Raw genomic sequence first — 57,671 nt, 5'->3', positions numbered from 1 at the left:
CTGCACGATGCGGTTGTAGAAGCAGGCCATACCCGTATGACACCGGTATTGTTAACCGCAACTGCTGCTATCCTGGGCTTAATACCGTTGGCGGTAGGTTTCAACATTGATTTTGTTGGGCTATTCACCCATTTTGAACCGCATATTCACTTTGGGGGCGATAACGTAGCTTTCTGGGGGCCCTTAGCATGGACAATGATTTTCGGTTTGGGCTTTGCAACTGTTATTACTTTAATTTTAGTGCCTTGTATGTACTTGATAAGAGTTAACCTGAAAAATAGGTTATTCGGTAAAAAGGAAAAAGTAACCGAAACTAAACTTGAAGAAGCTACAGTTTAGACAATAATTCAATCATATAGAGCAGCCTTTCAATTATTTGAAAGGCTGTTTTTGTTTTATGCCCATTTTATGGGGATATATTTTAGGAATGATTGTTGCGGCCATAAATATCTATGAAAACATCATTAAATAATAAATCGCCAAAACCACTTTGGCAGGTGATAGGCCTTGGTATACTTGCAGGAATGCGTACAACATCGGCGCCAGCAATAGCAAGTCATATTTTAAGCCGACACAAAACAAACCGTCTTTCAGGATCGCCATTAAAATTTATGCAGTCGGATAGGGTGGCAATTGGTATGAAGGTATTGGCAATAGGCGAGTTGGTTGGTGATAAATTGCCGCAAACACCCAATAGAACAAGTATGGGCGGTATAATAGGCAGGTGCTTGTCCGGCTCTCTTGCCGGAGCCGCTATCTACAAGGCATCAGGCAAGAACGCCCTTACGGGTGCACTGGTAGGTTCAGTGATTGCAATGGGATCAACCTTCGGAAGCTATTACCTTCGCAAATTTGTGGTAGACAAAACGCACGTTTTCGACCCATATATAGGTGCAATTGAGGACGTTTTAGTGATTGGTTCAGGGGTGGGCTTAATCATAACAGCGTAATTTTGTTGTTATAATGTTGCGTTCATATAGGTACGACCGTACATATGTTTAGAAAAATTGATAAGTTTGTTAAAAAAGTCAGGATATAGAACAACCAATTTTACCTTACACAAGTATAGCACTATATAATTATCTATAATGATTTCAGCTACAGATCAGCAGGACGTAAAAAAAGAAAAGATATTAGAAGCTGCGCATCACAGGTTTTTACACTTTGGTTATTCAAAAACTACAATGAATGAAATAGCCGGCGACCTTTCTATGTCCAAGGCCTTGCTATATTATTATTTTCCCGATAAAAGCCAATTGTATGTTGCCGTAATGCGTAAGGTTGCCGGAGAATATTTGAAAAGTCTTGCAGATAGGATAAACACCTTTACCAATTTAAAGGAGGCGTTTATATTTCAGATTGATACCCAACACGATTTTATAGTAACAAATTATAATTTTTTCGATTTTTTCAGACTGAATGAACAGAATTTGCCTGATATGATCTGGGATATCGTTAAACAGGTTCATGAGTCGGAAACGGAACTTTTGGTTAGCGCGATAAAGACAGAAGTGGAACGGGGGCAGATAAAATCTGTAGACAACCCCACAGAGGTTGTGGAGCTTTTATTGGATGCCTTGCACGGGGTTAGGGTAAAATCATTATCTCACAAAAAAACAATGTTCCCCAACAAGGAGCATTTGGACGAGATTCGTTCAAAACGCTTAATGCTTGCCGATATTTTCATTAAAGGATTGATGTATTAGTCTAATATTAAGCCCCATACTGTCACCCGCCAGTCAAAAGAAATGAACGGACATTTAAGACGAAAACATTATTGATATATTTGACTAAATAATTGATTTGGTCAAATATTGACTGATAAAATTATCAGATACTTCTAATAGAGGTGATTGTTTTAGAGTGATTGAAGCAGGCCCGGGAATATTCCGGGCCTGCTTTTTTTTAAATGAGGACCTTGACTCATGATCGCGTATTTACCTTATCGTGCACATCGAAATATGATCGAGATGATAAGGATGATCACAATCCACAATACTACTATTCCCTGTTTTGTGGTTTTTATCTTGGCCTCCCTGTCGGCATCATAATCCTTCCGCATACTCACTCAGTTAAGATTGGAATTTAAATCTAATAAAAGAGGAATACGAAAACCAAATTCCGCTCAAATAGTTGCGGCAAAATTCTTCATTATAAAGTATTGGTTTAAAACAGGTTAACCAAAGAATAAATATGCTACGAAAATGGCTGCAATGATACCTGCGAGATCAGCGAAGAGACCAGCTGGGATAGCGTACCGGGATTTTTTTATGCCGATAGAACCGAAATACAGCGCCACTATGTAAAAGGTGGTATCAGCTGAGCCATTGAAGATACAACCAAGCCGGCCGGCAAAGCTGTCGGGTTTATAGGTCGTCATGATATTTATCATCATCCCCTTTGACCCCGAGCCACTCAATGGTTTCATATACGCTACCGGCATGGCGTCTACAAAACGTGTATCAAAACCAAGCTGTGTAACCACCCAGCGTAATCCGTCATTCATGTAATCCAAAGCGCCACAAGCTCTAAAAACTGCTATGCCAACAAGCATGGCGACAAGGTATGGGATGATCTTAACCGACGTTTCAAATCCGCTTTTGGCCCCATCAATAAACCCTTCAAATACATTTACTTTTTTATACAAGGCGCCTGTAATAAATATTACCGGGATGGAAAATAGCATCAAATTACTGGCCACTTTCGACACTAATCCAATTTGTCCCTTCGTTAAAAATACGGTAAAGTACCAAACCAATAACACGATAAAGCAGGTAATTCCGCCCAGCCAGGCTATAATAACCCTGTCGAAGAGGTTTATTTTTTGTTTAATGGCAACCAGCAACATGCCGGATATTGCCGATACAAACGTTGCGATAATGCAGGGGATAAATATATCAGTTGGGTCCTTTGCATTTAAAATGGCGCGTTGAGCAATTATAGTAACGGGCAAGAGCTGCAGACCTGAAGTAAGCAGTACCAAGTACATGATCTGCGCATTAGAGGCAGTTTCCTTATCCGGGTTTAAATCCTGTAAACTGTTAATTGCCTTAAGGCCGAGGGGGGTTGCGGCATTATCAAGTCCTAATAAATTTGCCGAAAAACTCATTAATACCTGCCCCGTAGCTGGGTGATTTTTAGGTACTTCAGGAAAAAGACGGCTAAAAAAAGGGCCTACAATACGCGAAAGAAAATTTATAGCGCCGGCTTTTTCTCCAATATTCATAATACCCAGCCAAAACGCCATATTACCCGCTAAGGGCAAGGCAATATCCATTACTGAAGATTTGGAGGATGTAAAGATCGCGTTAACTAAATGCGAGAAGATCTCGGTATCGCCAAAAAATATCAGCCTGATAAGCGCAATTACAAATGCTATCAGGAAAAAAGCTACCCAGATATAGTTAAGAGCCATAGAATTATTAAAGCTTTGAAGATAAAGTTTTTTGATAATTAAATACGAATAACCATCTTTAATTGATTTTTATTCTCCGAATTTATACCTCAACTAATAATGATCGACACAATAACCAGGCTTAAGGATACAATTGACGAACTTTTAAATGCTGATATCAACAGCATAGATTGGGTAGTAAAGCCTGGCCCGGATAAATGGTCGAAAAAGCAGATAATCGGGCATTTGATTGACAGTGCGCAAATTAACCTGCAACGCTTTGTACGCTGTACTTACGAGGAAAACTTTAAGCTGACTTATGAACAGGTGGAATGGGTGGAGGCACAACACTATCAGCAAGCGGACATTAATGAATTGCTGGGTTTATGGAAATTACTGAACCTGCAAATTTCACGGGTGCTGGCAAATTATCCGCCGGAAAGATTGCAGGCAAAATGTGATAACAGTAAAACAACCCAAAGCCTGCATGCAATTGATTGGCTGGCGGCAGATTATGTGGAGCACATGAGGCATCATTTAAAACAAGTAATTAATTTGAAATAAAATATGAACCCGCTAACCGAAGCCTGGCAAATTCATAACCGAATTAATTTGTATTTGCTGGAGCATATTGATGAGGCTAATTTAAATGACATCTCCGCCTCAAAAGGCCGTACAGTCGGTGAGCAGTTTGCTCATATGCATAATGTTCGTTTGATGTGGTTAAAGGCTGCTGATCCGTTGCTACTGGAGAGCCTGGTTAAGATAGAAAAAGAAAATATAAATAAGGATGGACTGGCGACCGGGTTGAATGCGAGTGGAGATGCAATAGCGCAACTATTTGAAAAAACGTACACTGATGGTAAAGTAAAAGGGTTTAAACCGAACGCCACAGGATTTTTAGGATATCTCGTATCCCATGAATCACATCATCGGGACAGATTATGCTTTCATTAAAACAATCCGGACATCCGGTAGATAAAAAAATACAATTTGGAATATGGGAATGGGGGACAAGATAACGATACCGACTGCGGGATATTCCGGTACGCCGCTGGCAAAAAAGCTGGGTATAAAACAAGGAGATAATATAATGCTCGTTAATGCACCCGACTATTATTTCAACCTGTTTACAGATTTGCCAGACGATCTTCATATCAATGATAATTCAGTTTTGAAAAAGGATCTGATCCATTTCTTTACCGGTCAAAAAGATGAGTATTTGAGCAAACTTCCCGACTTAAAGGAGCGGATCAAATCAAACGGTATAATCTGGGTATCATGGCCAAAGAAGGCATCAAAAGTTGTTACCGATATCTCTGAAGATATCATCCGGAACTATGCCTTGCAAATAGGCCTGGTGGATATTAAGGTATGTGCGGTAGACAAAACATGGTCGGGTTTGAAATTGGTGATCCCTGTTAAGGATAGGGGCTAGTGTTATGTCAACCACAAATGTTGTATAGTTAGAACAGGATTTACTCACAAATCTGTATAGCTATTTCAGGAATATGGGTTAACAGGGTTAACATAGTTTCATGTTAACCTTGTTGTAAATACCTGTTAGTCAATTACTTGAATATATTTCTTGAAAAACAGGGTTAACATTTTGGTATAACTATTTACTCAATATCAATTCATAAATGACATGAAACCAGTTGATTAGGAGTTTTCATTTAATGGTCGGCTTTTCAGGCCGAGGCCCCGTAAACGGATGACTTCAGGCGAATAAATAGGATAAGTTTCATATTTATATAGGGAATATTACATCCGCGTTAAACTTTCAATCAGGTAAAGTATTACCTTAGCTTTGTTATTACAAATAATAAATATATGCCTAAAATAGAGTTATCGCGGGTAAAAGGCGATTTTGGCTTCGAGGCCAAAGATGAAAACGGTCACGTTGTAAGAATGGACAGCAGCCCTGAAAGTGGCGGCTGGGATTTCGGTGTACGTCCAATGCAAATGTTGTTGATGGGCCTTGCAGGCTGCTCGGCAATTGATGTGATCACCATATTGAAAAAGCAACGCCAGGAAATTAAGGATTATAAAATGGTTGTTAACGGCGAACGTGAAGCTGGGAAAGAGCCATCTCTATGGAAAGATATAAATATCGAATTTCACCTTTATGGACACATTGACGAAGATAAGGCTGTTAAAGCTGTAGAGTTGTCTATTAATAAATATTGTTCTGTTGCAGCTACGCTGGATAAGGCGGGCGCCGATATAAAATGGCGCGTGTTTGTTCACTCAGCGTGATAGCGATTTAAGAAAAAGTAATTTTTAAAAGTCCTGCCGGTTCAACCAGCAGGACTTTTAACTTTAAATACGGTCTATTTATGGTGTTTACGTTCCTCTATAGTCCCGTTAAAAGAGATTGGGTCACGATTGTTACTGAATACCTGGAGAGACGCATAGCCGTTTTCGGAAATATTTAATCGTAAATAACGGACATCCTTCGATCCCTGCATATTGTTCTCCTTAGGAGTTATCGTTATGTCAAAGCCGCCTTTTTTACCAGGCTTCTCTACATAGCTGAAATTTGTTGAAGTAAATTTCACGCCTCCATCACTTGGGTCTGACGGTGCTAAGGTAACTCTTCCAAAGTATGGCAAATATGCTACTATGGTATCCTTTGAAACAACCAGGTCATAGCCATAACTTAGCGACCTTGAGTTCCCTCTTTGCGGGATGACGTAGTTTGCCTCAAAAACATAGTTCTTATCAGTTACTATTTTTGTTATAGTGGCTACCCGTGCAGCCTTTTTATCTTTTGCTGTTTTTTGCGCGTTTGCAACAGTTGCGAACATGGCAATAAAAACCAATACAAGAGTTGGCTTAATTAATGTCTTCATAGATTAGTAATTTAAGGTTTAACGATTAATAAGTTAATCTAATATACGACATAAAATTTTATTGAGAACAAGAAAGCCGCTCATTTAAAGCGGCTTTCTTATTCATTAAATTGTTGTTTTATATCAGGTTAACGCTGCGGTTCACAAATTCTGTAAGTTCAGCACCTGTTAATAAACCCTGGGATAACAAGGCCAAATCAAAAGCTTGTTTTGAAAGCGCTGATTGTACTTCTTCATTTTCTTCCTGCAGGATCCGGCTGATCAGTTTATGGTTGCCGTTTACAATTACCTTGTAGTTATCGGGCATGCTGCCATAAAAACCCATACCGCCACCCATAGCTGCCATTTCCTTCATGCGGCGCATAAACTCATCCATGGTTACCGTTACCGGCAATTCATCAGGGTTCAGGCTTTCCAGTTCAACTTTATAAGCTGGCTTGTTAATAGCCTTATCAAAGATGCCCTTCACTTTGGTTATCTGTTCTTCGGTCAGCACGGTTTCAGGTGCGTCTTCCTTCTTGATCAGTTTATCGGCAACATCTGCATCAACGCGTTTAAATGATGTTTTCTCCAGTTTTTGCTCCAAATGACCAATAAAGTGATTATCGATAGGGGAGTTCATTAATAAAATGTCGTAACCTTTTTTGTTAGCCGACTGGATGAACGCATCCTGTTTATCAGGATCATTGGTATATATGTAAGTAAGCTGGCCATCCTTGTCTGTTTGCTCCGGTTCAACTTTGTCCTTGTATTCAGATAAGGTAAAGTTTTCCTTTTTAGTGTTAGTTAATAAAACGAAGTCTTTTCCTTTATCATAAAACTTGTCTTCGCTCACCATCCCGTACTTTACAAACAGGCCGATGTCGGTCCATTTTTCTTCATAAGCTTTACGATCCGCTTTAAATAGCTCTGACAATTTATCAGCTACCTTTTTGGTGATATAGCTGTTGATCTTTTTAACGTTTCCATCCGCCTGCAAAAAGCTGCGGGAAACATTCAACGGAATATCCGGTGAATCGATAACACCGTGCAGCAGCATTAAAAACTCAGGAACGATATCCTTTACCTCGTCGGTGATAAATACCTGGCGCGAGAATAATTTGATCTTATTTTTCTGGATCTCGAAATCGTTCTTAAGCTTAGGGAAATAAAGTACGCCGGTTAAGTTGAAAGGATAATCTACATTCAAGTGGATCCAGAACAACGGATCTTCCGAGAACGGATAAAGCTGCTTGTAAAAGTCGAGATAATCCTCATCCTTTAATTCAGATGGCGCTTTTGTCCAGATCGGGTTGGTATCGTTGATGATGTTATCAGTTTCAACCGATTTGTATTTTGTTTTTCCTTCTTCATCAACACCGTCTTCCTCTTCCTGTGTGTTTGTACCAAACTTAATGGGAACAGGTAAAAATTTACAATATTTATCAAGGATCTGTTGTATACGGTGTTTGCTTAAAAACTCTTCAGATTCCTTATTGATATGCAGGGTTATTTCAGTACCTCTTTCAGCAAGGCTGCCTTCGCTCAATTCAAACTCGGTGCTGCCGTCGCAGGTCCAATGAGCCGGTTCTGCACCATCCTGGTAAGATAAAGATTCAATTTCAACTTTATCAGCAACCATGAACGCAGAATAAAAACCTAAGCCAAAACGTCCGATTATTTCGTTGGCATCTTTAGCTTCTTTAAACTTCTCCATAAACTCGGTGGCGCCGGAGAATGCGATCTGGTTAATGTATTTTTTTATTTCTTCGGCGGTCATCCCCAGGCCATTATCAGATATGGTGATGGTTTTTGCTTTTTCGTCGAAGGCAACTTCAACGCGCAGGTCGCCAAGTTCCCCGTTATACTGACCTAATGAAGCCAGGCGCTTTATTTTTTGGGTAGCATCAATGGCATTGGATACCAGTTCCCTTAAAAATATCTCGGTATCGGAGTATAAAAACTTCTTGATGATCGGGAAAATGTTTTCGGTATGGATCGAAATCGTGCCTTTTTCTTGCATAATATTATCTGTTTAGAAAATTAATGTTTTAGTGATAACCTTGCACATCAATGCCTGTTCCAAACGTTGTTTAGTTGACAAATTGGCAGAGGGGTAACATATATAGTTTATTGCTTTAATAATTTTAATCTTACATTTAGTTCGCCTTTAAGTTCCGACAAATGAAAACTACTGCATTCAGCATTTTTATTTTATTACTGGCTTTTGGTTGCTCAAACAAACATCAAATTAAGGAAAGCGACAAAATTGTGGTGGATACCTCCTTTTTGTCTGACGAAAATTTCAATTATAAAAACATAGCCAATACAAATCAAGTCTCTTTTTTGAGGGCAACAGCAAAAGGTGGAGGTATTGACAGCGTTATGTATGCAGATTCGTCGCAAAAACAGAGATATAAACCACTTTCCGCAAATCAAAGAGGTTATTTTTTAGCTCCATTTTTACCGAAAGATTATGGGGTCAAATATGCAAAAGACATAATGTACGCGTGGTTTGTTTCAAAACAAAATAAGATAGGTAATTTTCAACCGATAATACTCCAAGTCGAAGGAAATGACTACGAATCTTTAAGTTTGATACTGTTGGACGAAAATTACAAACCAGTAAGTGAACTTAACCTGGATGAAGAAAATATCCTTCCTGAGCACCGAGATAATTTAAATCTCATTTACAATTTAAAAAGCTATTCTATTCTAAACAAAAATGTGATAACATCTTATAGAATAACCGAGATTCGTTATAAAGATTCAACAGAAAGGAGCATCGTTGTGGATTCAAACGTTTTTAAAAGCATCATCAACAAAGACGGAACTATTTCAACTAAACAAATGGAAAAAATAAAGTCAAGGCTTTCTAAATGATTAAGCCAGGCTCTTTAAAAGGCCTTCAAAAATATGTTTTATTTTTTCTGCCGTTTCCTCATCCGAAATATTCCCTTTATCATCCATTTTCGACCTGATAAAAGGGATCAACAAAGTAGCATCTTTCTGTAAATCAGCATCAATTGCGCCTAATATTTTAATTAAAGCTGCATGCCCGTTCTCACCACCGGTTGAAGCGGTAATCAGGGCTGTTGACTTACCCGAAAACGATCCGCTCGAAACCGTCCAGTCCAAAGCGTTTTTAAGCTGGCCCGGTACGCCAAAGGCATATTCCGGCGTACATATGATAATGGCGTCAGCATTTGAAATCAAGCTGCGAAGTTCAGAAACAGCCTGTGGCGGGTTTTCATTATCATTTCCAGGATCAAACGGCGGGATCTGGGCCAGGCTATCGTATACGAAATAATCGACATCAGCCGACACAGTCGCTCCTAAATAACGCAGAATATTATGGTTTGACGAGCCGGGGCGAAGACTGCCGGAAATAGCAAAGATTCTTTTTTTTGGTGATGGGAGCATTTAGAGAATTGTTTTCACAATACTACCTCTTAAAATTAAAATGCAAATTAAAACACATCAATTATGTGGTTCTATTGACTTATAGCGTGCCGGTATCGCAAGCTCTTGAAATATATTAACTACAATAATCAAATGAACTATTCCCTTTTGCACAATATCTAACCCATATCGTAAACAAACGGGTTAGATATTGTACGTTTAGAAGCCTTGTGACCTATTGGAGGCATATTTTCATTGTACATCCAGGGTTTCCAGGACACCCTACTGTAGCACAAGTTTTATCACCAGTAGTACAGTCACTATCAACATTACATAAGTTTGTACATTGCGGTAGGCAGCCAAAAGTGCCACCAGCTATATTTCTCATTTCTGCACGGCTGAGTTTTTTTAAATTTTCCATGATGTTAGTTACGTTTAATTGTTTTTAATTTCTCAATTCAGATCATCCACTTTGGCAGGAATCTCCCAAACGGAAACATTCAACAATGTTTTCGGTCGCGATTTAGGTCGTTTGGTTTTATCTATACCTCCTTGATTTTTGTGCCTACGTTATAATTTGGAATACCAAACACTTTACATAGCTAATCAAGATTAAATAAAATACAAACGGAAATCTTGCGAACAAATAAAGGTTTAGGTCGTTATGCTTAGGGAAACATAGTCAAAACAAGGTCGGAATAATTTTTCACTAAATCAAATTTAATTATTGACTGGTAATTTCAGAACTAGTTGCTACCCGCCGCGCTAAACTGCAATATAAACGTCGATCCCAAGCCATCTGTAGACTGCACCTGGATGTTTCCTTTGTGTAAAAGCATAATCTGCTTACAAAGGCTCAAACCGATACCACTGCCTGTTTTACGTGTACTGAAGAATGGGATAAAGATCTTATCAAGTAATTCCGGCGGCATGCCTAAGCCATTATCAGATACTTTTACCAGCGTACGGTTATTACTTTGGATCTCGGCGGATAGTGTAAGGCGCGGTTCTTCGCGATCTTTTACCGCCTCAATAGCGTTAACGATCAGGTTGATCAACACCTGCTCAATCAGGTTTAAGTCGGCCTCGATGGCAAGGGTAGGGTCGCGCAATATGATTTCCAGCTCAATGTGTTTCTTCTCCAATGTAGGGCGCATCAGCTGACTTAAAGCCTCAAACATATTGCGCACCAGGATCTTTGTCAAATCAAGTTTGGTAATCTTATTTAAGCTTCGATAGCTTTCGGTAAACTTAAGTAAACCCTCGCTGCGGCGCTTAATGGTATCGATGCCTAACTCTAAATCTTCCAGCTGGCTGCTAACCGGGCTATTTGCTATCTCAGGGCTTTGCAGGCGGTTCTTTAATGTATCGGCCAGGGACGATATCGGCGCAACCGAGTTCATGATCTCATGCGTCATTACGTTCAAAAGCTTTTGCCATGCCTTTGATTCAGTTTCATCCAGCGCTTCGCTAACGTTTTGAAAGGCTATCAGTTTATAAACTTTTTCCTCGCTCCGCATAGCGCTGGCGCTCACTAATATTTTCACCAATTGTTGGTTACGGGTAACCGTTAAGATCTTGCTATCACCGGGCTTAAGCTTCATTAGCTCATTGTAAAGTACTTCCTCGCGTTTTTCAAGCGAATGAATGGTTTTCAGATAGGGGACACCGATCAGCTTTTTAAATGATTCATTGATCCAGCCGGTTTCGCCTGTTTCCAGTTCATAAGATAAAATCCCAGTGTCAACCAGTTCAAGGATTTTTTGTAAGTACTGATATTGCGTTTCCCTTTCGCGACTGATCAGCTTAAATGTGGTATTGATCTCGTTAAATCCTTTACGCAACGGCTTTAACTCATTGGGTGCCTTGCGGACATCAAAATGCCTTGAAAAATCGCGATAGTGAATGGATTCAACAAATTGGCTTACTTCATCCTGTGCTTTTTTCTGGAAACGGATCAGGTCGAGCACCTGGTAGCCGCAAAGCGGAAGCGTTATCACCAAAAACAACGGCGGGCCTTGTGTCACCAAATACGATGAAACACATAAGGTGATGAACATTAAAATAACACGCAGCACCAGCCGCCATTCGTAACGGTTAAATATCATATTTGCTCAATCTGCGGTAAAGGGCCGTACGGGTTAATCCCAATTCTTTAGCTGCCCTGGTAATGTTGCCATTATGTTTCTCGATAACCCTTAAGATGGCATTTTTTTCCAGGGTGCTTAACTGGATATTATCATCATCAATTATTGTTTCACCGGGAGTTTCAAGAATTGAAAATATCAGGTCGTCAGGTCGCAGGATATGATCGTCAGCCATAATCACGGCCCGCTCGATGGTATATTGCAGCTCCCGAACATTACCGGGATAATTGTAGGATTTTAATTTCTGAACAGCCGCAGTATCAAAATCAACCGATGGCTTTAAATATTTGCTGGCATAAAGTTTCGCAAAATGGCGGGCGATAATTACGATATCATCATTACGCTTGCGCAGCGGCGGCATATTTATTTCCACCGTGTTGATACGGTAGATCAAATCCTTACGGAAGCGGCTTTCATTTGCCAGTTCAGATAAAGGAAGGTTGGTAGCACAGATCAAACGGATATCAATATCAACGGCCTTGTTTGTCCCCAAGCGGGTAACCTGCCTGTTTTGCAACACGGTTAATAGCTTGGCTTGCTGCTGTAATGAGATGTTTCCAATTTCATCCAGAAACAAAGTACCACCCTGGGCATCTTCAAACCGACCCGATCGGTCTTCGCGGGCATCAGTATAAGCTCCTTTTTTATGCCCAAACAGCTCGCTCTCAAACAAAGTATCGGTAAGCGCACCAACATCCACTTTAATAAAGGGTTTATCGGCACGTAACGATCTTTCGTGAATCGCCTTCGCCATCAGGTCCTTACCGGTTCCGTTCTCACCCAAAAGCAAAATATTGGCGTCGGTAGGGGCAATTTTATTCACCTTATGAAAAATGTCCTGCATCACTTCCGATTCGCCAAGTATTGAGGTATCACCAGTTGAGCTTTTACCGCTTGCCTTCACTGTTTTAACGCCTTCCTTTTTATCAAGAAGATCTTTTATGGTATCGATCAGCTTTTCGTTATGCCATGGCTTCACAATAAAATCATTCGCACCTTCCTTCAATGACCGTACCGCAAGGTCTATGTCGCCGTAGGCAGTTATCATGATCACACAAACAGCCGGCTTCCACTCCTTGATCTTGCGCAGCCAGTATAAACCTTCGTTGCCGGTATTGATAGCGCTGTTAAAGTTCATGTCAAGCAAAACAAGATCAACCTGGTTACGCTGCAGCAACCAGTTTAGATTTTCCGGATTCTTTTCGGTTATGATTTCCTGAGCCTCAGTTTTAAGCAACAGCTTAACGGCCGTAAGCACATCAGGATCGTCGTCAACAATTAAAACGGTAGCTTTTTTTAGTATCATTCTTTATAAGTTCAGTAGTTCACTGGTTCATTAGTTCATTGGTGGCTGGTCTGTTATTTTATGTTGTATCATAAACTAATAAAAACAGATACCGATGAATTTACCAATAATACTATATTTATCATTTATTGTGCAAGTGTTATCAATTTAAATATCAAATTAAGTGCTTACTAACCCTATAGCCCGGCGATATGTTGTTTGATATCAATTTTTGTGCTAAAGGATTAGTTAGATATAAATCTGTACGCCAAAATATTAGCTGTTATGGTTTATTAATACTAATAACCTGTAAACCAATTAACCTGCTAATAAAAAAGGCAATTGCACCAATAAACTAATGAACCAGTGAACCAATGAACACATAAAAATCATTGTATCATAACCGTACACTTGCTGTAACAGAAGCGTACGCATCAAATTAGGATATTGGCTTTAATTAGCTGAAAAACAGTTGTTTAATTTGTGGCATATCTTTTTGTAACTAATAACAAAATATAAAATAATTTACAGTGGACAGAGTAATTGAAAAAAAGACCTGGAATACCAAACGGATACTAACTATTGCCGGCATAACAGGCATTGTATTATTAATTGGAGGAAGCATTTATTTTACATCGGGCAAAAGCAAGCTCGATGTTGATACAGAACGCATAACTATAAGCGAAGTTAAGAAAGGCCCGTTCCAGGAGTTTATCCCGGTAAATGGCGTGGTAATGCCGCTTACTACTATTTACCTTGATGCAACAGACGGCGGGCGTGTTGAAGAGAAATATGTTGAAGACGGCGCCATCCTTAAAAAAGGCGACCCGATCCTGAAATTAGCCAATACCGATCTGGAGCTTAACCTTGCTAATGAAGAAACTGCAGTTTACGCTAATCAGACTCAGATGCAGATCTCACACACCCAGGTACAGTCAGCTACTATTAACAAATTGAACAGCATGGCTGATGTTGATGTAGCATTTAAAGAGGCAGAAAGAATTTACAAGCTCGATAAAGACCTGTACGCTAAGAAGGCTATCGGTTCACAGGAATACCAAACAGCCGTAAATCAGTATAATTATCAATTAAGCAGGAAAAGGCTGGCTCAGAAAATATTGGAACAGGATACCGTAATGGTTAAGCAGCAGGAAAGCCAAACCAGGGAACAATATGTTCAAATGAAAAATACGCTTAACCTGTTGCGTGAAAAAGTGAACCTCCTTACAGTTAGATCGCCCAGGGATGGCCAATTAACCAACTTTGATGCGGAAATAGGACAAAATAAAAATAAAGGGGAACATTTGGGACAACTTGACGTCTTATCAGGTTTTAAGGTAAGAGTGGGAATTGAAGAACATTACTTATCACGTATTTTCACTGGCTTAAAAGGGCACTTTGATTTTGCGGGTAAAACATATAACCTGGTTATTAAGAAAGTGTTTTCGAGTGTAATAGCAGGAACCGGGCAGTTTAATGTTGACATGGCATTTATCGGTGAAACGCCCACAGGTATCAGAAAAGGACAAACCTTGCAGGTATACCTTAACTTAAGTGAGCAGACAACGGCGCTGTTATTACCGAGAGGGGGCTTTTTCCAGCAAACAGGCGGTAACTGGATCTTTAAAGTAAGCGCAGACGGTAAAAAGGCATACAAGGTTGACATACAGATCAATCGCCAGAGTCCCGATTATTTTGAATTGACATCAGGCCTGCAACCAGGCGATAAGGTAATCACGTCAAGCTACGAAACGTATGGAGACATACAAGAGTTGATACTCAAGAAGTGACGGAGGTAGAGACTAGAGACCGGAGATTAGAGGTTAGGAAAAAAATGAAAAATAAATAACACAACAGAGGCAATTAATTAATTTAAGCTACATAAAATCAAATTTAAACTTATATGAACAAGACTGAAGTAAGTGAGAGCACTATGATAAAAATCACCGACCTGGAGAAGTTTTATCGTACTGAAGAAGTCGAGACAATCGCTTTGAACAAACTCTCAATCGAAATTAAAACCGGCGAGTTTGTTGCCATCATGGGGCCGTCCGGATGCGGCAAATCAACTTTGCTGAATATCCTGGGTATGCTGGATGATCCGGATGAAGGCAGCTACGTATTCAACGGTATCGAAGTAGCACATTTTACCGAGCGCAAAAGAGCTGACCTGCGCAAGCACAACATCGGCTTCGTATTCCAGAGCTTTAACCTTATCGACGAATTAACAGTGTTTGAAAACGTTGAGCTTCCGTTGATCTATACCGGCGTTCCATCGTCTGAGCGTGTAAAAAGGGTAGAAGAGGTGCTCGACAAAATGCAGATCATGCACCGTCGTAACCACTATCCACAGCAACTATCAGGTGGTCAGCAACAACGTGTGGCTATTGCCCGTGCAGTTGTTAACAAGCCAAAATTGATTCTTGCGGATGAGCCCACTGGTAACCTGGACTCAAGCAACGGTAACGACGTTATGGAGTTGTTAACAGACCTTAACGAACAAGGCACAACCATCATCATGGTAACACACTCCGAGCATGATGCCCGTTACAGCCACCGCATTATCCGCTTACTGGATGGTCAGAGCGTGATGGAAAATATTATGATATAAGGCAGTTCATAGCCTATAGTTCATGGTTAGTGGTTTGATAGTTCGCCCTAAGAGCTGTTTAACTCCAAAAACCACTGAACCAATTGAACTACCGAAAAAGAAAGTTTATATAAGTTAATAAAGTGCCTCTGCTATCCCCTCCGAAAAGGAGGGGTAGCTTGAGTGTTGCCCGGATTCTGCATCCGGATATAAATATAAGTGCTTAAAAATGAATTAAATAATTCAAAAATACGGCATCAATACTACAAATAAATCTGATCAATTTAACACGTAGATTATGTTTAGGAATTATATAAAAATTGCATTTCGTAACCTGAAAAAAGACAGGCAATTCACTTTTTTAAACGTCATCGGGCTTTCTGCCGGGATAGCCTGTACCTTGTTAATTTACCTTTGGGTACATGACGAACAGAGTTATGATAAGTTCTTCGCCAACGACAATCGCCTGTACCAGGTAATTGAACACCGCAAAAGCGCGGATTTCGATGCCTTATCTGATGAATCATCGGGCCTGATCAGTCAAGCGCTTTTGCTTCAGCAGCCTGAAGTTGAATACGCATCGCCGGTTGCCCCGGCAGGATGGTGGCAGAAATTTACCCTAACCGCATCCGATAAAAACATTAAGGCCTCCGGTCAGTATGCCGGCAAGGATTATTTTAATGTATTTTCCTTTAAAATGATCAAAGGCGACCGCAATAATACGCTGGTTGCTAAAAATTCCATCGTTATTTCGGATGAGCTGGCTAAGAAGTTATTCAACACCACGGAGAATGTTGTTGGAAAAGCCATCAAGATAGGTCATGACAAAGATTTTTTTGTGTCCGGGATCTTCGCAAAACCTTCACATTCATCTCAACAATTTGATTTCGTCCTTTCTTTTGATTACCTGGCTGATTCGCAAAGCTGGGTGAAATCATGGAGTGCAAGCGGCCCTCATAATTATATTTTGTTAAAACCAGGCACCGATATTGATGCCTTCAATCATAACATCGCTTCTTTAATCACTAAAAACAGCGGCGATACCACACGGACAGTCCTGGTATCAAAGTTTTCTGAAAGTTACCTCCACAGTTCATTTGACCACGGCTCAAGAGTAGGTGGCAGGGGCGAATATGTAAAGTTGTTTTCGCTTGTGGCTATATTTATACTCGTTATAGCCTGTATCAATTTCATGAACCTCTCAACCGCCAAAGCTTCAGGCAGGATGAAGGAAGTCGGTATTAAAAAAGTAGTGGGCGCCGATCGTAGCCAGTTGATCATCCAGTTTCTATCTGAATCATTGTTGATGGCTTTGTTTACCACTATACTTGCCGTAGGAGTCGCGTGGCTTCTGTTACCGCAATTTAACCAGCTCACCGGCAAGGATATAGCGTTAAAATTCGACAGCACCCTTATCATTACGCTCACCTGCATTATGTTATTTACCGGGTTGGTTTCCGGAAGTTACCCGGCATTGTATCTTTCAAAGTTTAATCCTTTGGCTATTTTAAAGGGAAAGCTTCAAACTTCGTTTTCAGAACTTGTAGCCCGCAAGGGATTAGTTGTTTTCCAATTCACGCTTTCGGCTATGCTGATTGTTGCTGTGCTGGTTGTTTACCGTCAGATCCAATATATTCAATCCAGCCCTATTGGCTATAATAAGGACAATATATTAAGAATCGATTCCGACGGCAGGCTTTCAGGGAACGAAGATAACTTTGCCTCCGAATTGCGGAATATTCCAGGTGTTGTGAATGCCAGCTTCACCCAGCATAATCTTGTTGGCCATAATTTTGCTACCGGTGGTTTAAGCTGGGATGGCAATGTACAGGCTGATCGATCGATCTATTTCGAAGGTTTTTTTGGAGGATATAATTTCGTCGAAACCATGGGCATGCATATGGTGGCAGGCAGGCCGTTTTCAAAAAACTATGGTGCTGACAGTAACAAGATCATCCTTAACGAAGTAGCCATAAGCGCCATGCATTTAAAAAATCCGGTGGGAAAGATCGTTAGGATGGGAAATAGGAGCCTGCAAATTATCGGTGTGGTAAAGGATTTTCATTTCGAATCGATGCATGAAGTTGTAAAACCATCATTCATGACCCTCGCAATCGGCACCGATCCGCATTATAAAATGGTGATCAGGCTAAAGAATGGTCACCAAAATGAAACCATAGCACAAATCAAGAAATTGTACGAATCCTTCAACCCAGGTTTCCCATTCACCTATAACTTTTTAAACGAATCATACCAGCAGCAATACGAAACAGAAGTGCGGGTATCGCTACTCTCAGAATATTTCTCAGCCCTGGCCATTCTTATTTCATGCCTCGGCTTATTTGGGCTGGTGGCATTCACAGCACAAAGGAGGCAAAAAGAAATCGGGATCCGTAAGGTTGTCGGTGCATCAGTAAACAGTATAACGGTAATGCTTACAAAAGACTTCTTGAAGCTTGTATTCGTGGCAGTGCTGATCGCATTCCCAATTTCATGGTATTTCATGAGCAAATGGCTAAGCAGTTTTGCCTACCGCATTAATATAGGGCCGGGTATTTTCATTATTGCATGTACATCAATCATATTGATAACCATCCTAACAGTGGGCTTCCAGGCAGTTAAGGCGGCACTGGCGAACCCAGTGAAAAGCCTTAGAAGTGAGTAGGCAGTTGGCAGCAGCAGTTTACAGTCAATAATACTTCGGCTATTGGCCGTAAACTATCGACCATGAACTAAAGGCAACAATGACAGCGCAGCGAATGACACAATGACTAATGACTAAATAAAATGATATTCAACTACATAAAAATTGCATGGCGCAACCTGGTTAAACAGAAGCTGTTTAGTGTAATCAACATCTCCGGCTTAGCTGTCGGACTTGCTGTTTGCATGATGATCATGATGTACGTGGCTCATGAAACCAGCTACGATCGCTTTCATACCAATGCTGACCGCATCTTTAACCCGCATGCTTCTTTTAAGTTTGGCGGTAACACCATGAACGCGGATTTTATGAGCTATGAAGCTGGTTCCATTATCAAACAAAAACAACCGGCTGTAAAGGATTATATGCGCACTATGGCGTATTTTAAACCGGTAATTGCCAGCACCGCTGAATCGCCTGACAAAAAGTTTTCAGAAAAGAATCTGCTTTTTGCTGATGCAAATTTCTTTAAGTTCTTTTCATTTAAGCTATTATCAGGCAGCGCCGATAACGTGCTTGATAAACCGTTTACAGTGGTATTATCGCGGGATATGGCTACCAAGTATTTTGGAAATGAAAATCCAATCGGCAAAGCCATCACTTTGAAAACCGACAGCGCCTTTACTTATTTGGTTACTGGAGTGGCAGAAAATGCTCCATCAAATTCGTCTATTGCGTTCAACTTTGTATCCTCCAATTTGAGCCTGCTAAAAATGAAGGAGGCTTCAAACTATGTGGGTTCAAAGGATATCAGCTTTGGCAATTTCGGCGTCTACCTGTTGTTAAATCACGCTGCAGACAGTTCATCGTTGAGGCACAACCTTGATTTGATGGCGAAAAAGGAAGGCGCATTCGAAAATGTGCACTATTCGCTTTTCTCAATCATCGATACTCATCTTAAAAGCAATTTCGGCGATTCATCAAATACTAAATACCTGAAGATTTTTCCTTTAGTAGCAATATTAATCTTACTGCTTGCTTTGGTAAACTATATGAGCCTTTCTACAGCAAGAGCGACGTTAAGAGCTAAAGAAGTTGGCGTGCGCAAAGTATCAGGTGCGAGCCGAAAAACATTAGCCACCCAGTTTTATATTGAATCAGCACTGTTTGCTGTATTATCCTTCGTGATCGGCTACTTGTTATGCTACTCATTTAAACCGTGGTTTTTAAATGTATTGCAGTTAAAAATAGATAATTCGTTTTTGTACAGTCCGCAGGTTTTAATTTTATTGGGCGTTTTACTGGTGATAACTGTTGTAGTTGCTGGTAGTTACCCATCGCTGGTGCTTTCATCATTTAACCCTGTCGTTACACTTAAGGGAAAGATGAGCAAAAAAGCAGGCGGCGTTACTGTACGTAAGATTTTTACTACGCTACAGTTCACCATCTCAGTCGCGCTTATTATTTGCGGAATTGTTATCGACCGCCAGCTATATTTTTTCCGTCATGCAGACACTGGTGTTAACCGCGAAAATGTGGTCATGATCCCGGTGGGGAATAGCTTCGGTACTAATTACCCGGCGTTTAAAAAAGACATCCAGGAACTGGCGGGAATAGAAAGTACAGCTACCTCACACTATGGTATGTTCGGAGGTTACGATACTTATTCAATCAATGGAAAGGTTAAGGGCCAGGAGACGATGCTTGATGCTTTGTCTGTTGACAGGAGTTTTATAAGTATATTGAATTTGAAATGGAAGATCACTCCGCTAGCCGGCGAGCTGACCAGCTCAGGTGACAATGTTGTAATAAACGAGCGAGCTATTGAGAAACTTCATTTGCCGCTAAATCCGGTTGGAACTTATCTTCAATCAGGTGATCAAAAGATAAAAGTTATTGGGGTTTTGAAGGACTTTAACTTCAGTTCGATGAGTTCAGAAATAGATCCATTAGGTCTTTTTATTGCCGCTGATAAAACACCGGCCTGGGGCAAGCATGGTTGTAATTTGTTCGCCAGGATAAAACCGCATACCAATTTGCCGTCACTGCTTAATAAAATGCAGGGCATCTATAAAAAATACGACCAGGATGCACCATTCAATTACACGTTTATGGATGATGCGTTTAATGCACAATATAAAGCCGAAGACCGCCTGGCTTCTATTTTTAGCGTATTTACGTATATAACCATTATACTGGCTACGCTGGGCTTATTCGGACTTGCCGCATTTACCATCGAGCAACGCACTAAAGAAATTGGCGTACGTAAGGTCTTGGGCGCAAGCCTGGCATCCATCAATACCCTGTTATCTGTCGATTTTTTAAAGCTGGTGGTGCTGGCGATAATTATAGCCTCACCAATCGCCTGGTGGGCAATGCACAACTGGCTGCAGGGTTTTGCATACCGGATAAATATTTCCTGGTGGATGTTTGCCGCAGCAGGCTTCGTGGCAATTATTACTGCGGTTGCAACTGTAAGCTATCATGCGATAAGGGCGGGAATTGCAAACCCGGTGGAGAGCCTGCGTTCCGAGTGATTAGGGATCAGAGACTAGAGATTAGTTAAAAAACGGCACCAATGAACTAGTGAACAAATGAACCAATAAACTGGCAGATGATACGGAATTACATAAAAACCATGTGGCGAAGCCTGAACAAGAACCGGGGCTATAGCTTTTTAAATATAGGCGGATTGGCAATAGGTATAGCCTGTGCATCGCTTATTTTTTTGTGGGTGGAGGATGAAGTTGGCTTCGACTCGGTAAACCTGAAAAAGGACAGGCTTTATATCGTCGAGGAAAACCAAAAATACGACACCTATGTATTTACTGAAAGTTCGACGCCCGGGCTGATGGGGCCAACAATGAAGGCCGAACTGCCCGGTATAGCTAATACAGCCCGTGCCACCGAGGGGAATACTACCTTGTTATTTTCACGCGGCGATAAATCTATTTTTGCAGCAGGGCGATATGCCGATCCGTCCATATTCAGCATGTTCACCATGCCGTTTGTGCAGGGCAACGCAGCGTCTGCATTTAGGCAATTGCGATCAGTGGTTATCACAGAATCTGCAGCAAAGAAGTTTTTCGGCAATGAAAAACTGGTGCTTGGTAAAAGTATCAAGGTTGATAACAAGCAGGATTATATTGTTACCGGTGTTATAAAGGATTTTCCGACCAATACTTCGGTTGCCGGTGAATGGTTTATGCCATACAAGATCTATTATGATCAAAGTCCGTGGTTAAAGGAATGGGGTAACCAATCGACCAATACTTATGTTGAGTTAAAGCCGGGAGTTGATCCGCAGACTGTTAATAAGCAACTGTTTAATTATATTCAACAAAGATCGCCGCGTTCTCTTGGCCATGCCTTCCTTTTCGGAATGAAGGATTGGCATTTGTACGACGATTTTAAAGATGGCAAAATGACCGGGGGCGGCCAGATTGAAAATGTACACATGTTCACCCTGATTGCCTGGATTATATTATTCATTGCCTGTATAAATTTCATGAACCTTGCCACCGCCCGCAGCGAAAAACGCGCCCGCGAAGTCGGGGTGCGCAAAGTACTCGGCGCAGGTAAAAAACTGCTGATCTTTCAATTTATTGGTGAGGCGCTGTTTATGGCGTTTGTTTCAACAATCGTAGCTATAATAATAGTTACTTTAATTCTGCCTGCATTTAACCTGCTGGTACAAAAACAGCTTACACTCGGTCTTGGAAATCCTTATCATCTTTTGGGCTTGTTATTAATTACAGTTGCTTGCGGCTTAATTGCAGGTAGTTATCCGTCGTTGTATCTGTCATCCTTTAACCCGGTATCCGTGTTAAAGGGAATTAAGATGAAAGACAGCGGTGCTGCTTATGTTCGCAAAGGATTGGTGGTGCTTCAATTTACTGCATCTATCGTGTTAATTATCAGTACGATAATTGTCTATCAGCAAATTCAGCATGTGAAGGACAGGCAACTCGGTTTTAATAAAAATAACCTGTTGGAAATGGATTTGCAGGGCGATATGGCTAAAAATTTCAACCCGATCCAGCATGAACTGTTAGGGACGGGTTATGTTTCTAACGTCGCGGTTGCTGATCACGCCATTATTTACGGGGGAAACAACACCTCAGGACTTACATGGGATGGCAAACCTGCAGGATCACAGGTGCTGATCTCACAACGTTACGTGAGCCCCGATTTTTTTGAAACATCGGGACTTAAAGTAATTGAGGGGCGCAGCCTAACGATTGGTGATACCGCTAAGCCGCTTCGCACGGTAATTACTGCTTCGCTCGCAAAATTAATGGGTAAGGGAAGTGCAATAGGTAAGAAGATGCACGGTGAAAATGATACCGTAAGCGCCACTGTGGTTGGCGTAGTAAACGATTATGTTTATGGCAATATGTATGGTCACCCGGATCCGGTGATGTTCTGGAGCTCGACACCGCAAAATTCTACGGTAATGTATGTACGTCTGAAATCATCAGATGCCTATGAAAAATCGCTTGCAAGTATCCAGAATGTTTTAAAGAAATATAACCCAGCCTATCCATTCGATTATCGCTTTGTTGACGATCAGTTTAACCGGATGTTCCAGTCAGAAATGCTGGTAAGCAAGTTATCGCGCGTATTTGCCGCGCTGGCAATTGTGATATCATGCCTTGGGTTGTTTGGCCTGGCTGCTTATACTGCCGAAAGACGAACCAAAGAGATCGGCATCCGAAAGGTGCTAGGTGCAAGCGTACCTGGATTGGCAAGCCTGCTTTCAATGGAATTCTTACAGCTGGTAATATTATCCTGCCTGGTAGCCTTTCCAACAGCTTATTGGGCTATGACGAACTGGCTGAAAACTTATCAATACCGGATTGCTATCAACTGGTGGGTGTTCGCCATTGCCGGCTTAGCTGCCGTAATAATAGCAATAGCCACGATTAGCTTTCAATCGGTTAAAGCCGCGTTGGCAAACCCTGTGAAGAGTCTGCGTTCCGAGTGATTAGAGACTAGAGATCCCTTGGAATAAAAATAAAGCTACGCGATATGTCATCAGGCTGAGACCAATGAACTAATAAACAATTGAACTAATGAACTAACCATGATAAAGAACTATTTTAAAATTGCATTTAGGAACCTTTGGAGGCATAAAAGTTTCTCGCTTATAAACATTGTGGGGCTCGCGGTGGGGATGACAGCTTGCTTCCTGATTTTTATGTATGTACGATTTGAGTTAAGCTATGATAAGTTTAACCAGAATTTCAGCCAGATCCACAGGCTGAATACCGATATTAAAACGCCTAACGAGGTGCTTCACTGGAGCAGCGCATCACCGCCGATGGGCCCAACATTGCAGGCTGATTTTCCCGAGGTAAAAGCAAATGCCCGCGTTTTTGGCGCCGGCTTTTTGGTGGAAAGCAATAACCACAAATTCCAGGAAAATAACCTGGCATTTACCGATCCATCGTTGCTGAAGATCTTTACGTTTCCCTTTATCCATGGAAATCCGGCAACTGCGCTTAAAGATCCGTTCAGTGTAGTACTTACTGAAGCATCGGCCAAAAAATATTTCGGCGGTACGGATATAGTTGGCAAAACATTAAAGCTGAACGGCAAACAACTGGTTACAATTACCGGTGTAATGCAGGACGTTCCGCTGAACTCGCATTTTAACTTCGACATGCTGATCTCTTCTTCAACAATGGAGAAAATGAAGCTGATTGATATGAATGAATGGGGTAATTTTAGCAACGCTACTTATATTTTACTTCCCGAAGGATATGATGGCTTAAAGCTGCAAGCCAAGCTTCCTGATTTTTTGAAAAAGCATATCAGCGAAGACAAGCGCAGGAAAGGTTATAACTATGAGCTATTTATTGAACCACTAAAGGATGTTTATATGGACACCTTCCGCGGAGCGCCTGTAAATGGCAACTTGCGGAATGTTTACGTCTTCTCGATAGTAGCCATATTTATTTTACTGATTGCCTGTATCAACTTTGTGAACCTTACCACCGCCCGTTCAACAGAAAGGGCAAAGGAAGTTGGGATTCGTAAAGTTATCGGAGCAGGTAAAAACCAGCTTACCACCCAGTTTTTAGGCGAATCGATAATTATTTCGATGATCGCGTTTATTGTTTCGGTGTTGCTGAGTATGTTGTTATTGCCGTTATTTAATCAACTGGCAGGCAAGATCATCAGCCATAATATCATCGAACATGGCTACATTTTCATCCTGTTTGCCATAGCTGTCGCCATTGGTTTTTTGGCAGGTATCTATCCGGCGCTGGTACTTACCAACTTTAAAATAACCACTATACTTAAAGGACGATTTACTTCGTCGGTAAAAGGCATCTTTTTAAGGAAGGGGCTGGTTGTAGTTCAATTCACTATTTCGATAGTATTGATTGTAGGTACCATCATTGTATACAATCAACTCAACTTTATGCGTAACCAATCGCTTGGGTTTAGGACGGATCAAATGCTGGTGCTTGATTTCAGTGGAGACTCAACTGTGCAGGCAATGAGTGAAAGTTTAAAGCATGAGTTTACACAGGTTCCGGGAGTGCTCTCTGCGTCCGGATCGGGGACAACTCCGGGCAACGGAAATAGCGTTGCTTATTCGGAAGTGGAAAGTCGCAATGGTAGCCTGGTGCCAGTTAATATGAATTTGTATGATGTCGACTTCGATTTCATCCCGCAATACGGCATGAAAATAGTTGCCGGCAGAGCATTTTCAAGAGATTTTGCAACGGACTCAACTAAATCATTTGTAGTAAACGAGACCACTGTTAAAAACCTGGGTTACACTTCTGCAAAGGATGCAGTAGGTAAAACGTTTAATCAATGGGGGCGAAAAGGCACCATTATCGGAGTTGTTCAGGATTTTCACTTTGAATCGCTGCAACAGAATGTAAAGCCGCTAAATCTCCGGATAAACCCGCATAACCTGGGTGTGTTTACATTAAAAATAAAGGGCGGAGATATTCCGAACACTTTAAAAGCAGTTGAGTCTAAATGGAAGGTGCTGATTCCGCAGCGACCATTTAGCTATTATTTTCTCGATCAAAATTTTAACAAACAATACGCTACCGAAGACAGGTTTGGTAAGCTGTTTATGTATTTCGCTGTACTGGCTATCATGATCTCTTGTCTTGGCTTATTAGGCCTGGCGTCATACAGTACATTACAGCGCACCCGCGAAATTGGGATCAGGAAGGTATTGGGCGCAACTGTTCCGGGAATCGTAAACATGCTCTCAAAGGAGTTTTTATGGCTCGTGGGTATTGCCGCTATAATTGCGTTCCCGCTGGCATGGCTGGGGATGCACAGCTGGCTGAAGGATTTTGCCTATAAGATAAACATCGCGTGGTGGGTATTTGCAGTTGCAGGTATACTGGCAATGATGATCGCGATCAGTACCGTAGCCTTCCAGGCCATCAGGGCGGCGCTGGCAAATCCGGTAAAAAGTTTAAGAAGCGAATAGGGGTAGGCGGTGAGTTAATTGTAGTTAGTATAACTAACAAATTAACGTAAAACCGGTGCAACCTAATGAGTTAACAAGTCGTCTTATCCACGGGTGTTAACCGTTGGTTGGCCTAAAACAAATCACCATGATAAAAAACTATATTAAAACCGCATTCCGCGGCCTGATGAAAAACAAGGGTTTCACATTTATTAATGTGTTTGGCCTTGCTTTGGGTCTGGCCACCTGCCTGCTTATTGTATTTTATGTGTTTGATGAACTAAGTTTTGACCGATTTAACACAAAAGCCGACAGAATTTACAGAGTAAATACTGAGATTAAATTTGGTGGTGCAGAAAACTCTTTTGCTGTGTGTCCGGCTCCTGCAGCCGCTGCATTAAAAGCTGACTTTCCCGAAATTGAGCAGGTATTCCGCTTTAGGGACAGGGGAGGCAACCAGGTAAAAAAGAACAACAAGAACATAGTTGAAGACAGGATGGTTTATGCTGATAATTCTATATTCAGCATATTTACATTACCTACGGTAAGCGGCGGTACTCAAAATGCCTTAACTGAGCCACATACGGTTGTTATAACCGAAAGGATGGCAAAAAAATATTTCGACCGTATAAATGTTGTAGGGCAAACATTAACATTTAATGATACGTCTCTTTATAAAGTAACTGCCGTTATAAAGGATGTCCCAAAACAATCACATTTCAATTTCGACTTTTTTATATCGATGCCAAGTATTTCCGAAAGCCGGGAAGATGTTTGGTTAAGTAATAACTTCAATACTTATATCCTGTTTAAAGAGGGTGTTGACGTTAAAAGGTTTGCAAGCAAGCTTCCGGCATTTATGCGTAAACATGCCGGGCCACAGATACAAAGCATCGTGCACTTAACTGTTGATAAATTTGAGCAAAGTGGTAATTATTTTAGATTCAGCCTTATCGCTTTAAAGGACATACACCTGCGCTCTGGCAGTGTTGCAGAATTAAATGCCAATGGCGATATAAAAACTGTTTATATCTTTTCAGCTGTTGCCCTATTTATTTTGCTTATAGCCTGTGTTAATTTTATGAACCTGTCTACTGCACGTTCGTCAAACCGGGCACGTGAGGTTGGGGTTCGTAAGGTATTAGGTTCTCCGCGTAAGTATTTGATCGCCCAGTTTTTAACCGAATCTATCCTGGTAACTTTATTTGCTACATTGATAGCCCTGCTTGCCGCTTGGCTGTTTTTACCGGAGTTTAACAAAATGTCGGGTAAGGAGTTGGTGATAACAGGTCAGGTCATCACTTGGCTTTTACCCACTTTATTGCTAATAATTATTATAATAGGCTGCCTTGCCGGGTCATATCCTGCCTTATATCTTTCAGCATTCCAACCTATTGAGGTGTTAAAAGGAAAAATTGCTGCAGGTTTTAAAGGCGGGGTTTTCCGCAACTTCCTGGTTGTCTTCCAGTTTGCAATTTCCATTTTCCTAATCATCGGTACTCTGGTTATTTACAACCAGTTGAAATACATCCAAAGTAAAGACCTTGGTTACAATCGCGATCATGTGATGATCGTACGCAACGTATGGTCGTTGGGGAATTCAGCAAAGGCATTTAAACATGAAGTGCAGGGCCTTGCAGGTGTGCAAAATGCTTCTCTCTCCGGCGCATTGCCAACCGGTGGTTACGGTAACAGCTCAACTATGTTTAAAGATCCGGTGATTGATCAAAAGCGGGCAATACTCGCACAGATTTGGCCGGTTGATGAAGATTATTTACCGACCCTGGGAATAAAAATAATAGCTGGAAGGAATTTCTCAAAAGATATGCAAACTGATACTGCCGCACTGGTAATTAATGAAGCGGCAGCCAAAATGCTCAATTTTTCGAACCCTATTGATCAACCGCTTTATGCGCCGAATGATAACCTGGTTAAGACCATGAAGAAATATCACATAGTAGGGGTAATGAAAAATTTTAATTTCAGATCGTTAAAGGACAATATAACCCCCTTAATATTTACATTGAATGAGGACAGAGGAGCGGTAAGCGTACGTATTAGATCAACAAATATTCCGGCAATAATTCAGCAAATAAAAAACAAATACAATTCATTCTCACCAACCCAGGAATTTAGCTACTCATTTATGGACGAGGACTTCGACGCAATTTATCGTTCGGAGCAAAGAATAGGCACCATTTCGGTAGCGTTTACATCGCTTGCAATTGTAATTGCTTGCCTGGGTTTGTTCGGCCTTGCGGCTTATGCGGCTGAACAACGGATCAAGGAAATTGGTATCAGGAAGGTATTGGGCGCCAACATTTCTACCATAGTAGCTATGTTGTCAAAGGATTTTATTATGCTGGTGCTGTTAGCTATCGTACTCGCTACGCCGCTGGCGTTTTGGGCGATGCATAGCTGGCTGCAGGGATTTGCTTACCGGCAGAATATACAATGGTGGGTTTTGGTTTTAGCAGGTGGCGGGGCAATTACAATTGCATTTGTTACCATCAGCTTTCAATCCGTCAAAGCCGCGCTCACAAACCCGGTGAAGAGCTTGAAGAGTGAGTGATAGTGATTAGAGACAAGAGATTAGAGGTCAGGTAAAATCTGCGCCGGTACCAATGAACTAGTAAACAATTGAATTAATGAACAACTAAACCAATGAACATTATATCATGATTAAAAACTATTTCAAAACAGCGTGGCGCAACTTGCTTAGCAGTAAGTTTTACAGCGCTATAAACATTTTAGGGCTCACCATCGGGCTTACTGTCGGTTTACTGGTATTGCTTTGGGTGAATGACGAGCTTAGCTATGATAAATTCAATACCAACGCCGCACAGATCTATAAGGTTAATGCCCAGATTGGCACCGGCAGCAGCAAGCAGGTGTGGAGTGGTGTGCAAAGCCCGATTGCCACATTTGCCTTGAAAGAAGTTCCGGGTGTTGTGAATGCGGTAAGGTTAACAGGTAACTGGAGGTATTCCTTTTTCAGGTACAACAACCGGCTTTTAAGCGAAGAGCAAGGAAAAATGCTTTTTGCCGATCCATCATTGTTTAAAGTGTTTGACTATAAGCTATTAAAAGGCAATGTCGAAAATCCGTTCCCCACTGATAACTCCATTATCATAACAGAAAGCACCGCCAAACGGTATTTTGGCAATGATAACCCAATTGGCAAAACGTTGTTGGCCGACAACAGCGATAACTTTATTGTTAACGGGGTAGTAGCCGATTTTCCCAGCAATTCCAGCATCAAGTGCAATATTCTTTTTTCTATGAATGTTAGAAAGAATCAATATGGCAAAAATGACTTTTGGAAATCGATGGATGCTGATTGGGGTGACTATTACCAGGACACTTATTTACAATTACAACCCGGTACCTCAACAAAAACAGTTGCGGATAAGTTAACCCAGATCCACATTAAAAACCAGGAAGGAACAAAACTATCTGATGGACACTATCTTTTGCAACCGCTAACTGAAACCCACTTGTATGCGCCTGACGGCAGCTCATCCGCAATGCAAACAGTAAGAGTATTTGCCATAGTTGCTGTTCTTATCTTATTGATAGCAGCTATAAATTATATCAACTTAAGCACGGCGCGCGCTATGCTTCGCTCAAAAGAAGTAAGCGTTCGTAAAATTATTGGTGCAGCCAGGTTGCAACTGTTTAGCCAGTTTATTGTTGAAACGATATTATTCTTCGGCATATCGCTGATTTTGGCATTTATCCTGATCACCATTGCTATGCCGTTTTATAATACACTGTCCGGCAAGGATATGCATTTCGATTTGTTGAGCGGAACGGTTTGGCAGGTTATCGGCGCAACGGTAGGGCTTACGTTGATTGCATCGAGTATTTATCCTGCATTGCTGTTATCATCTTTTAAACCGATCAACGCGCTCAAGGGCAAGTTATCGATGGGAGTAGGCAATGTTGTTTTCAGGAAGGTATTGGTTGTATGTCAGTTTGCTTTTTCCGTTGGGCTAATTATCGGTACGCTGATCATCAATCGTCAGCTCACCTATATCCAGAATAAGGAATTGGGTTTTGATAAATCGTTTGTGTTTTCGGTCCCGATGCACGATATGGAAAACCATTATGAAGCTGCAAAAGGTGAATTAATGAACCAATCGGGTATTTATGGCGTAACCACCGGCGATAACAGCATCATAAGCCTTGGCAGCACCACGGGTGATACCGACTGGGACGGCAAAGAAAAAGACAGGTCGTTCATGATCCACCCGATGGCTATCGACGAGGGTTTTATTAAATTTTTTAAGTTGAAATTAGATGGTGGAGCCGGTTTTAGTGGCATAAAGCCTGATTCGGCACATTTTATTTTAAATGAAACTGCGGTAAGGGATGCCGGGATAAAAAACCCTGTCGGAAAGCGTTTTAAGTTATGGGGTACAAATGGTGTCATAATCGGGGTTTTAAAAGACTTTCACTTCGCATCTCTCAAACAAAAAATTGAGCCTTTTATTTTTTACTACCGACCGCACACCTGGCAGCTTTTAGTTAAAACAACGGGGAAAGATGCCCCTAAAGCATTAAAGACAGTGGAGGCTGTGTGGAAAAGGTATAATCCAAATTATCCGTTCACCTATACTTTTCTGGATCAGACTTATGAAGAACTTTATAAGTCCGATGAGCGCAGCGGTACTTTATTCAGTGTATTTGCCGGTATTGCGATCCTAATTTCGTGCCTTGGTCTGTTCGGCCTGGCAACGTATACCGCACAAGTAAAAGTTAAGGAAATAGGCATCCGTAAAGTATTGGGCGCAAGCATTGCAAATATTACAACAATGCTGTCAAAAGATTTTTTAACGCTGATCATCCTTGCTATCGCGATAGCAACACCGGTAGCCTGGTATGCCATGAATAACTGGTTGCAGGCATTTGTATACCGTGCCACCATTCAATGGTGGACATTCGCGCTGGCCGGTGGGGCCGCTGTTTTAATAGCATTGGCTACGATTAGCTTCCAGGCGATAAAAGCTGCGTTAGCAAACCCGGTGAAAAGTTTGCGTTCGGAGTGATCAGTGACTAGAGATTAGTTAAAAAAACCTTGAGACGGATTCCGAATCCGCGAGGCACCAATGAACTAATAAACAAGTGAACTAATGAACCACCTATGGTAAGGAACTATATAAAAATTGCCTGGCGTAACCTATTACGGAACAAGGTTAGCAGCATAATTAACATAAGCGGACTGGCTATCGGGATAGCTTCCGTTTTACTCATCGGGATGTATGTTAAGGATGAGCTGAGCTACGACCGTTTTTCTAAGGATGCTGATCATATTTTCCGGGTGAACCTGGATGGTAAAATGGGGAATGATCAATTTATTGCGGGTCATACACCGCCGCCTGCCGGTGCCGCATTAGTGAATAATTTCCCGGAAATAGAAAGTTATACGCGGATCTTTTTGCCTGGTGATGAAATCATCCACAATGAAAATGGCCTGCAAAAAAGATCGATCATAGAAAAACATTTGCTTGCAGTCGATTCTAATTTTGTGAAGTTCTTTGGCTATCCTTTGGTAGCTGGTGATGCAGCCACTTGCTTAAAGGATATAAATTCCATTGTTTTAACACAAACAGCGGCTAAGAAGTATTTTGGCGATGTTTCACCTATAGGTAAAACGCTGGCGATTGATGAATACCAGTCGCCATTTAAGGTTACGGCGATTTTAAAAGATCTTCCGCAACAGTCATCCTTACAGTTTGATATGCTGCAAAACACGGCAAGTATCCCGCCGATCCAGCGAAAACTTTGGAGTTGGGTATGGCTGCAAATGGGTACTTATGTTAAATTTAAATCAAGTGCAGCCGTTGATGCCCAAAGTATTGCAAAACTGGAGGCTAAGCTCCCGGCAATGGTGGCTTTGCAGGCCGCCAGCGCTTTTAAACGGATTGGCCAGCCATGGGAAGAATTCAAGAAAAAAGGCGGCAAATGGGATTTGAAGTTGCAACCCTTAACCGACCTACACCTATATTCTGCAAACGTAGGTACCCGTTACTTTGTACAGGGTGATATCAAGTATGTATACATATTTTCGGCAGTGGGCATCTTTATCATCTTGCTGGCTTGTGTAAACTTTATGAACCTCTCGACCGCACGCTCCGCAAAAAGGGCTAAGGAAGTAGGTATTCGCAAGGTGTTGGGCTCAGCACGTAAACAATTGATTCGCCAGTTTTTGGTTGAGGCGTTGATTTACAGCTTGTTGGCAACTGTTATTGCAGTGCTTGTTGTAATTCTTGCCTTGCCGGCATTTAACCAATTATCGGGGAAAGCCTTATCTGCCAATGTTTTCCTTGATATAAGAACATGGCTAGTCATCTTATCATTAATAACGATGACCGGCTTGCTTGCAGGCAGCTATCCAGCATTTTTCCTTACTTCGTTTAAACCGGTTAGTGTGCTAAAAGGCGCCGGAATATTAAAAGATTCGGCAAGCAGCTTTTTTACCCGTAATGTGCTGGTTGTTTTTCAATTCACCGTTTCAACCGTACTAATCATTTGCACCATAGTAGTTTACAAACAACTGGTTTATAACCAGACAAAAGACCTCGGCTTTAACAAGGAGAACGTGATCATCCTGGCCAATGCTGAGCGACTTGGAAATAACGAAGAAAGCTTAAGGCAGGAGTTATTAAAACTGCCGCAGGTTGCGGATGCCAGCATTTCAACCAGCTTACCCACAAAAAATTCGTTTGGTGATACTTATGCGCCCGAAGCAAATCCGGGTAATGTAAATGGCGGTGAGAATAACATAATGCTGTCTTCATTTATTGTTGATGAATCGTTTTTATCAACCTTGAAACTCAAGGTGGTAAGTGGCCGGGCATTTTCAAAAAGCTTTACCGATTCTGCATCTGTAATTTTAAATGAAACGGCGGCAAAGCAAATAGGATGGAAGGATCCAATCGGCAAAACCATGATCTACATGGGGAACAACAATCAAAAATTTACGGTTGTTGGCGTAATAAAGGATTTTAATACCGAATCATTCCGGAGTAATATATCGCCTTTTGCATTGTTCTACAAAACATCGAAAACATACCAAACCGGCGCGTCATATATCACTGTTAGAATTAAACCTGGAAACTATAACACAACTATCGATCAGATCCAAAACGGCTGGAAACTATTTTCTTCGGGTACCCCATTTGATTACAGCTTTATGGATGCAGAATTTGACGCCTTGTATCGTTCTGATCAAACCATGGGTAAGGTATTTTCAGTATTTACCTTTCTGTCACTGTTTATTGCTTGCCTGGGCTTGTTAGGCCTTGCCATTTATACTGCAGAACGCCGTACCAAGGAAATAGGCATCAGAAAAGTTTTGGGTGCCTCTGTTCAAAATGTGGTTTCTATGCTTTCGTTGGATTTCGTAAAACTGATTATTATCGCATCGGTAATCGCATTCCCGGTTGCCTGGTATGCCATGAATAAATGGCTGCAGGATTTTGCATTCAGAACTAACATTAGCTGGTGGGTCTTTATATTGGCCTCGGCGTCAACTTTATGTATAGCACTTATTACAATCGGTTTTCAGTCGGTTAAAGCGGCGTTGGGTAATCCTGTCAAAAGCCTGAGAAGCGAGTAGGAAAAGTTTGCAGTTGGCGGTAGACAGTTTGCAGTTGCTGATTTTGCAAACGGTCAACTTTTTTAACAAAATCGTGCAACTATTTTTTATTAAAAGGGGTCTTTATATCATAATCCTTAAACATGATAAAAAATTACATAAAAATAGCCTGGCGGAACTTGTGGAGAAACAAGTTCTTCTCTACAATTAACATCCTTGGCCTGGCCCTGGGAATGGCTTGCAGCATCTTGATCATCCTGTGGGTTCAGAATGAACTGAGTGTCGATTCATTCCATAAAAATGGCGACCGACTGTACCAGGTTATTGAACGCCAATATTACGATCATAAAGTTGTAGGGCAATATTCCGTTCCTGGTGTGCTGGCTGAAGAAATGAAACATGCATTGCCGCAGGTTGAATATGCAGCGAACATGGCATGGGAAAATCAAAATACTTTTCGTGTGGGCACCAAGATCATAAAATTGGAAGGAACATCTGCTGGTTCCGATTTCTTTAAAATATTCAGCTATCCGTTGTTGCAGGGAAATGCAGAAACAGCTTTAAACTCTCCGGTGAGCATTGCCATTTCAAGAAAAATGGCGGGCGAGTTTTTTGGCAGCCCGCAGGAAGCTATCGGTAAAACCATCCGTTATGAAAACAAGAAGGATTTTAAAGTAACGGCAGTATTTGAGGACCTGCCGCATAACGTCTCGAATAAGTTTGAGTTTTTAATCAACTGGTACAGCTTCCTGGAAGAAAACAGCTGGGCCAAGGATTGGGGTAACAACGGGCCTGTTGCATATGTGCTTTTAAAGAAGGGAACAGATGCCGGAGTATTTAATAAAAAACTGGCTCATTTTTTAGATACTTACGACAAGGATCAAAGCGCTGCTTTTCGCGAACAATTAGGGATTCAAAAATTTGATGAAGTTTACCTGCACAGCACCTTTAAAGAGGGACAACCGACTGATGGGCGAATTGAGTACGTGCACCTGTTTAGCATAATCGCTGTGTTTATACTGGTAATCGCCTGCATTAACTTCATGAATTTAACCACCGCCCGCTCGGTTAAAAGGGCACGTGAAATAGGTGTTCGAAAAGTTGTGGGTGCCGTGCGTTCGGTGTTGATCCAGCAGTTTGTTGGCGAGGCCATTCTACTTACGTGCTTCGCGGCAATTATGGCATTGGTAATGGTAATGTTGTTACTGCCGGTATTTAATTCGGTTACACAAAAGCAGATTGAATTTCCGTTTGGCCAGGCTAACTTTTGGCTTGGGTTAGTTGGGTTGACATTTATAACAGGTATATTATCAGGTAGTTATCCGGCTTTATTTCTATCGTCATTTAACCCTGTAAAAGTTCTTAAAGGCGCTGTGAAATTAAGTACAGGGGCTGCCTGGTTCCGTAAAGGCTTGGTAGTGTTCCAGTTTGTATTGTCGGTGGTGCTCATTATAGGCACAATAATTATTTCTAAACAGGTAAATTATATCCAGACAAAAAACCTTGGTTACGATAGGGAGAATTTGATTTATGTGCCTTTAGAAGGAGATTTGATCACCAACTATAAGATCTTTAAGGATGAAGGGATGAATATGCCCGGCATCCAGCAGATAGCAAAGCTTTCAGATTCGCCTGTTAATTTTGGCAGCAGCACAAGCGGCATCAGGTGGGATGGAAAGGATCCGAATACAAACGTAATGTTTACCCAAATCTCTGTGGGTTACGATTTTGTTAAAACCATGAAGCTGAAATTAGTAAGCGGTCGGGATTTTTCAAGAGATTTTGCAACCGATTCGGTGGGATACTTAATAAATGAGCTAGCCTTAAAACGAATAGCTTATAAAGATCCGATTGGCAAACCGCTTACCATGTGGGGTAAAAAAGGAAAAATTATTGGGGTTTTAAAGGATTTTCATTTTAACTCACTGCATGATCCCATTCTACCGTTGATCATCCATTTTGGTGAGGAGAACAAATATGGTATGGCCCTTATCCGCACTAAGCCAGGGCAAACAAAACAAGCGCTTGCATCGGCTGAAAAACTTTGTAAGGAGATAAATCCAAACTTCCAGTTCAGCTATTATTTTGCTGATGCTGAATATCAAAAGCAATATCAAAATGAACAGGTGGTAGGTAAGCTTTCAAATGCGTTTGCGTTCCTAGCTATCTTTATTTCATGCCTTGGCTTGTTGGGCTTAGCTATGTTTACCGCAGAGCAGCGGATAAAAGAGATTGGCATCCGTAAGGTGCTTGGAGCGAGTGTAGGCTCGTTATTTACCTTACTTTCACAAGAGTTTTTAATACTTGTTTTAATAGCTTTGGGTATCGCAACGCCATTGGCGTGGTTCTTTATGAATAAATGGTTGCAGGGCTACAGCTATAGAACAACTATCGAGTGGTGGGTTTTTGTTTTATCAGGCGTAATAGCAATATTGATCGCTTTAATTACAGTGAGTTTTCAATCGGTAAAAGCCGCACTTATGAACCCGGTGAAGAGCCTGCGTTCGGAGTGATTAGAGACTAGAGATCAGAGATTAGTTATTAAATCTCCGATCAATGAACTTAAAAGACACCAATGAACTAATAAACTGATTATGTTAAAAAACTATTTCAAAATTGCCTGGCGAAACCTGAAGAAAAACAGGCTTTACGCTTTTGTAAATATCACAGGTTTAACTATCGGCATTGTAAGCTGCTTGTTGATCGGTGTTTATATTAAAGACGAGTTAAGCTTTGACCGCTTTAATGATAATGCTGATAAAATAGTAAGGGTAACTATGGAATACGCGCAAGGCGGAGCACCGCAAAAAACTGCGTTGACCGGTACCAAGGTAGGACCGCAATTTAAAAGAATGTTTCCTGCCATTGATAACTTCGTTCGCGTGGAAAAACGCGGTGGCGTGGTAAATTATAATAGCCGCGTATTCGAGGAAAATAGCATCCTGTATGCTGATCCTTCATTTTTTAAAATATTTTCCTTTAAACTCGTAAGCGGAGATGCATCTGCTCTAAGCTCACCCGAAAAGATCATCTTAACGGAAACATCGGCAAAGAAATACTTTGATTCAGAAAATCCAATTGGTAAAACATTAAAAATTGGCGATCAGAATTTTACGGTTGCGGCGATTGCCGCGAATGCGCCATCCAATTCACAGGTCAAATTTGATTTTATTGTTTCGTTCAATAATCTCGGCGCATCTAAAAATGAAAAGTGGTGGGAAGCAAATTACATTACCTACCTGTTCCTAAAGGATAAGGACCAGGTTCAGCCTTTGCAAAAGCAGGTTTCCAATTATATGGTTGGCATCAGCAAAACTGAGCTTAAAATGGAGGGAAGCCAATATTTAACCTATCATTTAGAGCCTTTGACAAGCGTTCATTTGCATTCAAATCTTCCCAGCTCGCTGGAGCCCAATGGCAGTATTACTTATATTTATATAATGGTGATAGTTGCGGTGCTGATATTGATTATTGGCTGTGTAAACTATGTAAACCTTTCAATAGCCCAGTCTGCCGGGCGTGGCGCAGAGATCGGCATTCGCAAGGTAATGGGTGCTGCAAAAAGCCAGTTATTCAGGCAGTTTATTGGCGAATCACTTTTTGTTACTGCTATTGGGGTGCTGCTGGCAATTGGCTTTGCTTTTGTGTTACTTCCGTCATTCAATCATTTGTCCGGTAAGAACCTCCAATTTTCAGCGGTACTTGACCCGGTTATTCTTGGCAGCCTGGTATTGCTGGGAATTGGAATCGGCTTTGCTGCAGGAGCTTATCCGGCCTTGTTGCTTTCAAACATTAAGCTGGCGAAGATCTTAAAATCAGGCTTTTCATTTACTTCAGGACAGGGTGTACGTAAATCATTAATCGTTTTTCAATTTGTGATTTCCATTTTCCTGATCGTTACCACAGTTGTGATAATGCAGCAATTATCTTTTATCAGGAATAAGGATATCGGCTATAATAAAAGTAACGTGGTTGTTTTGCCGGTTAACTGGCAAATGGTATCGAAGGTTAAGGGACTTAAAAACGAAATTGGCAATATTCCTGGCGTTGTAGGCGTTGCATCGGCAAATAACGAGCCTATTAATGTAGGATGGGGCGATGGCATTACTACCGCAGATGGCAAGGACATATCGGTAAACGCGCTGCCAATGGATGAAGATTTTATTAAAACTATGCAGTTGAAAATAATTGCAGGCACCGACTTTAATGAAACAGATGTATTGCAAATGGATACCACCAACCAGGGCAAAAACTTCCATTACTCGTTCATGCTGAATGAGGCTGCCGTACGGGAACTAGGCTGGACACCTGAAGAGGCCATTGGAAAGGAAATTTCGAAGGGTACAACCGGTAAAATAAAGGCGGTGGTAAAAGATTTCAATTTTAAATCGTTTCACGACCCCATTGGCCCATTACTGATATTTTTGGATCATGACCAAACAGGGGATTTATTTGTTCGTATTGATGGCAAAAACACAAGTACCGCCATTCAAAGCATCGAAAGGATCTGGAAAAATCGCGTACCTGAAAGGCCGTTTTCTTATAAGTTTTTAGACGAGGATTACGATGCAATGTACCGTAGCGAACAAAGAACAGCAGGCGTATTTACTACATTTTCAGGTCTGGCTATTTTATTGGCCTGCCTGGGTTTATTTGCCGTGACTGCTTATGCGGTAGTGCAGCGTACCAAAGAAATCGGTATCAGGAAGGTACTTGGCGCAACGGTGTCAAACATCATCGTACTTATTTCAAGAGACTTTTTAGGGTTGATCATCATTGCCACCATAATAGCCTCACCAATAGCCTGGTATATGGCCCATTCATGGCTTCAGGATTTCGCCTACCGGATTAATATCCAATGGTGGATCTTTATTGCGGCTGGCGCATCATCATTACTGGTGGCTGCTGTTACCGTAAGCATTCAGGCTATAAAAGCCGCGCTGGCTAACCCTGTGAAGAGCCTTAAAAGCGAGTAGGCAGTAGGCAGTTTTCAGTTGGCAGTAGTTTATAAATCGCTATCAACTGAAAGCTTCTTCAATTCAAACTGCCAGCTGCTCACTGCAACAGAAAACTTTTTTTAAAACGGTGCAACCTAAGCAGGTAAACAATAGTCTTATAGGTAAATAAACTTAAAGATGATGAAAACTTACCTGTTACTATTATTAGTTGCATGCTCGGGCTCCGCAGCTTTTGCGCAAGGCAATTGGGATAAAACTCCTTATCAAACCAAATCGCTGGCCAGCGATGGAATAAAAGATGTATTTGTAAATACCTCCGGGGGCAGTATTTCTGTTAGTGGTGGTTCTGAATCGCCACGTGTTGAAGTATATGTTCAGGGCAATAATGGACGACAACTTTCGAAGGAAGAAATTGACAAGCGCCTTAGTGAAGATTATAACCTGACTATTACGGTGAATAATCATGAAGTACACGCCACGGCAAAAAGAAAGCATGATGGCGGCTTTAACTGGAGAAATCAATTAAGTATATCATTTAAAATATATACACCAAAACAGGTTGCTACTCATTTAAGCACCAGTGGCGGCAGCATCCATCTGGATAACCTTATTGGTAACGAAGAATTCAGCACCAGTGGTGGCAGTCTGCATATGGAAAATCTTGCCGGCATTATAAAAGGCGAAACGTCGGGCGGCAGCATCGATATCAGCAATTCAAAGGATAACATCAACCTTGAAACAAGTGGCGGCAGCATCCGGGCCGGCAACTGCCAGGGAAAAATCAAACTTGAAACTTCAGGTGGTTCATTACATCTTGAGGCTTTAAATGGCACTATCACCGCGAATACAAGCGGTGGCAGCATCCAGGCAAACGACATAAAAGGCGAATTGATTACCGGCACAAGCGGTGGCAGCGTGAATTTGTCTGCTATGTCCTGCAGCCTTGATGCATCAACAAGCGGTGGCAGTATGCACGTAGAGATGCTGCATGTCGGAAAATACGTTAAGCTTGACGTAAGCGGCGGTCATGTTGATTTAAAATTACCATCAAACCAGGGATTGGATCTTAACTTTTCGGCCAGCAAAATCAAATCATCAAACCTGGGGAAATTCAGCGGCGAATGGGAAAAAGACCATGTTAAAGGCAGTGTAAACGGCGGAGGAATCCCGGTTAAGGTTGATGCCAGCGACAATTTGAATGTGAGCTTTAATTAAGCAGAATAGATAGTTTTAAAAAACGGTTATGGTGTACTGTTCGCGGTATGCCATAGCCGTTTCTTCGTTTAGGGGCATTCCCTTACCGATTTCTAAATTCAGGCAAAAAAATTAACCGTTCGCAGGCGTAACATACGGTGTACGGTTATGATACAGTTGTTAGCTAAAAATAAAATGTAATCAATTGATTTTCTTTTGTTTATATAATTGGTATGCATTTTAAACCTACTATGGAAAAATACATACTATGCTTCGGAATTATATTAAAATAGCCTGGCGCAACCTGGTAAAGAATAAATTTTATTCGGTAATCAATATTGCCGGGCTTACAATGGGCCTGGTGATTGGTATGCTTATTTTATTATGGGTTCAGGATGAGCTGAGCTTTGATTCGTTCCATAAGAAGGGGAAAAATATTTACCGTGTAAACTCCTTTTTGGGAAGCGGCAATACCAAACGAATTTGGGACAATGCGCAAGGCCCTGTTGCAACCTATGCGCTAAAGGAGGTGCCGGGTGTTAAGAATGCGGTAAGGATAGCAAACGGTTACAAGAGCATTTTTAGTTATAAGGATAAACTTTTAAAGGAGGAAAACACTGCGTTTGTTGATCCCTCGTTTTTTAAGATGTTTGATTTTAAGCTGCTAAACGGTAACCCGGACAAGCCATTTCTCAATGACCAATCGGTTATCATCACCCAATCTACCGCAAAAAGATATTTTGGCGATGTAAACCCTGTCGGCAAAGTGTTGCAGCAGGACCACAAGGATAATTATACTGTATGCGGCGTTATTGCCGACTTTCCTGGCAACTCCAGCATTAATTACAACATGCTGTTCCCTATGGACATACGGGCAAAGCAATACAGTGGAAGCAATTTCTGGAAATCATTGGATAGCGACTGGGGGAATTTTGGGTACACTACTTTTTTTGAAATTCAACCCGGTACGCCTTTGAAGCCGATAGGTGAGAAACTCATTAGCATCCAGGCAAAAAATGCCCCTTGGATAAAGGTATCTGTTAAAGAAAATGCCTATCAGTTACAGTCACTTGCCGCTATCCACCTTTACCAGCCCGATGGCACAGCATCCGGCATGCAGACCGTGAATATATTTTTACTGGTAGCCGTTTTAATATTGCTTATTGCCTGTATCAACTATGTAAACCTGTCGACCGCCCGTTCAATTATCCGGGCGAAGGAGGTCAGTATCCGCAAAATTGTCGGTGCGCAGAAAATGCAATTGTTCGGACAATTTATTATTGAAACTATCCTTTTTTTTAGTATCGCCCTGGTGCTCGCATTTGTACTCATTATGCAGCTAATGCCTTACTACAATGACATTTCGGGCAAGCACATGGAATTTAATTTACTGGGTGCGGGTGTATGGAAGGTGGTTTTAATAACTGTTGTGGGTACGTTAGTTGCATCATCAATTTATCCGGCGTTGCTACTATCGTCATTTGAACCATTAAAAGCATTGAAAGGTAAATTGAGCCTTGGTATTGGTAACGTTGCCTTTAGGAAGATACTGGTAACTACACAGTTTGTGTTTTCGGTTACACTGATAATAGTTACGCTTGTTATTGGCAAACAGTTAAAGTATGTACGGGAAAAAAATCCGGGGTACGATCGTTCGCAGGTATTCTCATTCAGGTTAGGTGCACTGGGCAGCCATATTGATGTGGTTAAAGCCGAATTAAAAAATATTCCTGATATTGAAGGCGTGGCACTCATAGATAACCACCTGGTTGATAATGGGCATACCACCGCAGGTGTAGATTGGGACGGCAAGGATCCCAATGCAAGTGTTATTATTCATCACCTTGGAATTGATGACAAATTCATCCCGATGATGAAGATCAAAATGCTTGCTGGAAGCAACTTTTCAGGAGTAAAAACCGATACAGCACATTTTATTTTAAATGAGACTGCTGTTAAACTGGCAGGGCTGAAGAATCCCATCGGTAAGCGATTTAAATTCCAGGAAACCGAGGGTACTATCATCGGTGTGGTTAAAGATTTTAATACCGCATCATTTAAAGAACGCATTGAGCCGACCTTAATTTATTATGAGCCCAAAGGTTGGATGATGTACGTGAAAACAAACGGCAGAAATGCGGCAAAGGCTTTAGCTGCGGCGTCCAAACTTTGGAACGAATACAATCCGGGTTTCCCATTTGAGTATACTTTTATGGATGAGGAATATGCCAATCTGTATAAAACAGATCAGCGTACCGGAATTTTATTTAACATTTTCTCAACGATTGCCATTATGATCTCGTGCCTGGGCTTATTAGGCCTTGCAACCTATACCGCCCAGATAATGACAAAGGAGATCGGGATCCGCAAAGTATTAGGTGCAAGCGTAACCGGTATAGTAACCTTAATATCAAAGGACTTTTTAAAACTTGTGCTAATCGCCATTGTGATCGGCTCGCCGATAGCATGGTGGGCAATGAATAAGTGGTTGCAAAATTTTGTTTACAGGATTGACATTAATGGATGGATTTTTTTAATAGCAGGGTTACTTGCCATAGGGATCGCCTTAATAACCATCAGCTTTCAATCAATCAAAGCGGCACTGGCTAACCCTGTGAAGAGCCTGCGTTCCGAGTGATTGAGATAGTTAAGAAGGAGTTTTCGGCTATGAACAATGAACTATCAACAATGAACTAAATCATGATAAAAAACTTCATAAAAACCGCGTGGCGGAACTTGAGCCGGAACAAGGTATTCTCGTTTATCAACGTTTTTGGCCTGGCGGTTGGGCTTACTTGCTGCATGCTTATCAGCGCTTACCTTTACAGTGAATTAACTTATGATACCTACCCGGTAAACGCCAAACGGATTTATCGAGTAGTGCTTCACACGTATAACGGCAATCTCGCAACAGAATTTCCTAACCCGGATGTTGCTGTAGGGCCGGGGATAAAAAACGCGTTCCCGCAGGTATTGGACTATACACGTCTTACAACTACTGCCCCTGCATTTGTAAGCTATGAAACAAATAAGTTTAAGGAAAATAATATCATGGGGGCCGATTCAAATTTCTTCCGGCTTTTCTCCATCCCCTTATTAAGCGGCGACAGCAAAACGGCGCTAACTGCGCCCAACTCAATCGTTATAACTAAAGCACTGGAAAAAAAATATTTTGGCAGCTTGCCGGGTCTGGGTAAAGCGCTTTTTATAGGTGGTGCTGTTTTTAACGTAACCGGCGTAATTGATAAAATTCCGGATGATTCACATTTTCATGCTGATGCATTTACCAGCATGACAACATATGTTAAACCGTCTAGCAGGCAAAGCTGGAGCAATATCGGCTTTTATACCTACTTGCTGCTTGATAAAAATGCCGACCCCAAAAAGCTGGAGGCTCGTTTTCCGGAACTTGTTACAAAAAACGTGGTGCCTGAAATTCAGCATGATATGGGCGTAAGCCTTGCCGAAGCACGAAAATCGGCAAACACATTTATTTTCCAATTACAGCCGCTTACCAGTATCCATTTACACTCCGCAGCCAAATTTGAGTTGGAAGCCAATGGCGACATCCATTACATTTATATATTTAGCGCCCTGGCAATATTTATTTTGCTGCTGGCCTGCATTAATTTCACTAACCTGTCGATTGCAAGCGCCGCAAAACGCTCAAAAGAGATAGGCATCCGCAAGGTACTCGGTTCAGCAAAAAACAAGTTGATATCGCAGTTTTTAACCGAGTCGGTAATGCTTACGTTGCTGGCTACTTGTTTTGCGTTCGGCATGGTGTTCCTGCTGCTGCCTTATTTTAACGATGTTTCGGGAAAGCAATTTACGTTCGCATTCTTCCTTAACTATAAGGCGTTGCTTTTATCCGTTTCGTTAACGCTTTTTGTGGGCATAGTTGCCGGGATTTATCCCGCATTCTTTTTATCGTCATTTAAAATAATCGCCATACTTAAAGGGAATGGCGTAGGTACACAGGCAAGTAAAAGTAATTTACGCAGCAGCCTGATTGTTTTCCAGTTTGCCATATCAACAGCACTAATTATTGCGACATTAGTTGTTTATCAGCAGTTGCATTATATGCAGACCAAAAAACTTGGCTATAATAAAGACCAGGTGCTGGTGATAAACGATGCCTATGCTTTACGTGATAACATTGTGCCTTTAAAACAGCAATTATTGAATGATAGCCGGGTAGTAAATGCCACCATATCGGGCAATATACCAAGCTTTAAGGATATGGGCGGAACTGTTGCTTATGTAAAGGAAGTCGCCGATAAGGGGGCGCGATCCGAAATACCAACCGGTATTTATTGGGTTGAAAATTCATACATCCCTACGCTGGGAATGCAAATTATTAAGGGACGTAATTTCTATCCGCCATCACCTGCCGACTCTATTTCTGTTATTGTTAACGAAACTGCTGTACACGAGTTAGGGATTGGCAATGACGACCCGATTGGTAAAACCATCATTCGCTCGGGGCAGCGACACTATTCAATTGTTGGCGTGGTTAAAGATTTTAATTTCGCATCTGCCAAACAAAAGATAGCCCCGTTAATGATGTTGCCGGCTAACCGCCCCGAAGGTAATATTATATTAAAAGTTAGAACGGCTGATGTGCACAAGTTAGTAAGGGATATTAAAACGCAATGGGATGCATACAGTTCCGGTACGCCATTCAGCTATACGTTTCTCGACGATCAGTTTGAGTCGCTGTACAAAGCAGAGGAGCGTACAGGTAAGGTATTTACCTCATTTGCAATAATCGCGGTAATTATCGCGAGCCTCGGCCTGTTTGGATTAGCGGCGTTTATGATACGGCAACGGGTTAAAGAAATTGGCATCCGTAAAGTGCTGGGCGCTTCATCGGGCAGCATCACATTTATGTTATCAAAGGAGTTTTTGCGACTGATCGTTATTGCATCGCTGATGGCCATGCCCGTAACCTGGTACGCCATGAGCAAATGGCTGCAGGATTTTGCCTACAGGATAAATATCCAGTGGTGGGTGTTTTTACTTGCTGGATCTATAGCCTTGTTGGTAGCAATAATAACCATCAGCTTTCAATCTATTAAAGCGGCATTGGCTAACCCGGTGAAGAGTTTGCGTTCAGAGTGATTAGAGGCTAGCGATCAGAGATTAGGTGAATTATGGCCAAGGTGATTTTCTGTTGTAAATTATAAACCACAAGATACTAGTGAACTAATAAACAAATGAACTAATGATTCAATCATGATAAAGAATTACTTTAAAACCGCATGGCGCAACATTACCCGTAATAAGGTTTACACTGCCATAAACGTACTTGGGCTTTCACTTGGGATTTGCGCTTGTTTGGTCATTTACCTGATCACAAGCTTTGAGTTAAGCTATGATAATTTTCACCCTGATAAGGAGCGCATTTACCGGATAGTGGCGAGGTTTCATAACCCGAATGGGAAAACCGATGATTTGGGTTCTACCATCAGCGCGTTGCCGATCACTATCCGGAACGAGGTAAGCGGTTTTGAAAATGTTACGGCGTTTTATAATTATGCTTTTAAAGTTACCATCCCTGACGGGAGCAAAGATCCCAGGAAATTTGACGCTGCGGAAGACGTATCAAGCATAATTATTACCGAGCCACAATACTTTAACCTATTTAAATACCAATGGCTCGCGGGTAATGCCGCAACTGCATTAAAAGAGCCATTTAAAATTGTGCTTTCTGAAAGTGAAGTGCAAAAATATTTTGGAGATGTTGAGCCGCAGAACGTCATTGGCAGAAATGTTACTTACAACGATTCGTTGCACCTTACAGTTTCGGGAGTTGTTAAGGATTGGAGCAACAATACTGACTTTGGGTTTAAGGATTTCGTGTCATTTGCTACCATACAACACAGTTTCTTAAAAAACGATATCGATTTGCAGCATTGGGGTATGTGGGATTATAATTCACAGGGATATGTAAAGCTGGCAAAGGGTGTTACACCTGCACAAGTTGCCAAACAGTTTCCAGCCTTTGTTAAGGCTCATATAACAATGCCCCCGGGTAATAGTGTGGAACTAAAGTTACAGCCTTTAGCAGATGTTCACTTTAACAGCGCCTATGAAGACTCCTACACCCGCAAGGCACATTTGCCAACGCTTTATGCCCTTATAGGAATAGCCTTGTTTATTTTGGTAATAGCTGTGATAAACTTTGTCAACCTTTCAACGGCGCAATCGTTGCGCAGGGCTAAGGAAGTTGGAGTACGTAAGGTGTTGGGGGGCAGTAAAACAAGTTTAACTATACAATTTTTAATAGAGACCTTTTTTGTAACGATAGTTGCCGTATTTGTTTCTGTTATGATGGCAAACCCTGTGCTGGCAGCTTTCCATAATTTAATTCCACCGGGCGTTACTTTGGATCTGTTGAGCGCGCCGGTCCTAATATTTTTAGTTTCGGTAACGATATTTACAGGACTGCTTGCGGGGATTTATCCTGCGCGGGTATTATCGTCTTATTTGCCAGTGATAAGCTTAAAGGGAGAGGGTTCACAAAAACTTAATGGTAAAAGCTACCTGCGTAAATCGCTGATCGTATTTCAGTTTACCGTTTCGCTGGTTTTTATTATAGGCACAGTTGTCATCGGCAACCAGATCCATTTTATACTGAATAAGGACCTTGGCTTTAATAAGGATGCGATCATATCTATCCGTACAGGCTGGAATAGTACAAGTGAGCAACTGACTGTTTATGCCAACAAAATAAAACAGTTACAGGGAGTGCAGTTAATAACCCGCCACCGGATAACGCCGGCGGCAACAGGACACCCTGGAACTTATATGAGTTATAAAGGCGCCAACGGAGAAAATAAAATTGATGCCTCATTTGATTTTTGCGATGAAAATTATGTGCCGCTGTTCGGTCTGAAGATAATTGCCGGCAGAAACCTGCGACATGCGGATACGTTGACGGAGTTCCTGGTAAACGAAACCTGTGCCAGGGCCCTTGGATTTAAACACCCCGAGGACGCTCTTGGGAAAATTGTAGAAGTCGGTATTAATAATCAAAAGCGCGCAATTGTGGGGGTTGTAAAGGATTTTCATTCAAAATCGCTGCATGAGGCTATTACCCCATTCTTTTTGTGCTCTATCAAGGATAATGAAAGAACGTTAAGTATAAAGCTCGCCACCGCAGGCAAACAGGCTGATGATTTTAAGAAAACCATCACCCAAATAGAAAAGATCTCGAAGGAAGTGTATCCGAATGAGAAATTCGAATACAAGTTTTTTGACGAAACGATTGCCAATTTATATGAGAAAGAACAGAAAACGGCCAAACTAATGAGCACAGCGATGGGCATTGCCATCTTTATTTCATGCATGGGATTGTTTGGCCTGGCTACGTTTACAGCACAGCAGCGGGTTAAGGAAATAGGGATCAGGAAGGTCTTGGGTGCCAGTGCCTCAAGCATTGTATCGATGCTGAGCAGAGATTTCATAAGCCTTGTTATGATCGCCATTTTAATAGCATCGCCAATTGCCTATTATTTTATGAATATATGGTTGCAGGATTTCGCATACCGGATTAACATCAGTTGGTGGATCTTCGTGGTATCCGGGGTATCGGCAATACTGATAGCGCTGGTAACCATTAGTTTTCAGTCAGTGAAAGCTGCACTGGCAAACCCCGTAAAGAGTTTGCGTTCTGAGTAATTGGAGATTAGAGAATAGTTAAATTAATGTGAGTTCGAGATAAAGGTGGATGGTATAGTTTCTGATTATTAGCTACTCATAATCCTTAATAAAAGGAAATAGTTCTGATAGTCAGAATGTTTCACTTTGTTCCGGGTGTTCCGTGAGTAAAAATGGAACACTTTGCCGGCGTAGGTAACCATAAGACACGGATGAACTAATAAACTAATGAACGATAAATAAATAACACCATGATAAAAAACTATTTGAGGAGTGCGTTTCGGAATATCAAAAGGCATCCATTTATTTCATTCATCAACATATTTGGTTTAACCGTTGGGTTAACCTGTTGCCTGCTAATTTTAGCTTATATTATTAATGAGCGCAGCTATGATAAGTTTAATAAAAACGCAAAGGACATATACCGGGTAACCCGTATTTTTTATACCGCTCCCGGTGTTGAAAACCTGCATTTAAGTGCCGTTGCGCCGCCGTTTGGCCCCCTGTTAAAAACCGCATTCCCGGATATTGAAAAAGTCACCCGGATTTACCCAAGTGGAAGTACTGCACTGAAGTATAAGGACAAGCTGTTTAATGAAAAAAACAGCGTTTTTGCTGATGAGAATTTTTTCAGCTTTTTTAATGTGCCAATCGTTAAGGGCGATAAGCAAAAGGGGCTGCTGGACCCGTATAGTATTATGCTTACCGAGGATGTCGCCAGGAAATATTTTGGCGACGAAGACCCAATAAATAAAAGTATCCTATTGGACAACCTTAAGCATAATTTTAAGGTTACCGGAATCTTTAAGGCATTCCCGGCCAATTCACACATGCATCCCGAGATCCTGATGTCGTTCAATACCTTAAAGGATACGGCTGTGTATGGCGAGAAACAGCTTGAAACCAACTATGGTAATAATTCATTTTATACCTACCTACTGTTTCCCAAGGATTATAATGCCGACAGGGTAAAGGCACAGCTCCCGGATTTCCTTGACAAATATGTTCACTTTCAGGGGATGCCCGGCAACTTAAAAACCCATCAGGTAACTAAACTGGAATTGGAAAACCTTACGGATATCCACCTTAAATCGCATCTCGACGATGAGATAGAGGAAAATGGCGATATCAAAAGAGTAATGATCTTCTCGGCTATTGCCCTGTTTATCCTGCTAATTGCCTGTATAAATTATATGAACTTGTCTACTGCCCGTTCGGCATTAAGGGCAAGGGAAATTGGTATCAGAAAGGTGATCGGTGCACAGCGCAAGGAGATCATCGGGCAGTTTTTAAGCGAATCGGTGCTAATAACCTGGGTAGCATTGATCCTGGCATCTGTGTTAACCGTGTTACTGATACCGTTTGTAAATAAGCTTTCGGGGCAGTTTCTGTCGATCAGCAGCCTGCTGCAATGGAATATCTTATTGCCAATAATAGCGCTCCCGTTTGTTATCGGGCTGATAAGCGGGATCTACCCGGCAATCTTTATGTCGTCATTCTTACCGGTAAAGGTTTTAAAGGGAATTGTAAAGGTAGGCCAGGGAAACATCTCGTTCAGAAAAGTACTGGTAGTAGTACAGTTTTCTATTTCCATTATCCTGATCGTGGCCACCACGGTAGTTTTTCAGCAATTGCAATACATTCAAAAATTGGCGCTCGGTTTTAATAAAGACCATATTATAACAATGGGTTATCCTTACGTCCTAAACAGGCAATATGATGCGTTCAAGAATGATCTGAAAAAAAATAGCGCCATTAAGGATTTGGGTATATCGTCGCGCATCCCATCAGGACGGCTATTGGACGACCAGAACGCTTCAATAATCGAGGGAGGATCGTTACAACCCATCAAAATCGACCTCAAGTATATCACAACCGATTATGGCTTTATCCCAACATATGGTATGCAAATGGCCGCCGGCAGAAATTTTTCAAAAGCCTTTTCAACCGATACCAACAATTTTATAATAAATGAAGAGGCCGTTAAGGAATTTGGCTGGAAGACGTCTGAAAATGCTTTGGGCAAAGACATGCAATATGGCGGCGTTAAAGGAAAAATAATAGGGGTGGTTAAAGATTTTCATTTCGAATCGTTACATCAAAAGATCATTCCGTTATTGTTTAGCCTACCTGCCCGTAATGCCTATTATGGAAAGCTGTCGATAAAGGTTGACGGTAATAATACACAAGCAGCGATCCAGGCTATCCAGGAAACCTGGCACAAATACCTGCCCGAAACACCATTTGAATTTACTTTTTTGGATGAAAAATTCGGTCAGCTTTACAACAGCGAACAACAACAGGGCAGCTTGTTCACCATATTCTCATGCATCGCTATTTTTATAGCATGCCTGGGCTTATTTGGTTTATCAGCCTTTACCATAACACAAAGGGTTAAGGAAATAGGAGTGCGTAAGGTATTGGGCGCCAGCGTACCGCAAATAGTGCAGGAACTATCAAAAGACTTTTTAAAGCTCGTACTGGTTGCGGCAATAATTGCCCTGCCTGTCGCCTGGTTCTCCATGAATAAATGGCTGCTTGATTTTGCATTCCGGATTAATGTAAGCTGGTGGGTATTGTTAATGGCAGGTGTAATCGCATTAATTATAGCTTTTGTAACCATCAGTTTTCAGTCTATAAAGGCTGCATTGACGAACCCTGTGAAGAGTTTGCGTTCCGAGTGATTAGAAACTAGAGATAGGAGATTAGTTGAAAAGGAGATTCCAGCTATGAACCATTAACCATTAACAATGAACTAAACCATGATTAAAAACTATTTTAAAATTGCCTTCAGAGGATTCAGGAAGCATAAGCTGTTTACCCTAATAAACATTACCGGCTTGTTGATTGGAACTAGTGCGTCCATAGTGATCTATTTAATAGTACATTTCGAGCTTACGTTCGACAAATTTCATAACGATGGGGACCGGATTTACCGTGTGGTTTCTAACTACACCTTCCAGGGAGAGGTAGGTTATAACAGCGGCGTATGCGGCCCGCTGGGAGGCGCCATTAAAGGCCAGGCTACAGGTGTTGCTGTTGTAGCGCCTTTTTTTACCTTATCCCAGCCAAATGTATTTGTCCCGGGCAAAGCAGGCGCACCTCAAACCCGTTTTAAAAACCAGGACGATGTGGTATTGGCCGGCCCCGAATATTTTAAAATTTTCAATTATACGTGGCTTGCCGGCTCAGCAAAAGCTGCGTTGCAGGCACCCAACCAGGTTGTACTGACATCAAATCAAGCCAAAAAATATTTCCCTGACCTATCTTACGGGCAAATGATAGGTAAGGTAATTAGTTACGATTCCGTTAAAACCACTGTTACCGGAATTGTACAAGCCTTTACGCAAAACAGCGACCTTACTTTTCACGATTTTATATCATATAGTACAGGTACCGTAGTAAAAGACTTTAAAGACCAACTACAGCTTAACGAATGGGAAAGCACCACATCAGCGTCTCAATTATTTATTAAACTTTCGCCGACTGCAACTGCGGCCAATATTGAAAAACAGGTAAATTATATTCTTAAAAAAAGTAGTCCTCCCAAGCCTGAAAATAAGGGAAATAGCCACGGTTTTAGTTTGCAGCCCTTAAGCGATCTACATTTTAACAGCGACTATGGCAATTTTGATAATGGCCGTATTGCCAGCAAAAATACCCTTAGAGGTTTGTTGGTTATAGCTGCATTTCTGCTGATTTTGGGATGTATCAACTTTATAAATTTAACTACAGCCCAGGCAAACCAACGGGCAAAGGAAATTGGGATCCGCAAAACAATGGGCAGCAGCAGGGCGCAGCTTATCTTCCAGTTTTTAAGCGAAACGTTCATGATTACCCTAATCGCCGTTATCCTATCGGCAGCATTGGCGCCTGTTGTGCTGAAACTGTTTTCTGATTTTATTGCACCTGGTGTTAAAGTTGACTTTCTGCATCAACCAGATCTTATCCTATTCCTCATTAGCCTCGTATTGATAGTAAGCTTATTATCCGGATTTTATCCGGCCCTGGTATTGTCGGGCTATAAGCCGGTATCTGTGCTTAAAAACCAGGTGAGCTCAGCTGGCAGCCAAAGCCGCAAAGCATGGCTGCGCAAGTCGTTATCGGTGGCTCAATTTGTAATTGCACAGTTTTTTATAATGGCAACTGTATTGGTTAGCAAGCAAATACATTATGCGTTGCATAAGGACCTGGGCTTTAAAAAGGATGCCATAATTGTGGTAAACTCTCCATGGAAAAACCGGACCGATGCACGAAACCAGGTGTTTTTTAATAAATTAAACGCAATGCCGCAGATTGAACTGGTTAGTCTTGGCGGCGCGCCGCCATCTTCGGGTAGTACGAATTCAACATTAGTGACCTACCAGGATGGTAAAAAAGAAGTAAAAACCGATGTTCAGCTAAAATTCGGTGATGAAAATTACATGAAGCTATACAAGCTTAAATTGCTTGCAGGTAGAGCGTTGCGTATTGGCGATACATCAAAAAGCGTGGTGATCAATGAAAAGTATTCAAAAGTGTTAGGCTTTAAAACGCCAAGCGCAGCAATTGGAACGGTATTGATCCATTTTAATGGTCCTAAAACTTTACAGGTTGTAGGTGTGGTGTCTGATTTTCATCAGCGATCGCTTCACGAACCGGTGAAGCCGTTAGCCATATACACAGGTACAAATAGCTTCATGAAGGGCACATTTCATATTGCCTTAAAACCCGAAACCGCCGGGGGAGGTGAATGGAAAACGGCCATTGCAGGCGTCCAAAAAATATGGAAGGAGGTTTACCCTGATGACGATTTTAGCTATGATTTTTTTGATGCAACGATTGCTAAATTCTATGAAACCGAGCAGCACACGTCCCAATTGCTTACCTGGGCAACCGCGCTGTCGATATTTATCAGCTGCCTGGGTTTATTGGGCCTCGCCATTTACACCACCAACCAGCGAACAAAAGAGATTGGTGTGCGAAAGGTACTTGGTGCAACGGTTGCGCAGGTGGTAACCCTGTTATCGTCGGAGCTGATCTTGCTGATCCTTTTAGCTTTTGTAATAGTCACACCTATAGCCTGGTACTCCATGAACTATTGGATGCAAGGCTTTGCCGACCGCACAACTATAAGTTGGTGGATTTTTGCAATCAGTGGAGCGGGAATGCTGGTAGCAGCGGTATTTACATCGAGTTTTCAAACAATTAAAGCGGCAATTGCAAACCCGGTGAAGAGCCTGCGTTCCGAGTGAGTAAATACCGGAGATCGGAGATTAGTTGAAAAGGAGATTCCAACTATGAACCATGAACTATAAACAATGAACTAAACCCATGATACTAAACTATTTTAAAATTGCCTTCAGGGGCTTCAGAAAACATAAGCTATTTACACTAATAAACGTTATAGGTTTATCGATAGGGATAAGCGCGTCAGTTGTTATTTACCTGATTGTACATTACGACCTTACCTTTGATAAGTTTCATAAAGACGGCGACCGGATTTATCGTGTGGTATCGAATTTTTCGTTCCAGGGAGAACCCGCGCATAACAGTGGTGTTTGTGCTCCACTAGCCGCGGCAACCCAGGCCCAGGTAAGCGGGCTGGATGTAGTTGCTCCATTCTTTACCTTATTTCAACCTAACGTTTTTATAGAAGGAAAGGGAGACGTACCTACAAGGTACAAGGCTCAGGATGATGTGGTACTGGCCGATAATCGCTTTTTTAAGATTTTTAACTACAAGTGGCTAGCCGGTTCGCCGGTAAACTCATTGAGTGCACCAAACCAGGTAGTGCTTTCATCTGCACAGGCAAAAAAATATTTCCCATCGCTTGATTACGGGCAGATGATCGGGAAAATAGTAACCTATGATACCCTAAAAACTACTGTTACCGGTATAGTACAAACCATCACCCAAAATACTGATTTTACTTTTCACGATTTTATATCTTACAGCTCAGCAACGCCAAAAAACGCGTTGGGCGATCAATTAGCACTAAATCAATGGGACAACACAAATTCTGCATTTCAGTTGTGGGTTAAGCTATCGGCCAAAACAACTATAGCACACGTTGAAAAACAATTGAACGCGCTGTTGCATAGTAACCACAAACAAGAAAAAGGAAGTACCGAAGAAGATCGTTTACAGCCTTTGAGCGACGTGCATTTTAATGATTTGTATGGCACCTTCGATAATGGACGGACAGCCAATAAAAACACGATGTACGGTTTATTGGTGATTGCCGCATTTTTGCTATTGTTGGGCTGCATCAATTTTGTAAACTTAACCACCGCGCAGGCATCCCAACGGGCAAAGGAAATAGGGATCCGTAAAACCATGGGCAGCAGTCGCAGGCAACTGATATTTCAATTTTTAAGTGAGACCTTTTTTGTTACCCTTATTGCTGTTTTAATATCGGTTATATTAACCCCGATTATATTAAAGCTATTTGCCGACTTTATCCCGAAGGGTGTAAAGGCCGATTTTGCAAATAAGCCAGATCTGATCGTCTTTCTGGTGATCTTAACGGTAGCTGTAAGCTTCTTAGCCGGTTTTTACCCGGCTATTATGCTATCATCATATAAGCCGGTGTCAGTTCTGAAAAACCAGGCACAATCCAGCAGCAGTCAAACTCGTAATGCATGGTTACGGAAGTCGTTAACGGTAACACAATTTGTAATAGCTCAATTTTTTATAATGGCCACGGTGCTGGTAAGCAAGCAGATCTATTATGCCATACATAAAGATTTAGGTTTTAAAAAAGATGCGATTGTGATCATCAACAAACCCTTTAAAAACCCTCAACCGGCACGCGACCAGGTATTTTTAAATAAACTACGCGCGCTGTCGCAGGTTGAATTAGTAAGTTTTGGTAATTCTGCCCCTTCATCAAATGGATCCAATTCAACCGACTTGGTTTATAAAGACGGCAAAAAGGAAATCAAAACGGAAATTGAACGTAAGTTTGGTGATGAGAACTATGTAAAGCTGTACCATATTAAATTACTCGCAGGCCGCGACCTGCAAAAGGGTGATTCGGCTTCTAATTTGCTGGTTAACGAAACTTATGTCAAAGTGCTTGGCTTTAAACATCCGGCGGATGCTGTCGGGATTTCAGTAACCCTTAACGGTAAAAAGGCACAGGTGGTTGGAGTTGTTCATGATTTTAACCAGAAATCGTTACATGCACCAATAAAACCATTGTTCATCGCTATAAACCCATTGAGAAATGGTACTTTTCATATTGCACTAAAACAACAAACTGCAGGCGGTAATGATTGGAAGCAAGCCATAGCCGGCATGCAAAGCGCCTGGAAGGAAATTTATCCTGATGACGACTTTGAATACCACTTTTTTGATGAAAACATTGCTAAGTTCTATGAAAGCGAACAACAAACATCGACGCTGCTGAATTGGGCGATGGGATTGTCGATATTTATTAGCTGCCTTGGCTTATTAGGGCTTGCAATTTATACTACTACCCAGCGAACCAAGGAGATCGGTGTACGCAAGGTGCTTGGCGCTTCCGTTGCACAGATAGTAACATTGTTATCATCCGAATTGATCTGGCTGATCTTATTGGCTTTTGTAATAGTCACGCCAATAGCTTGGTATGCCATGAACCAATGGATACAAAGCTTCTCGGACCGCACAAGTATCAGCTGGTGGATCTTTGTATTAAGCGGCTCGGCCATGTTGCTGGCAGCGGTAATAACATCGAGTTTTCAAACGGTTAAAGCGGCTATTGCAAACCCGGTGAAGAGCCTGCGTTCCGAGTAATTAGAGGCTGGAGATCAGAGATTAGTTGAAAAGGACATACCCGGCTATGAACCATGAACTATAAACAATGAACCAAACACACAATGAACCAAACACACAATGATAAAAAACTATTTTAAGATCGCGTTACGGAGTTTTAAACAGCACAAACTGTTTACGCTAATAAATGTTGTAGGCCTTTCAATCGGGATCAGCGCCTCGCTGGTGATCTACCTGATCGTTCATTACGATCTGACGTTTGATAAATTCCACAAGGATGGCGACCGGATCTATCGCGTAGTTACCAACTATGTGTTTGCAGGCTCACCGAATTATAATAGCGGTGTTACCGGCCCACTTGCATTGGCGGTTAAAAACGAGATGACAGGCATCGAAATCTCCGCCCCGTTCCAAACAACAGGCGGGCAGGTTTTAATCCCGAATGGATCGAATAGGCCAACTAAATTTAAAGATGAAAGCAGCATTATTTATGCCGAGCAATCATATTTTAACCTGTTCAATTACAAATGGCTGGCAGGCTCGCCTAAAAACTCATTGAACAACGCACACCAGGTTGTGTTATCGGTTGACCAGGCAAAAAAATATTATCCGCATCTTTCAATCGAGCAGGTATTGGGTAAGGAAGTTATTTATGACGATACCATCAAAACGACCATCACCGGGATCATAGAACCAATTAAGCAAAATACTGATTTTATTTTCCATGACTTTATTTCACTGGCGACGCTTCGGATCAGCAAAAATACAAACCCGGATGTGCAGGACTGGGGGAGTACTTCGTCAAACTCTCAGTTTTTTGTAAAGTTGAACAAAGGCGCAAATCCAAAAACTATAGAAAAACAGTTGAATGCCTTACTAAAAAGGCATCACCCGCCAAAGCCTGAAGAAAAAGGACAGACACAAGCCTTTATGCTACAGCCATTGGCAGACATGCATTTTAACGACCGCTATTATAATTACGATATCCCGATTGTAAGCACCACAACTTTATATGGTTTAATGACGATAGCTGCATTTCTACTTTTATTGGGCTGCATCAATTTTATCAACCTTACAACGGCACAGGCATCGCAAAAGGCAAAAGAAATCGGGATCAGGAAAACACTGGGTAGCACACGCGGGCAACTTATTGGTCAGCACCTTAGCGAAACATTCCTCGTGACATTATTTGCGGTGATCTTAGCAGTTGCGTTAACCCCGGTTATCTTAAAAACCTTCGCCGATTTTATGCCGAAAGGCTTAAAGGCCGATTTTATTCATCAGCCTGATGTTATTGTTTTCCTGCTGATATTGATACTGCTAGTTAGTTTGCTATCCGGTTTTTACCCGGCATTGGTGCTCTCGTCATACAAACCGGTGGATGTGCTTAAAAATCAATCGGCGAATGGGAAAAGTCAAACCCGTAATGCCTGGATGCGTAAATCGTTAACGGTAACGCAGTTTATGATTGCCCAATTCTTTATAATGGCGACCATTCTGGTAAGTAAGCAGATCTATTATGCATTGCATAAAGATCTCGGGTTTAAAAAAGAGGCCATCATTTATCTTAATACGCCATGGCAGGATAAAAATCCAACCAACAAACTTGTGTTTTTAAACAAGGTTCGTGCTATTCCGCAAGTTGCAATGGCAGGGCTGGGTGGAGATATTCCGTCGTCAAATGGCTGGAATTCCAGAACTATTACTTACAAAGACGGTAAGAAGGAAATAAAGACCGAATTGCAAACAAAGTCGGGCGATGAAACTTATATCAACATTTACAAAATAAAATTGCTGGCAGGCAGAAATATCCGCTTGAGTGATTCCATTAGCGGGATGCTTATTAACCAAAACTATGCACAATTATTAGGGTTCAAAACTCCGGAAAAAGCATTGGGAAAAACAATTGAATTTGGTAAACAACATATGCAGATTGTAGGTGTGATTGGTGATTTTCACCAGGGATCGCTGCATTCGCTTATAAAACCACTGGCAATATATCCTGACCACTGGAATTTTGGTACCGTTCATATCGCCCTAAAACCACAGACCGCAAACAGTGATGATTGGAAAAAGGGGATAGCAAGCATCCAAAAAGCGTGGAAGGAAATCTACCCTGACAGCGATTTTCAAAATAACTTCTTTGATGAAACCATTGCCAAGTTTTATGAAAACGAGCAGCACTTTTCAACGTTGTTAAGTTGGGCGACAGGGCTTTGCATCTTCATCAGCTGCCTTGGCCTATTGGGACTAGCGATTTATACTACTAACCAGCGCACTAAGGAAATAGGGGTAAGGAAGGTGCTGGGTGCTTCTGTGGCGCAAATAGTAACACTATTATCAACAGAACTGGTGTGGCTCATCCTGCTTGCCTTTACGCTAACAACGCCTATTGCCTGGTATGCTATGAACCGATGGATGCAAAACTTTGCTGACCGCACCACTATCAGCTGGTGGATCTTCGCCCTAAGCGCTGTGGGAATGTTGGTGGCGGCAGTGTTTACGTCAAGTTTTCAAACGGTTAAGGCTGCTATTGCTAACCCGGTGAAAAGCCTCCGTTCCGAGTGATTAGAGACTAGTGATCAGAGATTAGTTGAAAAACATGCAGCGGCTATGAACAATGAACTATTAACCATGAACTAACACAACATATGCTAAAAAAAAACCTAAAACTTGCAATCCGGAATATTTTCCGCAACAAACTGTACACGGCCATTAATGTTATTGGCTTAGGTGTGGCCGGCGCATTCTGCATCCTGGTTTAC

Annotated in this window: 35 protein-coding genes (2 of these 35 only partly in view); 28 read left to right on the top strand and 7 right to left on the bottom strand. The window is 41.5% G+C overall.

Translation table 11 applies throughout. The features are described from left to right. The 3 genes from KXD93_RS04540 to KXD93_RS04530 all read left to right on the top strand — a co-directional run. Positions 1–339: the 3' portion of an efflux RND transporter permease subunit gene (locus KXD93_RS04540; RefSeq protein ID WP_258135675.1), read on the top strand. 3,078 nt of this gene lie to the left of the window's left edge; only the last 339 of its 3,417 coding nucleotides appear in the window; the start codon falls outside the window, past its left edge; it ends in the stop codon at positions 337–339. A gap of 113 nt (positions 340–452) precedes the next feature. Beyond that, a complete protein-coding gene (locus KXD93_RS04535; protein ID WP_258135674.1) occupies positions 453–950 on the top strand; it encodes a DUF4126 family protein in 498 nt (165 codons plus the stop codon). 138 nt (positions 951–1,088) lie between these two features. Further along, on the top strand, positions 1,089–1,706 hold the full coding sequence (locus tag KXD93_RS04530) for a TetR/AcrR family transcriptional regulator (RefSeq protein WP_258135673.1): 618 nt from the start codon (positions 1,089–1,091) through the stop codon (positions 1,704–1,706). 470 nt (positions 1,707–2,176) lie between these two features. Here KXD93_RS04530 and KXD93_RS04525 read toward each other — a convergent pair whose 3' ends face one another. Then, a complete protein-coding gene (locus KXD93_RS04525) occupies positions 2,177–3,415 on the bottom strand; it encodes a spore maturation protein (protein ID WP_258135672.1) in 1,239 nt (412 codons plus the stop codon). 99 nt (positions 3,416–3,514) lie between these two features. Between KXD93_RS04525 and KXD93_RS04520 the strand changes: the two genes are divergently transcribed. From KXD93_RS04520 to KXD93_RS04505, 4 genes are all read left to right on the top strand, one after another. After that, positions 3,515–3,958 carry a DinB family protein gene (locus tag KXD93_RS04520; RefSeq protein ID WP_258135671.1) on the top strand — a complete coding sequence of 148 codons (444 nt, stop codon included), beginning with the start codon at positions 3,515–3,517 and terminating at the stop codon, positions 3,956–3,958. 3 nt (positions 3,959–3,961) lie between these two features. Next, the gene (locus KXD93_RS04515; protein ID WP_258135670.1) at positions 3,962–4,351 is read left to right on the top strand and encodes a DinB family protein; all 390 of its coding nucleotides are present in this window, start codon (positions 3,962–3,964) and stop codon (positions 4,349–4,351) included. 43 nt (positions 4,352–4,394) lie between these two features. Further along, positions 4,395–4,832: a DUF3052 family protein gene (locus KXD93_RS04510; protein WP_258135669.1), complete on the top strand. Its 438-nt coding sequence runs from the start codon at positions 4,395–4,397 to the stop codon at positions 4,830–4,832. Between the two features lie 395 nt (positions 4,833–5,227). Next, a complete protein-coding gene (locus KXD93_RS04505) occupies positions 5,228–5,653 on the top strand; it encodes an OsmC family protein (protein WP_258135668.1) in 426 nt (141 codons plus the stop codon). Positions 5,654–5,727: 74 nt separating this feature from the next. On the opposite strand, the gene KXD93_RS04500 is transcribed toward KXD93_RS04505, so the two are convergent. Both KXD93_RS04500 and htpG read right to left on the bottom strand, forming a co-directional pair. Then, entirely contained in the window at positions 5,728–6,249 is a 522-nt protein-coding gene (locus KXD93_RS04500; protein WP_258135667.1) for a DUF4251 domain-containing protein, read from the bottom strand. 118 nt (positions 6,250–6,367) lie between these two features. Beyond that, positions 6,368–8,251, bottom strand: coding sequence for a molecular chaperone HtpG (htpG, locus tag KXD93_RS04495; protein WP_258135666.1), 1,884 nt, complete (start codon positions 8,249–8,251; stop codon positions 6,368–6,370). A 161-nt stretch (positions 8,252–8,412) separates the two neighbouring features. Between htpG and KXD93_RS04490 the strand changes: the two genes are divergently transcribed. Then, positions 8,413–9,111, top strand: a complete 699-nt coding sequence (locus tag KXD93_RS04490) for a hypothetical protein (RefSeq protein ID WP_258135665.1) — start codon at positions 8,413–8,415, stop codon at positions 9,109–9,111. Here the strand turns inward: KXD93_RS04490 and KXD93_RS04485 are convergent, their stop codons facing one another. The 4 genes from KXD93_RS04485 to KXD93_RS04475 all read right to left on the bottom strand — a co-directional run bounded on the left by KXD93_RS04485 (position 9,112) and on the right by KXD93_RS04475 (position 13,083). Then, positions 9,112–9,651: an NADPH-dependent FMN reductase gene (locus tag KXD93_RS04485; RefSeq protein ID WP_258135664.1), complete on the bottom strand. Its 540-nt coding sequence runs from the start codon at positions 9,649–9,651 to the stop codon at positions 9,112–9,114. 214 nt (positions 9,652–9,865) lie between these two features. After that, a complete protein-coding gene (locus KXD93_RS30695; RefSeq protein WP_444700097.1) occupies positions 9,866–10,051 on the bottom strand; it encodes a bacteriocin-like protein in 186 nt (61 codons plus the stop codon). A gap of 325 nt (positions 10,052–10,376) precedes the next feature. Continuing rightward, a complete protein-coding gene (locus KXD93_RS04480) occupies positions 10,377–11,738 on the bottom strand; it encodes a sensor histidine kinase (protein WP_258135663.1) in 1,362 nt (453 codons plus the stop codon). Beyond that, positions 11,728–13,083 (bottom strand): sigma-54-dependent transcriptional regulator, encoded by a 1,356-nt coding sequence (locus tag KXD93_RS04475; protein WP_258135662.1) that lies wholly within the window; start codon positions 13,081–13,083, stop codon positions 11,728–11,730. The genes KXD93_RS04480 and KXD93_RS04475 overlap by 11 nt, the downstream gene beginning before the upstream one ends. Before the next feature lie 509 nt (positions 13,084–13,592). Between KXD93_RS04475 and KXD93_RS04470 the strand changes: the two genes are divergently transcribed. The 20 genes from KXD93_RS04470 to KXD93_RS04375 all read left to right on the top strand — a co-directional run. Next, positions 13,593–14,852: an efflux RND transporter periplasmic adaptor subunit gene (locus tag KXD93_RS04470; protein ID WP_258135661.1), complete on the top strand. Its 1,260-nt coding sequence runs from the start codon at positions 13,593–13,595 to the stop codon at positions 14,850–14,852. 143 nt (positions 14,853–14,995) lie between these two features. Next, positions 14,996–15,673 (top strand): ABC transporter ATP-binding protein, encoded by a 678-nt coding sequence (locus KXD93_RS04465; protein WP_258135699.1) that lies wholly within the window; start codon positions 14,996–14,998, stop codon positions 15,671–15,673. Between the two features lie 277 nt (positions 15,674–15,950). Then, positions 15,951–18,317: an ABC transporter permease gene (locus KXD93_RS04460; protein WP_258135660.1), complete on the top strand. Its 2,367-nt coding sequence runs from the start codon at positions 15,951–15,953 to the stop codon at positions 18,315–18,317. Between the two features lie 122 nt (positions 18,318–18,439). Further along, positions 18,440–20,833: an ABC transporter permease gene (locus KXD93_RS04455; RefSeq protein WP_258135659.1), complete on the top strand. Its 2,394-nt coding sequence runs from the start codon at positions 18,440–18,442 to the stop codon at positions 20,831–20,833. Between the two features lie 77 nt (positions 20,834–20,910). Next, positions 20,911–23,283, top strand: coding sequence for an ABC transporter permease (locus KXD93_RS04450; protein ID WP_258135658.1), 2,373 nt, complete (start codon positions 20,911–20,913; stop codon positions 23,281–23,283). A 99-nt stretch (positions 23,284–23,382) separates the two neighbouring features. Further along, on the top strand, positions 23,383–25,767 hold the full coding sequence (locus KXD93_RS04445) for an ABC transporter permease (RefSeq protein ID WP_258135657.1): 2,385 nt from the start codon (positions 23,383–23,385) through the stop codon (positions 25,765–25,767). Positions 25,768–25,894: 127 nt separating this feature from the next. Beyond that, positions 25,895–28,318 carry an ABC transporter permease gene (locus tag KXD93_RS04440; RefSeq protein ID WP_258135656.1) on the top strand — a complete coding sequence of 808 codons (2,424 nt, stop codon included), beginning with the start codon at positions 25,895–25,897 and terminating at the stop codon, positions 28,316–28,318. Positions 28,319–28,424: 106 nt separating this feature from the next. After that, positions 28,425–30,797: an ABC transporter permease gene (locus KXD93_RS04435; RefSeq protein ID WP_258135655.1), complete on the top strand. Its 2,373-nt coding sequence runs from the start codon at positions 28,425–28,427 to the stop codon at positions 30,795–30,797. A 95-nt stretch (positions 30,798–30,892) separates the two neighbouring features. Beyond that, complete coding sequence (locus KXD93_RS04430; RefSeq protein ID WP_258135654.1) at positions 30,893–33,370, top strand: ABC transporter permease; 2,478 nt, start codon at positions 30,893–30,895, stop codon at positions 33,368–33,370. Positions 33,371–33,492: 122 nt separating this feature from the next. Next, entirely contained in the window at positions 33,493–35,862 is a 2,370-nt protein-coding gene (locus KXD93_RS04425; protein WP_258135653.1) for an ABC transporter permease, read from the top strand. An 81-nt stretch (positions 35,863–35,943) separates the two neighbouring features. Continuing rightward, positions 35,944–38,325, top strand: a complete 2,382-nt coding sequence (locus KXD93_RS04420) for an ABC transporter permease (protein ID WP_258135652.1) — start codon at positions 35,944–35,946, stop codon at positions 38,323–38,325. Positions 38,326–38,484: 159 nt separating this feature from the next. Then, positions 38,485–39,522 (top strand): DUF4097 domain-containing protein, encoded by a 1,038-nt coding sequence (locus tag KXD93_RS04415; RefSeq protein ID WP_258135651.1) that lies wholly within the window; start codon positions 38,485–38,487, stop codon positions 39,520–39,522. Positions 39,523–39,769: 247 nt separating this feature from the next. Next, positions 39,770–42,139 carry an ABC transporter permease gene (locus KXD93_RS04410; protein ID WP_258135650.1) on the top strand — a complete coding sequence of 790 codons (2,370 nt, stop codon included), beginning with the start codon at positions 39,770–39,772 and terminating at the stop codon, positions 42,137–42,139. 62 nt (positions 42,140–42,201) lie between these two features. Next, on the top strand, positions 42,202–44,625 hold the full coding sequence (locus KXD93_RS04405) for an ABC transporter permease (RefSeq protein ID WP_258135649.1): 2,424 nt from the start codon (positions 42,202–42,204) through the stop codon (positions 44,623–44,625). Between the two features lie 114 nt (positions 44,626–44,739). Further along, the gene (locus KXD93_RS04400; protein ID WP_258135648.1) at positions 44,740–47,187 is read left to right on the top strand and encodes an ABC transporter permease; all 2,448 of its coding nucleotides are present in this window, start codon (positions 44,740–44,742) and stop codon (positions 47,185–47,187) included. A gap of 230 nt (positions 47,188–47,417) precedes the next feature. Next, positions 47,418–49,850 carry an ABC transporter permease gene (locus KXD93_RS04395; RefSeq protein WP_258135647.1) on the top strand — a complete coding sequence of 811 codons (2,433 nt, stop codon included), beginning with the start codon at positions 47,418–47,420 and terminating at the stop codon, positions 49,848–49,850. 78 nt (positions 49,851–49,928) lie between these two features. Continuing rightward, positions 49,929–52,400, top strand: a complete 2,472-nt coding sequence (locus tag KXD93_RS04390) for an ABC transporter permease (RefSeq protein WP_258135646.1) — start codon at positions 49,929–49,931, stop codon at positions 52,398–52,400. A 79-nt stretch (positions 52,401–52,479) separates the two neighbouring features. Further along, positions 52,480–54,927, top strand: coding sequence for an ABC transporter permease (locus KXD93_RS04385; protein ID WP_258135645.1), 2,448 nt, complete (start codon positions 52,480–52,482; stop codon positions 54,925–54,927). Positions 54,928–55,026: 99 nt separating this feature from the next. Further along, positions 55,027–57,474 (top strand): ABC transporter permease, encoded by a 2,448-nt coding sequence (locus KXD93_RS04380; protein ID WP_258135644.1) that lies wholly within the window; start codon positions 55,027–55,029, stop codon positions 57,472–57,474. A gap of 83 nt (positions 57,475–57,557) precedes the next feature. Beyond that, positions 57,558–57,671, top strand: the 5' end (the start) of a protein-coding gene (locus tag KXD93_RS04375) for an ABC transporter permease (protein WP_258135643.1). It continues 2,391 nt past the right edge of the window; 114 of the gene's 2,505 nt are visible here — the first part of the coding sequence; it begins with the start codon at positions 57,558–57,560; its stop codon lies beyond the right edge, outside the window.

Source organism: Mucilaginibacter phenanthrenivorans, assembly GCF_024721155.1.
Lineage (GTDB): Bacteria > Bacteroidota > Bacteroidia > Sphingobacteriales > Sphingobacteriaceae > Mucilaginibacter > Mucilaginibacter phenanthrenivorans.
The sequence above is the reverse complement of the archived record's forward strand: the minus strand, read 5'-3'. Positions and strand labels throughout refer to the sequence as shown.

Bases quoted from the DNA above. Each gene is read 5' to 3' on its own strand.
- KXD93_RS04535 (WP_258135674.1), top strand. From the start codon at position 453: ATGAAAACATCATTAAATAATAAATCGCCAAAACCACTTTGGCAGGTG.
- KXD93_RS04530 (WP_258135673.1), top strand. From the start codon at position 1,089: ATGATTTCAGCTACAGATCAGCAGGACGTAAAAAAAGAAAAGATATTA.
- KXD93_RS04525 (WP_258135672.1), bottom strand. From the start codon at position 3,415: ATGGCTCTTAACTATATCTGGGTAGCTTTTTTCCTGATAGCATTTGTA.
- KXD93_RS04520 (WP_258135671.1), top strand. From the start codon at position 3,515: ATGATCGACACAATAACCAGGCTTAAGGATACAATTGACGAACTTTTA.
- KXD93_RS04515 (WP_258135670.1), top strand. From the start codon at position 3,962: ATGAACCCGCTAACCGAAGCCTGGCAAATTCATAACCGAATTAATTTG.
- KXD93_RS04510 (WP_258135669.1), top strand. From the start codon at position 4,395: ATGGGAATGGGGGACAAGATAACGATACCGACTGCGGGATATTCCGGT.
- KXD93_RS04505 (WP_258135668.1), top strand. From the start codon at position 5,228: ATGCCTAAAATAGAGTTATCGCGGGTAAAAGGCGATTTTGGCTTCGAG.
- KXD93_RS04500 (WP_258135667.1), bottom strand. From the start codon at position 6,249: ATGAAGACATTAATTAAGCCAACTCTTGTATTGGTTTTTATTGCCATG.
- htpG (WP_258135666.1), bottom strand. From the start codon at position 8,251: ATGCAAGAAAAAGGCACGATTTCGATCCATACCGAAAACATTTTCCCG.
- KXD93_RS04490 (WP_258135665.1), top strand. From the start codon at position 8,413: ATGAAAACTACTGCATTCAGCATTTTTATTTTATTACTGGCTTTTGGT.
- KXD93_RS04485 (WP_258135664.1), bottom strand. From the start codon at position 9,651: ATGCTCCCATCACCAAAAAAAAGAATCTTTGCTATTTCCGGCAGTCTT.
- KXD93_RS30695 (WP_444700097.1), bottom strand. From the start codon at position 10,051: ATGGAAAATTTAAAAAAACTCAGCCGTGCAGAAATGAGAAATATAGCT.
- KXD93_RS04480 (WP_258135663.1), bottom strand. From the start codon at position 11,738: ATGATATTTAACCGTTACGAATGGCGGCTGGTGCTGCGTGTTATTTTA.
- KXD93_RS04475 (WP_258135662.1), bottom strand. From the start codon at position 13,083: ATGATACTAAAAAAAGCTACCGTTTTAATTGTTGACGACGATCCTGAT.
- KXD93_RS04465 (WP_258135699.1), top strand. From the start codon at position 14,996: ATGATAAAAATCACCGACCTGGAGAAGTTTTATCGTACTGAAGAAGTC.
- KXD93_RS04460 (WP_258135660.1), top strand. From the start codon at position 15,951: ATGTTTAGGAATTATATAAAAATTGCATTTCGTAACCTGAAAAAAGAC.
- KXD93_RS04455 (WP_258135659.1), top strand. From the start codon at position 18,440: ATGATATTCAACTACATAAAAATTGCATGGCGCAACCTGGTTAAACAG.
- KXD93_RS04450 (WP_258135658.1), top strand. From the start codon at position 20,911: ATGATACGGAATTACATAAAAACCATGTGGCGAAGCCTGAACAAGAAC.
- KXD93_RS04445 (WP_258135657.1), top strand. From the start codon at position 23,383: ATGATAAAGAACTATTTTAAAATTGCATTTAGGAACCTTTGGAGGCAT.
- KXD93_RS04440 (WP_258135656.1), top strand. From the start codon at position 25,895: ATGATAAAAAACTATATTAAAACCGCATTCCGCGGCCTGATGAAAAAC.
- KXD93_RS04435 (WP_258135655.1), top strand. From the start codon at position 28,425: ATGATTAAAAACTATTTCAAAACAGCGTGGCGCAACTTGCTTAGCAGT.
- KXD93_RS04430 (WP_258135654.1), top strand. From the start codon at position 30,893: ATGGTAAGGAACTATATAAAAATTGCCTGGCGTAACCTATTACGGAAC.
- KXD93_RS04425 (WP_258135653.1), top strand. From the start codon at position 33,493: ATGATAAAAAATTACATAAAAATAGCCTGGCGGAACTTGTGGAGAAAC.
- KXD93_RS04420 (WP_258135652.1), top strand. From the start codon at position 35,944: ATGTTAAAAAACTATTTCAAAATTGCCTGGCGAAACCTGAAGAAAAAC.
- KXD93_RS04415 (WP_258135651.1), top strand. From the start codon at position 38,485: ATGATGAAAACTTACCTGTTACTATTATTAGTTGCATGCTCGGGCTCC.
- KXD93_RS04410 (WP_258135650.1), top strand. From the start codon at position 39,770: ATGCTTCGGAATTATATTAAAATAGCCTGGCGCAACCTGGTAAAGAAT.
- KXD93_RS04405 (WP_258135649.1), top strand. From the start codon at position 42,202: ATGATAAAAAACTTCATAAAAACCGCGTGGCGGAACTTGAGCCGGAAC.
- KXD93_RS04400 (WP_258135648.1), top strand. From the start codon at position 44,740: ATGATAAAGAATTACTTTAAAACCGCATGGCGCAACATTACCCGTAAT.
- KXD93_RS04395 (WP_258135647.1), top strand. From the start codon at position 47,418: ATGATAAAAAACTATTTGAGGAGTGCGTTTCGGAATATCAAAAGGCAT.
- KXD93_RS04390 (WP_258135646.1), top strand. From the start codon at position 49,929: ATGATTAAAAACTATTTTAAAATTGCCTTCAGAGGATTCAGGAAGCAT.
- KXD93_RS04385 (WP_258135645.1), top strand. From the start codon at position 52,480: ATGATACTAAACTATTTTAAAATTGCCTTCAGGGGCTTCAGAAAACAT.
- KXD93_RS04380 (WP_258135644.1), top strand. From the start codon at position 55,027: ATGATAAAAAACTATTTTAAGATCGCGTTACGGAGTTTTAAACAGCAC.